Origin of the sequence: Celeribacter baekdonensis, assembly GCF_900102315.1 — a bacterium.
GTDB lineage: Bacteria > Pseudomonadota > Alphaproteobacteria > Rhodobacterales > Rhodobacteraceae > Celeribacter > Celeribacter baekdonensis.
This window is the reverse complement of sequence record NZ_FNBL01000005.1, coordinates 170443-227371: the sequence shown is the minus strand read 5'-3', so window position 1 is coordinate 227371 and position 56929 is coordinate 170443. Positions and strand designations below refer to the sequence as shown.

56 protein-coding genes (2 of these 56 running past the window's edge) are annotated in these 56929 nt (G+C 57.7%); 31 read left to right on the top strand and 25 right to left on the bottom strand.

Features of this window, described 5'->3' with window-relative positions:
* Together BLT54_RS11110 and BLT54_RS11105 are read right to left on the bottom strand one after the other, a co-directional pair.
* Window positions 1-119, bottom strand: partial view of an amino acid ABC transporter permease gene (locus BLT54_RS11110; protein ID WP_083351790.1) — the beginning only. 1081 nt of this gene lie to the left of the window's left edge; 119 of the gene's 1200 nt are visible here — the first part of the coding sequence; the start codon lies at window positions 117-119; its stop codon lies beyond the left edge, outside the window.
* Between the two features lie 93 nt (window positions 120-212).
* A complete protein-coding gene (locus tag BLT54_RS11105) occupies window positions 213-1247 on the bottom strand; it encodes an amino acid ABC transporter substrate-binding protein (protein ID WP_074644927.1) in 1035 nt (344 codons plus the stop codon).
* 177 nt (window positions 1248-1424) lie between these two features.
* On the opposite strand from BLT54_RS11105, the gene metC reads away from it, so the two are divergent.
* The 5 genes from metC (at window position 1425) to ggpS (ending at window position 7371) form a co-directional block, all read left to right on the top strand.
* Window positions 1425-2594 carry a cystathionine beta-lyase gene (gene metC / locus BLT54_RS11100; protein WP_074644924.1) on the top strand — a complete coding sequence of 390 codons (1170 nt, stop codon included), beginning with the start codon at window positions 1425-1427 and terminating at the stop codon, window positions 2592-2594.
* Window positions 2595-2758: 164 nt separating this feature from the next.
* Window positions 2759-3400 (top strand): GntR family transcriptional regulator, encoded by a 642-nt coding sequence (locus BLT54_RS11095; protein ID WP_245707994.1) that lies wholly within the window; start codon window positions 2759-2761, stop codon window positions 3398-3400.
* Between the two features lie 571 nt (window positions 3401-3971).
* Window positions 3972-5078, top strand: a complete 1107-nt coding sequence (locus BLT54_RS11090) for an NAD(P)H-dependent glycerol-3-phosphate dehydrogenase (protein ID WP_245707993.1) — start codon at window positions 3972-3974, stop codon at window positions 5076-5078.
* 3 nt (window positions 5079-5081) lie between these two features.
* Window positions 5082-5864, top strand: coding sequence for an HAD-IIB family hydrolase (locus BLT54_RS11085; protein ID WP_074644918.1), 783 nt, complete (start codon window positions 5082-5084; stop codon window positions 5862-5864).
* 1 nt (window position 5865) lies between these two features.
* Entirely contained in the window at window positions 5866-7371 is a 1506-nt protein-coding gene (gene ggpS, locus BLT54_RS11080; protein WP_074644915.1) for a glucosylglycerol-phosphate synthase, read from the top strand.
* 43 nt (window positions 7372-7414) lie between these two features.
* Here ggpS and BLT54_RS11075 read toward each other — a convergent pair whose 3' ends face one another.
* From BLT54_RS11075 to BLT54_RS11025, 11 genes are all read right to left on the bottom strand, one after another.
* Window positions 7415-10531 carry an efflux RND transporter permease subunit gene (locus tag BLT54_RS11075; protein WP_074644912.1) on the bottom strand — a complete coding sequence of 1039 codons (3117 nt, stop codon included), beginning with the start codon at window positions 10529-10531 and terminating at the stop codon, window positions 7415-7417.
* On the bottom strand, window positions 10528-11898 hold the full coding sequence (locus BLT54_RS11070) for an efflux RND transporter periplasmic adaptor subunit (RefSeq protein WP_074644910.1): 1371 nt from the start codon (window positions 11896-11898) through the stop codon (window positions 10528-10530). The genes BLT54_RS11075 and BLT54_RS11070 overlap by 4 nt, the downstream gene beginning before the upstream one ends.
* Before the next feature lie 68 nt (window positions 11899-11966).
* Window positions 11967-13142 (bottom strand): acetyl-CoA C-acyltransferase, encoded by a 1176-nt coding sequence (locus BLT54_RS11065; protein ID WP_074644907.1) that lies wholly within the window; start codon window positions 13140-13142, stop codon window positions 11967-11969.
* 11 nt (window positions 13143-13153) lie between these two features.
* Entirely contained in the window at window positions 13154-14446 is a 1293-nt protein-coding gene (locus tag BLT54_RS11060) for an ArgE/DapE family deacylase (protein WP_074644904.1), read from the bottom strand.
* An 8-nt stretch (window positions 14447-14454) separates the two neighbouring features.
* Window positions 14455-15123, bottom strand: a complete 669-nt coding sequence (locus BLT54_RS11055) for a 3-oxoacid CoA-transferase subunit B (protein WP_218129380.1) — start codon at window positions 15121-15123, stop codon at window positions 14455-14457.
* Entirely contained in the window at window positions 15110-15802 is a 693-nt protein-coding gene (locus BLT54_RS11050; protein ID WP_074644902.1) for a CoA transferase subunit A, read from the bottom strand. The genes BLT54_RS11055 and BLT54_RS11050 overlap by 14 nt, the downstream gene beginning before the upstream one ends.
* Window positions 15799-17148: an aminotransferase family protein gene (locus tag BLT54_RS11045; protein WP_074644899.1), complete on the bottom strand. Its 1350-nt coding sequence runs from the start codon at window positions 17146-17148 to the stop codon at window positions 15799-15801. Before BLT54_RS11045 ends, BLT54_RS11050 begins: the two co-directional genes overlap by 4 nt.
* A complete protein-coding gene (locus tag BLT54_RS11040) occupies window positions 17145-17975 on the bottom strand; it encodes an amino acid ABC transporter ATP-binding protein (protein ID WP_074644897.1) in 831 nt (276 codons plus the stop codon). Before BLT54_RS11040 ends, BLT54_RS11045 begins: the two co-directional genes overlap by 4 nt.
* 16 nt (window positions 17976-17991) lie before the next feature.
* On the bottom strand, window positions 17992-18648 hold the full coding sequence (locus BLT54_RS11035) for an amino acid ABC transporter permease (RefSeq protein WP_074644895.1): 657 nt from the start codon (window positions 18646-18648) through the stop codon (window positions 17992-17994).
* 42 nt (window positions 18649-18690) lie between these two features.
* Entirely contained in the window at window positions 18691-19338 is a 648-nt protein-coding gene (locus tag BLT54_RS11030; RefSeq protein WP_074644893.1) for an amino acid ABC transporter permease, read from the bottom strand.
* 99 nt (window positions 19339-19437) lie between these two features.
* The gene (locus tag BLT54_RS11025; RefSeq protein WP_074644891.1) at window positions 19438-20223 is read right to left on the bottom strand and encodes a transporter substrate-binding domain-containing protein; all 786 of its coding nucleotides are present in this window, start codon (window positions 20221-20223) and stop codon (window positions 19438-19440) included.
* Window positions 20224-20377: 154 nt separating this feature from the next.
* Here BLT54_RS11025 and BLT54_RS11020 point away from each other — a divergent pair, with 154 nt between their 5' ends.
* Window positions 20378-21334 (top strand): LysR family transcriptional regulator, encoded by a 957-nt coding sequence (locus BLT54_RS11020; protein WP_074644888.1) that lies wholly within the window; start codon window positions 20378-20380, stop codon window positions 21332-21334.
* Window positions 21335-21464: 130 nt separating this feature from the next.
* Here BLT54_RS11020 and hemP read toward each other — a convergent pair whose 3' ends face one another.
* Window positions 21465-21626: a hemin uptake protein HemP gene (gene hemP / locus BLT54_RS11015; RefSeq protein WP_074644885.1), complete on the bottom strand. Its 162-nt coding sequence runs from the start codon at window positions 21624-21626 to the stop codon at window positions 21465-21467.
* Window positions 21627-22024: 398 nt separating this feature from the next.
* On the opposite strand from hemP, the gene BLT54_RS11010 reads away from it, so the two are divergent.
* Genes BLT54_RS11010 through BLT54_RS10995 form a run of 4 tightly spaced genes read left to right on the top strand, consistent with a single transcriptional unit; the run spans window position 22025 to window position 27889 of the window.
* Entirely contained in the window at window positions 22025-23080 is a 1056-nt protein-coding gene (locus BLT54_RS11010; protein ID WP_074644882.1) for an efflux RND transporter periplasmic adaptor subunit, read from the top strand.
* On the top strand, window positions 23077-24150 hold the full coding sequence (locus BLT54_RS11005; protein WP_074644879.1) for an efflux RND transporter periplasmic adaptor subunit: 1074 nt from the start codon (window positions 23077-23079) through the stop codon (window positions 24148-24150). Before BLT54_RS11010 ends, BLT54_RS11005 begins: the two co-directional genes overlap by 4 nt.
* Window positions 24147-27194 carry an efflux RND transporter permease subunit gene (locus BLT54_RS11000; RefSeq protein ID WP_074644877.1) on the top strand — a complete coding sequence of 1016 codons (3048 nt, stop codon included), beginning with the start codon at window positions 24147-24149 and terminating at the stop codon, window positions 27192-27194. Before BLT54_RS11005 ends, BLT54_RS11000 begins: the two co-directional genes overlap by 4 nt.
* Entirely contained in the window at window positions 27191-27889 is a 699-nt protein-coding gene (locus BLT54_RS10995) for a TetR/AcrR family transcriptional regulator (RefSeq protein ID WP_074644874.1), read from the top strand. The genes BLT54_RS11000 and BLT54_RS10995 overlap by 4 nt, the downstream gene beginning before the upstream one ends.
* On the opposite strand, the gene BLT54_RS10990 is transcribed toward BLT54_RS10995, so the two are convergent.
* The 5 genes from BLT54_RS10990 to BLT54_RS10970 form a co-directional block, all read right to left on the bottom strand.
* Window positions 27881-28537, bottom strand: coding sequence for an aspartate/glutamate racemase family protein (locus BLT54_RS10990; RefSeq protein WP_074644872.1), 657 nt, complete (start codon window positions 28535-28537; stop codon window positions 27881-27883). The genes BLT54_RS10995 and BLT54_RS10990 overlap by 9 nt on opposite strands.
* 1 nt (window position 28538) lies before the next feature.
* Complete coding sequence (locus BLT54_RS10985) at window positions 28539-29375, bottom strand: ABC transporter permease (protein WP_074644869.1); 837 nt, start codon at window positions 29373-29375, stop codon at window positions 28539-28541.
* Window positions 29376-29377: 2 nt separating this feature from the next.
* Window positions 29378-30232 (bottom strand): ABC transporter permease, encoded by an 855-nt coding sequence (locus BLT54_RS10980; protein WP_074644867.1) that lies wholly within the window; start codon window positions 30230-30232, stop codon window positions 29378-29380.
* A 114-nt stretch (window positions 30233-30346) separates the two neighbouring features.
* A complete protein-coding gene (locus BLT54_RS10975; protein WP_074644865.1) occupies window positions 30347-31612 on the bottom strand; it encodes an ABC transporter substrate-binding protein in 1266 nt (421 codons plus the stop codon).
* Window positions 31613-31648: 36 nt separating this feature from the next.
* Entirely contained in the window at window positions 31649-32623 is a 975-nt protein-coding gene (locus tag BLT54_RS10970) for an ABC transporter ATP-binding protein (RefSeq protein WP_074644863.1), read from the bottom strand.
* A gap of 251 nt (window positions 32624-32874) precedes the next feature.
* Between BLT54_RS10970 and BLT54_RS10965 the strand changes: the two genes are divergently transcribed.
* From BLT54_RS10965 to BLT54_RS10920, 10 genes are all read left to right on the top strand, one after another.
* Window positions 32875-33573, top strand: coding sequence for a GntR family transcriptional regulator (locus BLT54_RS10965; RefSeq protein ID WP_074644861.1), 699 nt, complete (start codon window positions 32875-32877; stop codon window positions 33571-33573).
* Complete coding sequence (locus BLT54_RS10960; protein WP_074644858.1) at window positions 33570-34403, top strand: GNAT family N-acetyltransferase; 834 nt, start codon at window positions 33570-33572, stop codon at window positions 34401-34403. Before BLT54_RS10965 ends, BLT54_RS10960 begins: the two co-directional genes overlap by 4 nt.
* A gap of 77 nt (window positions 34404-34480) precedes the next feature.
* Window positions 34481-35167: an HAD family hydrolase gene (locus BLT54_RS10955; protein ID WP_074644856.1), complete on the top strand. Its 687-nt coding sequence runs from the start codon at window positions 34481-34483 to the stop codon at window positions 35165-35167.
* Complete coding sequence (locus BLT54_RS10950; RefSeq protein WP_074644854.1) at window positions 35154-36137, top strand: sugar-binding transcriptional regulator; 984 nt, start codon at window positions 35154-35156, stop codon at window positions 36135-36137. Before BLT54_RS10955 ends, BLT54_RS10950 begins: the two co-directional genes overlap by 14 nt.
* A gap of 109 nt (window positions 36138-36246) precedes the next feature.
* Entirely contained in the window at window positions 36247-37557 is a 1311-nt protein-coding gene (locus tag BLT54_RS10945; protein WP_074644852.1) for an ABC transporter substrate-binding protein, read from the top strand.
* A gap of 89 nt (window positions 37558-37646) precedes the next feature.
* Complete coding sequence (locus BLT54_RS10940; protein ID WP_009572316.1) at window positions 37647-38519, top strand: carbohydrate ABC transporter permease; 873 nt, start codon at window positions 37647-37649, stop codon at window positions 38517-38519.
* A gap of 10 nt (window positions 38520-38529) precedes the next feature.
* Window positions 38530-39360: a carbohydrate ABC transporter permease gene (locus tag BLT54_RS10935; protein ID WP_074644850.1), complete on the top strand. Its 831-nt coding sequence runs from the start codon at window positions 38530-38532 to the stop codon at window positions 39358-39360.
* Between the two features lie 22 nt (window positions 39361-39382).
* Window positions 39383-40387 (top strand): ABC transporter ATP-binding protein, encoded by a 1005-nt coding sequence (locus tag BLT54_RS10930; protein ID WP_074644848.1) that lies wholly within the window; start codon window positions 39383-39385, stop codon window positions 40385-40387.
* On the top strand, window positions 40384-41157 hold the full coding sequence (locus BLT54_RS10925) for an L-iditol 2-dehydrogenase (protein ID WP_074644846.1): 774 nt from the start codon (window positions 40384-40386) through the stop codon (window positions 41155-41157). Before BLT54_RS10930 ends, BLT54_RS10925 begins: the two co-directional genes overlap by 4 nt.
* 7 nt (window positions 41158-41164) lie before the next feature.
* Window positions 41165-42634 carry a mannitol dehydrogenase family protein gene (locus tag BLT54_RS10920; protein ID WP_074644844.1) on the top strand — a complete coding sequence of 490 codons (1470 nt, stop codon included), beginning with the start codon at window positions 41165-41167 and terminating at the stop codon, window positions 42632-42634.
* On the opposite strand, the gene BLT54_RS10915 is transcribed toward BLT54_RS10920, so the two are convergent.
* From BLT54_RS10915 to BLT54_RS10905, 3 genes are read right to left on the bottom strand one after another with little or no spacing between them, the layout of a single operon-like run.
* A complete protein-coding gene (locus BLT54_RS10915; protein WP_176832868.1) occupies window positions 42619-43425 on the bottom strand; it encodes a metal ABC transporter permease in 807 nt (268 codons plus the stop codon). The two genes, BLT54_RS10920 and BLT54_RS10915, sit on opposite strands and share 16 nt — an antisense overlap.
* Window positions 43422-44201, bottom strand: coding sequence for an ATP-binding cassette domain-containing protein (locus BLT54_RS10910; protein WP_074644842.1), 780 nt, complete (start codon window positions 44199-44201; stop codon window positions 43422-43424). Before BLT54_RS10910 ends, BLT54_RS10915 begins: the two co-directional genes overlap by 4 nt.
* Window positions 44198-44686, bottom strand: coding sequence for a Fur family transcriptional regulator (locus BLT54_RS10905; RefSeq protein ID WP_074644840.1), 489 nt, complete (start codon window positions 44684-44686; stop codon window positions 44198-44200). The genes BLT54_RS10910 and BLT54_RS10905 overlap by 4 nt, the downstream gene beginning before the upstream one ends.
* Before the next feature lie 100 nt (window positions 44687-44786).
* On the opposite strand from BLT54_RS10905, the gene BLT54_RS10900 reads away from it, so the two are divergent.
* From BLT54_RS10900 to BLT54_RS10865, 8 genes are all read left to right on the top strand, one after another.
* Complete coding sequence (locus BLT54_RS10900; protein WP_074644838.1) at window positions 44787-45818, top strand: zinc ABC transporter substrate-binding protein; 1032 nt, start codon at window positions 44787-44789, stop codon at window positions 45816-45818.
* Window positions 45819-45887: 69 nt separating this feature from the next.
* On the top strand, window positions 45888-46682 hold the full coding sequence (locus tag BLT54_RS10895) for a S49 family peptidase (RefSeq protein ID WP_074644836.1): 795 nt from the start codon (window positions 45888-45890) through the stop codon (window positions 46680-46682).
* A gap of 168 nt (window positions 46683-46850) precedes the next feature.
* The gene (locus tag BLT54_RS10890) at window positions 46851-47810 is read left to right on the top strand and encodes a calcium/sodium antiporter (RefSeq protein ID WP_074644834.1); all 960 of its coding nucleotides are present in this window, start codon (window positions 46851-46853) and stop codon (window positions 47808-47810) included.
* Window positions 47811-47862: 52 nt separating this feature from the next.
* The gene (locus tag BLT54_RS10885; protein ID WP_281241887.1) at window positions 47863-48651 is read left to right on the top strand and encodes an SDR family oxidoreductase; all 789 of its coding nucleotides are present in this window, start codon (window positions 47863-47865) and stop codon (window positions 48649-48651) included.
* 300 nt (window positions 48652-48951) lie between these two features.
* Window positions 48952-50841, top strand: a complete 1890-nt coding sequence (uvrC, locus tag BLT54_RS10880; RefSeq protein ID WP_074644831.1) for an excinuclease ABC subunit UvrC — start codon at window positions 48952-48954, stop codon at window positions 50839-50841.
* A gap of 18 nt (window positions 50842-50859) precedes the next feature.
* On the top strand, window positions 50860-51426 hold the full coding sequence (pgsA, locus tag BLT54_RS10875) for a CDP-diacylglycerol--glycerol-3-phosphate 3-phosphatidyltransferase (protein WP_074644829.1): 567 nt from the start codon (window positions 50860-50862) through the stop codon (window positions 51424-51426).
* Window positions 51416-51667, top strand: a complete 252-nt coding sequence (moaD, locus tag BLT54_RS10870; protein WP_074644826.1) for a molybdopterin converting factor subunit 1 — start codon at window positions 51416-51418, stop codon at window positions 51665-51667. Before pgsA ends, moaD begins: the two co-directional genes overlap by 11 nt.
* 2 nt (window positions 51668-51669) lie before the next feature.
* The gene (locus BLT54_RS10865) at window positions 51670-52119 is read left to right on the top strand and encodes a molybdenum cofactor biosynthesis protein MoaE (RefSeq protein WP_143026797.1); all 450 of its coding nucleotides are present in this window, start codon (window positions 51670-51672) and stop codon (window positions 52117-52119) included.
* A gap of 30 nt (window positions 52120-52149) precedes the next feature.
* Here BLT54_RS10865 and BLT54_RS10860 read toward each other — a convergent pair whose 3' ends face one another.
* The 3 genes from BLT54_RS10860 to ubiA all read right to left on the bottom strand — a co-directional run bounded on the left by BLT54_RS10860 (window position 52150) and on the right by ubiA (window position 55476).
* Window positions 52150-52476 (bottom strand): hypothetical protein, encoded by a 327-nt coding sequence (locus tag BLT54_RS10860; protein WP_074644823.1) that lies wholly within the window; start codon window positions 52474-52476, stop codon window positions 52150-52152.
* Window positions 52473-54446 (bottom strand): OmpA family protein, encoded by a 1974-nt coding sequence (locus BLT54_RS10855; protein ID WP_074644821.1) that lies wholly within the window; start codon window positions 54444-54446, stop codon window positions 52473-52475. Before BLT54_RS10855 ends, BLT54_RS10860 begins: the two co-directional genes overlap by 4 nt.
* Window positions 54447-54510: 64 nt before the next feature.
* Window positions 54511-55476 carry a 4-hydroxybenzoate octaprenyltransferase gene (gene ubiA / locus BLT54_RS10850; RefSeq protein WP_074644819.1) on the bottom strand — a complete coding sequence of 322 codons (966 nt, stop codon included), beginning with the start codon at window positions 55474-55476 and terminating at the stop codon, window positions 54511-54513.
* 11 nt (window positions 55477-55487) lie between these two features.
* Between ubiA and BLT54_RS10845 the strand changes: the two genes are divergently transcribed.
* The 3 genes from BLT54_RS10845 to BLT54_RS10835 all read left to right on the top strand — a co-directional run.
* A complete protein-coding gene (locus tag BLT54_RS10845; protein ID WP_074644817.1) occupies window positions 55488-56225 on the top strand; it encodes a 16S rRNA (uracil(1498)-N(3))-methyltransferase in 738 nt (245 codons plus the stop codon).
* Window positions 56225-56731 carry a hypothetical protein gene (locus BLT54_RS10840; RefSeq protein ID WP_074644815.1) on the top strand — a complete coding sequence of 169 codons (507 nt, stop codon included), beginning with the start codon at window positions 56225-56227 and terminating at the stop codon, window positions 56729-56731. Before BLT54_RS10845 ends, BLT54_RS10840 begins: the two co-directional genes overlap by 1 nt.
* Window positions 56732-56823: 92 nt before the next feature.
* Window positions 56824-56929 carry the 5' portion of a glutamate--cysteine ligase gene (locus BLT54_RS10835; RefSeq protein ID WP_074644812.1) on the top strand. Its footprint extends 1265 nt past the window's final position, so 106 of the gene's 1371 nt are visible here — the first part of the coding sequence; the start codon lies at window positions 56824-56826; its stop codon lies off the right edge, out of view.

The window sequence follows — 56929 nt, the reverse complement described above, 5'->3', positions numbered from 1 at the left end:
ACGACTGCCGCCATAACCACTTGGGTCACAGCCGTTCGAAAACTCTTACTATAGAGGAGAGTACTGAGCGTCTGGCGCGGTTTGGCCCCGCGCTGATCACTCCCATCAATATGTGTCACTGAGTGCTCCCGTGAGATTTAGGATATCATGCTTCATACGGCTGTCGCCGGACTTCAAAACGTCACAGCCGGGCGACAGCTCCCGCAAGCGGGTTACTTGATTGGGAAACCGTAAAGCAGACCCCCATCGACCCAAAGTGTGTTCAGGTCGCGATCCAATTCCACCGGGCTGCCCGGGCCAAAATGGCGCGCATAGATTTCTGCATAATTTCCGACTTGGGTGATGACGTTATAGGCCCAATCCTCGCTCACACCGAGCTTGGAGCCATAGTCGCCCGTGACCCCCAAAAGCGATTGAATATCCACGTTGTCCGAAGATTTCATGTCGTCAGCATTCTCAGAGGTGACGCCCAACTCTTCGGCGTTAAACGTGGCATAGGTCACCCATTTCACCAAATCGTACCACTGGTCGTCCCCTTGGCGCACAGCGGCGGCCAGCGGTTCTTTGGAAAAGATGCCGGGCAAAAGCACATGTTCAGCCGGGTTTTCGGTGTCGTAGGCCCGCACACCCGGAAGAGCGGCCTTGTCTTTGGTCAAGGCGTCACACCGCCCGGTGACATAGGCATCGACAAGTTGTTTGTTGTTTTCGATCACAACAGGTGTGTAGCCCATACCGCGGGTCGCAAAAATTTGCGCCACATTGCGCTCTGTGGTTGAGCCGGGGGCAACACAAATGGTGGCCCCATCCAGATCTTCGACCGTTTTCACGCCAGAGTCGGCATGCACAAGAAAGCCTGTACCAGTGTAGAAAATCGGTGGCGCGAAGTTCAGGCCAAGTGCCGTATCACGCCCCAGCGTTGCAGTCACATTGCGCACCAAAACATCGACCTCGCCAGACTGAATGGCAGGAAAACGTTGCTGCGATGACAGGGCGACAAACCGCACTTTGTCCGCATCGCCAAAAACCGCAGCGGCAATGGCGTGGCAGTAATCCACTTCAAAACCACCCCAATGCCCTTTGCTGTTTGGCGCAGCAAAGCCGTGACGTGCCGGATGCACGCCACACAGCAATTCACCACGCTCTTTGACGCTTGCAAGCGTATCGCCCGAATCAGCAAAACCAGCGCCCCCAAAAGTGGCAAGGCCGATGGCGCACAAAGCGGTTTTCAGTTTGAAATCTTTGTTCATTTTTAGTCCTCATCTGTTGGGTCTCTGGCGTTCTTGGGTTCGTTCAAGTGACGGATTTAGTCATGTCGTTGACGCCTTCTGATTCTATGTATACAAATGTTTTCAGTAGAGTGCAACAGCGAGCAAAAGCTTCGCAAAGACGCTGCGCATGCCGAAAATGACAAGGAACCCTCGTTTATGACCTCTGATGACATGGAATTTGACACCCAACTCACGCAGTGCGGGCGCAACCCAGATCAGCACTTTGGCGCCGTAAATACCCCGGTCTACCGTGCTTCAACGATCCTCTTTCCCACTCTCGCCGCACTGGATGCCAAAGAGGGCGCGCGCCTGCGGTATGGACGTCGTGGCACGCCCACTACCCATGCTCTCGAAGATGCCGTTTGCACATTGGAACAAAGCGAACGCGCTCTGGTGACTCCCTCTGGTGTCAGCGCCATTTCGAATATTCTGATGAGCTTTGCAGAACCCGGTGCCCATTTTTTGGTAAGTGACAGTTCCTATGGCCCAACCCGGAAATTTTGTGATTTCGTATTGCGGGGATTGGGTGTGGAAACCACCTATTACGACCCCACGCTTGGCGAGCGGATCAACGAATTGATCCGCCCTGAAACCAAACTCATATGGATGGAATCTCCCGGATCGCAGACCTTTGAGGTCCTGGATGTCGATGCTATCGTTGCTGTTGCACGCGCACATGGCGTTGTGACAGCAATCGACAACACATGGAGCGCTGGCTACTTTTTCCAGCCGATGACACGTGGTGTCGACATTTCCATGCAAGCTGGCACCAAATACATCTCCGGGCATTCCGACATCATGCTGGGCACCATCGCCTGCACAGAAGAGATTTATGACCGTTTGCGTGAAACCTATCTGCGGTTTGGATTTTGCGTCAGCCCAGATGACGCCTATCTCGCCTTGCGTGGATTGCGGACCCTGCCACTGCGGATGCGTCAGCACCACGCCAGTGGGTTGGCCATCGCAGATTGGCTCGCGCAACAAGATGAGGTGATCCGGGTGATGCATCCCGCGCGTCCACAAGACCCGCATCACGCGCTTTGGAAGAACCAGTTTTCTGGCGCGTCCGGTTTGTTTGGCTTTGTGATCAGTGAAACGGATCGCGGCCGTCTCGCCCGGCTGTTCGATGGCCTGCAATTCTTTGGTATGGGATCGAGCTGGGGCGGTTTCGAAAGCTTGCTTGTGCCCACAAACCCGACAGTTTATCGCACCGCCACCGATTGGACTCCAATGGGTCAAACCATACGCATTCATGTGGGGCTTGAGGATCCAAAAGACCTGATCCGTGACCTGCGGACGGGATTTGATCGTTTGCATGATGCGTAGACGCGCTTGTGGCGCATGTGATGCGCTGTGCGGCATGGTGTCCTTGAGGTCAAGCTTGGCTTTCATTGGGACCTTATGTATACAGACTTGGCGCGCGGCCCATTCCTTACCGGGCCGCGTTTAGGGTGCCTCAAAAGAAAGTTTCATCGGTCATGAAAGCCATAATGGAAAAAAACATACATCGCGGCACGCCTTTGGAACAACTCCTGGACGCCATCGAAGATGGAAAACTGACACCGGGCACTCGGCTGCGGGAAACCGAATTGGCCGAGCAACTTGGGATTTCACGCACTCCCGTACGCGAAGCCCTGCACCGGCTTCATGCGATGGGACTGGCCGAACATGGGCCACAGCGGGGGTTGATCGTCTCACATCTGGATTACGACCATTTGCGCCAACTTTTTGCTGTGCGTGAAGGCTTGGAAGGTATGGCCGCGCGGCTTGCTGCAGAATACGCCACCCCTGCCGAAATCAGCCTGTTGCGAGAACTTGTCAGCTTGGATGTCGGGGTGGACAATCCCGACACGCTCAAAACTCACAACAAACAGTTCCACCTGCAAATTGTGCGCGCCTCTCACAATGCTTATATGATTGATGCGCTCGAAAACCTGCGTATTCATCTTAGCTTGTTGCCCGGTTCAACCTACAGCATTGCGAAACGGCGCATCCAAGCACAGGATGAACATCAAGCGATCATTGACGCGGTTGCGGCGCATGACGGAGATGCCGCAGAACACGCTGCCCGTGTGCATATTAAATCTGGCTACCGCGCGCGTTTGGAGCTTTTGTCGTCTCAGCAAGGCTGACGGTCCAAATCCGCTCCAGTCTCTGGACCAAAGATTTCGGCCGAAATGGCAGCATGAGCCTGCTGTTTCCAAGCTTCACAAACTGAGGCCTTTGCCAGAGGTTTTGTCAGCATGGAGCGTGGACGCCAAGCCACGTTTTGTGGCAATGAACGCCGCGAAAAGCTGGATCGCTCCACCATCACCTCGAACGGCGAATGGTTCTGTGTGGATGGCTCCCGCTTTGCAAAAAAAACGACAGACCCTGTGCCCGTTTTAATCGATGATTGAAGGTGGCTTCTTTGCTGCGATTGATCCTGCGGATCTGGAAAGATTTTGTTGTGATATCAATGCTATTTTCTGCAATGCGGCGTGGTGGGTTGAAAAAACTCTCAAAAAAGACTATCTATGCAAAGTGGTCCACGCGGCGGACCCGTTCGGTCTCTCATAGATCGACCCGTAGAGCGCGACGCCTTTCTGGCTGGTCTTTGCTCCTTGCCGCGCTGCCTTGATGATGAGGCGGGTGGGGCGCGCAGAACCTGAAGAACAGAACCGACCTTAGAGCACCCAAAAGGAGCTCCCCATCAAGGATTCTATGTCCCATACCCCGTCGCTTCCCTATAACCGCATCGCTGTGCTTGGCGCAGGCAGTTGGGGGACAGCGCTCGCTACCGTTTTGGCCCGCAATGGACGTGAGGTGCGCCTTTGGGCGCGCCGTCCCGATCTGGCGGAACGGATCAATCTCACTCGTCAAAACTCTGACTACCTGCCCGAGGTCGACCTTCCAAACGGTCTGACCGCCACTGCCGATCTGGCTCATGCGCTTGCGGGTGCTGAGGCCGTTTTGATGGTTACGCCCTCGGCCACGTTGCGTCCGATGTGTCAGGCCATAGCAAGCCATCTGCCAGCGGGCATTCCGATCGCATTGGCCTGTAAAGGCGTTGAGCGTGGCAGTGGATACCTTTTGTCCGAAGTTGTGTCCGAGGAACTGCCCGGCCATCCGGTTGGTGCGGTTTCCGGGCCGACCTTTGCCCATGAAACCGCTTTGGATCATCCGACAGCGGCCACAGTGGCCTTCCCTTTCGCGTATCAGGATCGACTGACACCTGAAAGCAGCCCGGCTGTCCGCCTCTCAATGTCATTGTCTGGCGGTGGGTTTCGACCCTATGTTTCGGACGATCTTGTCGGGGTTGAAGTCGGTGGGGCGGTTAAAAACGTGATCGCCATTGCCTGTGGGATGATGTCGGGCGCGGGTTTTGCCGAGAACACCCGTGCGGCGTTTATCACCCGTGGCACCGATGAGATGAAGCTTTTGGCCCAGACGCTTGGCGGCAAACGCGAAACCGTCACCGGCCTGTCCGGGGCGGGTGATCTGACGCTGACCTGTTCTTCAACCACTTCGCGCAACATGTCCTTGGGCTATCAATTGGGTCAGGGCATTGCGCGCCCGTCCTGTTTTGAGGGGCGTCCGGTTGTGGTCGAAGGCGAGGTCAACGCCGCCTCAGTGACCGATCTTGCACGTCGTCTTGGGGTGTCCATGCCGATCTGTGAGACGGTGAATGCGGTGTTACACAAAGGGGCCGATTTGCGTGAGGCCTTCACCGCATTGTGGTCTCGCCCGATTGAGGCCGAACCCTATGCGCTTGATCTCTCAATAGATCATCCTTCCCCCGATCTTCCGCTACAATTCGGAGCCGTTTGAGTCATGAATGTACACACCACATCGCGCCCGGCCATCGCCGCGCGCCGCTTTACCCTTGCGACCGACCTTGATGGCACTTTCTTGGGCGGCACGCCTGAGGATCGTCACCGTCTTTACACTTGGATCGAACAAAACCGCGACAGCGTCGGCCTGATCTTTGTCACGGGCCGCGACCCGGAATTTATCATGGAGATGTGCCGGGAACAGGGCCTGCCTTGGCCGGAATTTGTTGTCGGCGATGTCGGCACCACGATTGCGGAGGTGCATGCCGACGGGTCCATCGCGCCGATTGCCGCGCTTGAAGAGGACATCGCCGCGCGTTGGAATGACCAAGGCCAAGCCGTGCGCGAGGCCTTTGCCGATCATCCGGGGCTCAAGCTTCAGCCCACCGAATTTCGCTATCGCGTCAGTTACGATCTGACACCGACCGGCTATGACGTGACGGCCGAAGCGAAGGTCGAAGCGATGGGGCTCGATTGGCTCATCTCCGACAATCGCTATTTCGATGTGCTGCCAAAGGGCGTGTCAAAAGGCCCGTCGATCAGACGCTTGATTGATCATCTTGGCATAGCTGAAGAGCGCGTTCTTTGCGCCGGGGACACCATGAACGATCTGTCGATGTTGATCTCTGGCCTTCCATCCGTGGCCGTCGGCAATTCGGAAACCGCGCTCATGCAGCGGCTTCATGACATAAATACCGTTTATCACGCCAAGGCCCATGGGGCCGCCGGTATTTTGGAAGCCATCGCCGCGTTCGAGCTTCACGATATCCCAAAAGGAGTCTGATATGTCGTCCAATCTTGTCATCGTTTACCACCGCCAACCTTATGAAGAGGTCGAGGTGGATGGAAAAATCGAATACCGCGAAAACAAAAGCCCCAATGGCATCGTCCCCACGCTCAAAAGCTTTTTCGGGCGTGTCGACAAAGGCGCGTGGATCGCGTGGAAACATGCGAAAGACCCCGCCAATCCCGAGTTTGAGCGGGTGATTGAAATCGACGATGCCTATGGCACCTATACCGTCTCGCGTCTGCCGTTGACGCCGGAACAGGTCAAAAGTTTCTATCACGTCTCCTCGAAAGAGGCGTTTTGGCCGATCCTGCACGGGTTCAAAGAGCGCTATAACTACGACCCCGTCGATTGGCCGACCTTTCGCGAGGTGAATTGGGCCTTTGCCGAAGCCGCCGCTGCCGAAGCCGCCGAAGGCGCGGTTGTGTGGGTCCATGATTACAACCTTTGGCTGGTGCCGGGCTATTTGCGCACACTGCGCCCGGATGTCAAAATCTCGTTTTTCCATCACACGCCCTTCCCGAACGCCGATATTTTCAATGTGCTGCCCTGGCGCAAAGAGATTTTGGAAAGCCTCTTGGCCTGTGATGTCATCGGCTTCCACATCCCGCGCTATGTGAACAATTTCGTGTCCTCCGCACGCTCTTTGCTTGAGGTTGACACGTTGAAACGGGAAAAGGTTCACCCGGATATGGTGCCGGAAACCTCGGCGCTCTCTGAGCAAAGCGTGGTCACCGAGATCGGCTTTGAGGGGCGCACCATTCGCCTTCAGGCCAGCCCCGTGGGTGTCGATGTGGATTATATCGAAGAGGTGGTGGCCAATGAGGCAACGGCCAAGCGCGTCAAAGAAATCAAAGAGGAAATCGGCGACGGACAGCTCATCCTTTCGGTCGGGCGCACCGATTACACCAAGGGTGGGATCGAACAGCTGCAAAGTTTTGAGCGGATTTTGGAAACCCGTCCTGACCTGCGCGGCAAGGTGCGTTTGATGCATGTCTCGGCGGCGGCCAATTCCGAAATGACCTCCTATGAGGAAATCCAGCGCGATCTTGAACATCAGGCGGGGATGATCAACGGCCGCTATGGCAGTTTCGATTGGCAACCCGTGGCGCTGATTTCCCGACCGGTGAAATTCACCGATCTCGTGGCCTATTACCGCGCGGCGGATGTGGCGTGGATCACGCCTTTGGCCGATGGGATGAACCTTGTGTGCAAGGAATATTGCGCGGCGCGCACCGATGGCGACGGGGTGCTGGTTCTGTCCGAATTTGCCGGGGCTGCGGTGGAATTGGCCTCAGCCGTGCCGACCAATCCGTTCTCGCATAAGTCGATGGATGGCGCGATCCAATTTGCCTTGGAGATGCCAGAAGAAGAACGCCGTGGTCGGATGACGAAAAACCGTGAGAAGGTGCGCACCCAGGACATTCGGTTCTGGGCCGAGGACCAAATGCGCGCCTTTGGCAAAGAGATTTTGCCCGCGCGTCATGCAGAGACCGCAGCGTAATCTTAAACCGCTCCCTTTGACCAAACTCAAAGAGGCCCCAATCTTACGCCTGATCCACGCTCTCATGCGGGATTGGGCGTTTTTGTCTAAACCGCAGATCATCCAAAACGGCCACCACGGCGGGCGTTACAAACAGCGACAACACCGTCGCTACCGTCAGGCCAAAGGCAAGGCTCGCAACAATCGGGCGCAGAAACTGCGCCTGTGTGCTTTGCTCAAAAAGCAAAGGCCCAAGCCCGACCACCGTCGTCAAAGACGTGAGGAAAATCGCGCGAAACCGGTCCCGTACCGCCTCGCGCCCGGCCTCGATGATCCCACTCCCTGCGTTACGTTTGTCTTGCATGAAGGCATCCAAAAGGATCGAGTCATTGACCACGATCCCGGCCAGTGTCGCCAGTCCCACAAGGCTCGGTAGCGACAGTTGCAATCCCAAGGCCATATGCCCCCAAACCACGCCGACCAGCCCAAGAGGGACGGCGGCGAGAATGGCGACGGGGCGCAGGAAGCTTTTGAGATGAAACGACAAAAGCAGGAAAACACCGATCAACCCGACGATCATATTGCGGCCCAGTGAAGCCCCGGTTGTGGCCGTATCTTCGGCCTCGCCCAGGATCGAAACAGAGACGCTGGGATGGCGTTCCGGCAGCTCCGGCAGGTAGTCCGATTTGAGCGCAACCATCAGTTCGCGCGCATTGGCGATGGCCGGATCAATCGAGCCCTGAACCCGCACCGTACGCGTGCCATTCACCCGCGTGATCGTGTCAAAGCCACGGGTCAGGCGCACATCGGCCACGGCGCTCAACGCCACCCGCGTGCCATTCGCGCCGGGGACGCGCAGGTCAAGAATATCGGACAGGCTGCGCCGATCGGTGGCGGCAAGGCGGGCGACCACATCGACCTGACCGAACCCATCGACAAAACTCACGGCACTGTCGCCCTTGAAGGCCGCGCGCAGTTCGTTCCCGATGACTTGAGGCGTGACGCCAAGGGCATTGGCGACCTCAGAGCGCAGGGTCACAACGATTTCGGGCTTGCCGGGTTGCAGATCAAAGGTCACATCGCGCACACCGTCAAAGTCCCGGAAAAACCGCCGAATTTCGCGCGCAGTGACGGAGAGCTCATCCAAATCATCGCCGGTCAAACGTAGATCAATCGGCTTGCCACCCGCGCCGCGTTCTTTGTCGGTAAAGCGCAACGCCGCCATGTCTGGCATCGGCCCGGTGAGTTTTTTCCATTGGCCGAGGATGTCACCGACCGCCGTTGTGCGCACACCTGCGGGCAAAAGCGCGGCGCTGACGGTGGCCATATGCGCGCCCGATCCCGCCGCATCCGTATTGACGCCATAGGTGATCGTATAGCTTTGGACCAAGGCCTGCCCATCCGGTTGATCCGGGGTCCAGTCCGCGTTCATCTGTTCAAGGGCTTTGACGACCTTGGCGACCCGTTGTTCGGTCCGCTCAAGCGGCGCGCCTTGCGAGAGCAAAAGCCGGGCTTCCACCGTGTCGCTCTCAAGCGTTGGGAAGCTTTGATATTTGATGAAACCGCCGGTATAGGGCGCGACGGAAAACAGGATGACAAACAGCGTCAGCCCCACCGTCAGGTAACGATAGCGCAGCGTCAGTTCGGCCAAAGGCACGATGGCGCGGTCTCTGAGGCGCTCAAATGCGAGGTTGATCCAGCGGCTGATCCGCCCCGGACGCATATCGCGATCCAGCGCATGACGCATATGCGCGGGCAGGATCAAAAACGCCTCAACCAAACTGACGGTCAGTGTGATCAGCAACACGATGGGAATGTATTTCAAGATCGCGCCAATGCTGCCCGCCATATAGGCCAGCGGTCCAACGATCATGGCCGTGGTCAAAAACGAGGCGATGACGCTGGGCAACACCTGACGTGTGCCATTGACGGCGGCATCGCGAGCGGTTTCTCCGGCTTGGCGACGTCGCACGATGTTCTCGGAAATCACAATCGCATCGTCCATCAAAAGCCCGACCGCGACCAACAGCGCCACCATGGTCATCATGTTGATGGTGTAGCCCAAAAGCTGCATCACAAAGATCGCGCCGAGGAAGGACACCGGAAGCCCCATGGCGACCCAAAACGACATGCGAAATCCGAAAAACAGCCACATGGTGAGAAACACCAGGATCAGGCCTTGAAGCCCGTTGACGCCGATGATCCGAAGCCGATCACGAATATTGCCTGTTGAGTCTTGTGAAATGGCGAGGGTGATGTTGCCGGGGGCGTCGCGTTGCGCCTCTGCAACTTGACGGTCGAGCGCGGCTTTGACCCTGAGTGCGTCTTGGCTCGCGGTCTTGCTCACGGCCACGATCGCGGCGCGGTTTTGGCCGAAATAGCTGGCCTGAGACGGATCATCAAAGCCCGCGCGCACAGTGGCCACATCACCGAGGCGCACATCTCCGCCGCCGGCGCTGCTGATCAATGGGATGGTTTCCAATTCGGCAGGTGTGCGCTTTTCGGCCAAAAAACGGATCGCGGCATCGCCAGAGCTGCTTTCGAGCGTGCCGGCGGGCATATCGAGGCTGTGTTTGGCCAAAAGGGTGGTGATTTCTGACATGTCGAGGCCGAAGCGTTCGAGCGCGGCGGCATCGAAATCTATGGCAATTTCGCGGTCCGAGAACCCGTTGACGGTGACCTGCGAAATCTCGGGATCGGCGCGCAGGCGATCCGCGAATGTTTGGGCATAGGCAAAGAGCACCGCCGGATCATCCGGCCCGGTGACCGCCACGGAGGCGACCGAGGCCACACGTTCGACCACGCGGGTGACCGGATCATTGGCCTTGTCGGGCAGGGTGGAAATGCCGTCCACCGCGTCTTTGATGTCATTGTGGAACCGCGTCATATCGGCCCCCTCAAGGATCACAGCGGTCAAGACGGCAGCGTTTTCTTGGGACAGGCAGGTCAGCTCATCCAGATTGTCGATTTGCAAAAGCGGCTCTTCGACCACGCTACAAATCCCGGTTTCGACCTCGGAAGGGGCGGCACCGGGATAGGGGATGCGAATTTCGACCTCCGTCGGTGCGACCAGAGGAAAGGTGTCGCGTTGCAACATCGGCAGCGCCAAAAGGCCCAGCCCCATGAGGATGATCATCAGGATATTGGCCGCCGTCGGGTGCGTGGCGAAAAGACGGATCATTCCTGCGGCTCCGGTTTTTTACCCGTGCCTGCTCCTTGGCCCGATCCTGTGCCTGACCCGCCACCCGAACCGGGAGCGCTCACAAGTTGCCCCAAAGCGGCGGCGGTGAGGCTGGCGATCAGCGCCGTGTCTTCGACGGGTTTGACCGCCATGCCGGGCACCGCAATGGTCGGATCGGTGACGACAAGCACGTCGCCCGCGCTCAAGCCTTGTGTGACCACCGCGATGTCATCCGAGGTGAAGCCAACCACAACTTTGCGGTTTTCAAGCGTGCCCTCGGCGGAGACCACCAAAGCCGTGCCATCACGCACCGCGTCACTTGGCACAACAATCTGCGCCGATCTGGGGGCGGACAGAACCACCTCCACAAACATATTGCGGCGCAAAGGTGGGCGTTCCCCGGCCACGCTTTGCCCCAGCGGATCAGTGACTCGCACAACGATGGCCGCACTTTGAGTTTGGGCATCAATCGCCTCGCCGACACGTTCGACCTTGGCAGGCCAGATCACGGTATGATCCGGCGCGGGGATGCGCACTTGTGCGCGCAGATCGAGCACGCTCGTGCCCTCTCCCGCCAGTCGCAACAGTGGGCCAATGCGGCCAATCGGAAACTGTGCCGCAATGTCCACGGCCTCGGTGCCCTCTGCGGACAAAAGCGTCTGCCCCGCTCCGACAAATTGACCCAGATCGGCGGTCACCTCCGTGAGGCGCAACTCATAAGGCGCGCGGATTTCGGTAAAGCCAAGGGCACGTTCGACAGAGGCGCGTTGGGTGGCAAGCACATCGCGATTGGCGACATTGAGCGCACGTTGATTTGTCAGTTCAAGATGTTTGGTACGCGCCGTCAATTCTTGGCGTCGGGTTGAGTCAAGCGTGGCTTGGGTGACCACGCCCTGCTCGGCCAGCGTTTGCTGTCGGGCCAATTCATTTTGCATCAGGCTCAGATCGGCCTGCGCCAATTCAAGACTGGCGCTGATTGTGTCATCTTGCAGCCGGGAGGAGGTCAGTTGCGCGTCGATTTGCGCCAGATCCAGACGCAGATCGCTGTCATCTATCCGAAACAACAGTGCGCCTTCGGGCATCACCGCGCCGGGGGCAAGCCCTTCCGCCGTCTCGATGATGTCCCCCGGAACCCGCGCCACGGCACGCCATTCCCGCACCGGGGCAACGGAGCCATAGCCGATCACATGCGGCACCATGTCGATCGGTTTCACTGTGATCACGCGCACGGCGGTGGGCGGGCGTTTGACCCCTGCGACGGCGGGGGCCTGTCGCAGGGTGTCCGAGTACAAAACACTGGTGATCCCAAGGGCCGTTGGCAGTGCAACGGCCAACGCCCGCAGAAGAAGTGTGGTTGATCGTGCCATGATGCCCCCGGTGTCCGAATCTGATATTCGTATAACTCTATACGAAAGATTGGGTGCCGGGATGTGAATTAAAAAATTTCAAACAATCCCGCCGCGCCCTGACCGCCGCCAATGCACATTGAGACCACGCCATACCGCGCGCCACGGCGTTTGCCCTCAAGCAAGATATGCCCGGCCATGCGCGCGCCCGACATGCCGTAAGGATGGCCGATGGAGATCGCACCGCCGTTGACGTTGAGTTTTTCATCGGGGATGCCAAGCGTGTCGCGGCAATAGAGCAACTGCGCGGCAAAGGCTTCGTTGATTTCCCAAAGATCAATATCGTCGATGGTCAGGCCTGCACGTTTTAAAAGTCGCGGAATGGCATGGACCGGACCGATGCCCATTTCTTCGGGGGCAACCCCCGCCACGGCAAAGCCCCGAAAGGCGCCAAGCGGCTCTAATCCACGCTTTTCGGCCTCTTTTGCCGACATGACGACACAGGCGGAGGCCCCATCCGAGAGTTGGCTGGCGTTGCCCGCCGTGACGGATTTGTCCGGGCCAAGAACCGCCTTGAGACTGCTCAACCCCTCAAGTGTCGTGCCGGGGCGATTGCATTCATCTGCCACAAGCCGCACGGCCTCCTCGTGGCTTTCACCCGTGGCTCTGTCGGTCACGGTTTTGACCGCCTCAACAGGGACGATTTCATCAGAAAACAGACCCAAATCCTGCGCCATTGCGGTTTTTTTCTGAGAATCCAAAGCATAGGCATCCTGCGCGGCGCGAGGGACGCCATAGCGTTCGGCCACCACTTCGGCGGTTTCGATCATCGACATGTAATAGGCATCCGGCACGCCCGGAGATGGGTAGCGGTAGCCGTTCCAGTGAGTGTTCTGAACCAGAGAAATAGAGTCTAATCCACCTGCAAGTGCCACATCGACGCCCTCGGCCATGACCATATGCGCGGCGGATGCGATGGCGTTGAGACCCGAGGCGCATTGCCGATCCAGAGTGACCCCCGCGACCGTATCGGGCAGCCCCGAGGCCAGCACGATATGGCGCGCGACATTGATGCCGGTGGAGCCCTGGGTCAGGGCAGAGCCGAAAATGGCCTCTTCAATCTCGCCCCCTTCAAGACCCGCGCGGGCGACGGCGGCACGCACCGCATGGGCGGCCATGGTCGGGCCTTCGAGATTGTTGAACGCGCCACGATAGGCTTTGCCAATCGGTGTGCGGGCGGTGGAAACGATAACGGCTTCGCGCATGAGTTTGGTCCTTAAATATTTTCGACGCCGCACCAGTCGGCGATGAACAGGGCGGTGGCCCCGGTGATGCGGCGGATGCTGTCCAATTCGACGCGTTCGTTGAATCCGTGGATGGCTTCGGCGCGTGGGCCATAGACCAGCGCGGGCGTGTCGGCGTAGAGGCCAAAGAACCGCGCATCGGTGGTGGCGGTGATCGCCGCAGGGTCCAAGGTCTTGCCTGTGGTGATCAAATGCGCGCTCTCTAATGCCCCAATCGCGGCCCGTGCCGTGGTGGATGTGTCTTCGGAGAGCGCATATCCTTCGGCCATAAAGCCGTGATATATCACCTCCGGCAGCGCATTCTTGAGAAAGGCGTTTTGCCGCGCGGCCTCATAGATGGTCTGTTCGATCTCGGCCTTTGCGGCCTCGATGTCTTGGCCGGGAAAGATCGCCATGCGCACGTCCATGACCGACCATGCGGGCACGGAACTGGTCCAATCGCCGCCTTGGATTTTGCCGATGTTGAGGTTCAGCGCGTGATTGTGATGCGCGAAATCCGCGTGACGGCAGTCTGGCGCGTTCCAGCGGGTTTCCATCTCATGCAGCGCATGGATCAAAGGGATCGCCGCCTCAATTGCATTTGCGCCACTGCCCGCATAGGCAACATGAGTCGGCAGGCCTTTAAGGTGGACCTGAAACCAAATCACGCCGATCTGTGCGGTGACGAGTTTTTCCTCAAACGGTTCGGGGATCAGTGCCGCATCGGCTGTGTAGCCTCGCGCCAAACAGGCCAGCGCACCGTTGCCGGTGCATTCCTCCTCGACGACGGATTGAAAAAACACATCGGCGGCGGGGGCGAGGTTGAGATGACGCAGGGCATCAAGCGCAAAAAGGTTTGAGGCCAGTCCCGCCTTCATATCGCCCCCACCGCGACCATAGAGCCAGCCGTCCGCCACATGCGGTTCAAACGGTGGTTTGTCCCACATGTCGAGCGGTCCGGCGGGCACCACGTCAATATGACCGTTGAGGATCAAAGAGCGGCCCTTTTGGGTTCGGCTTTTATGGGTGCCGACGACGTTTTGGGCATCCTCATACGGGCCAAGCACCGGGGAGAAACCGGGCAGGTGGCTGATCTCATCGACGTTGATCTGCCACTGATCGACCGCCATGCCACGTGTTTTTAAGGCGTCCGCCATAAAGGCCTGCGCAGTTTGCTCAAAACCGCGTGTCGAAGGGTGCGATGTCAGTTCCGTCAGAAACGCGATCTCCTGATCAAACAGGTCATCGACCGCTGACAAAATGCGGGTGGAAAGCTCTTGATCCATGAGATGCCTCAAAAGGTAGGAATGTCAGTGTCAGGTACGATCAATGGCGCGCCCGTGGCCTCGGTGACCTCTTGGACGGTGACGCCCGTCGCCAATTCGCAAAGCTCAAATCCATGTGCCGTTACGTCGATCACCGCCAGATCGGTGAAAATCCGTGCCACGCGGCGCTGGGCGGTCAGGGGCAACGTACACTGTTGCAACAGCTTGGGATTGCCATGCCGATCCGTGTGCGTGGTCATCACCACCACACGCCGCGCTTTTTGCGCCAATTCAATCGCACCGCCCGCACCGGGGGAGAATTTTCCGGGGATTTTCCAATTGGCCAGATCACCATTTTGCGCCACTTCAAATGCCCCCAACATGGTCAAATCCAACCGCCCAGAGCGCACCAACGCAAAGGACACGGCGCTGTCGAAATAGGCGGAGCCGGGGATAGGCGAGACATAGGCTCCGCCTGCGTCGATCAGGTTTCGGTCGGCGCGCTCATAGGGCAGGGTCGCACCAATTCCGGTCATGCCGTTTTCGGTATGAAGGCAGACGGGCAAATCGGCGGGCAGGTGATTGATCACTTTCGTTGGCAGGCCGATGCCAAGATTGACCACCATACCAGCGGTGAGTTCACGGGCGGCACGGGCGATCATGCGGGCGCGTGCGTCAAGGGGCTTAGCGTCTGACAATGCCGTAATCCTCAGAAATTTCAAAGAGTTCCGCGACGTGATCGACAAAGGCTCCGGGGGTTTCGACGGCTTCGGGTGAGAGGCTTCCCAAAGGCCCGAGGGTTTCGACCTCGGCAATCACCATCTTTGCGGCCATGGCCATCAGCGGATTGAAATTCCGTGCCGTGGCGGCATAGGTGAGATTGCCAAAGGGATCGGCGCGGTCGGCATGAATGAGGGCGACATCGGCACGCAGCGCGTTTTCGACCAAAAGGCGTTTGCCGTTCATCTCCACCACCTGCTTGCCCTCGGCCAATTCCGTGCCCAGACCAATGTCGGTGACAATCGCCGCAAGCCCCGCCCCCCCGGCGCGAATGCGTTCGGCCAAGATGCCTTGGGCGCAAAATTCGACCCTAATCCGGCCCGAATTGAGGGCCGAGATGGCATTGGCGTTGAGGCCGATATGGGTCGAGATCAGGGTTTTCACCTGCCCATTGGCGATCAAAAGGTCGATGCCCATCCCGGTTTCATTGGCGTCATTTTTGATCAGGGTGAGGTCTTTTTGACCTTGGCGCACCAGTTCACGGATCAGCGTAAAAGGTGTGCCGGGCACGCCAAAGCCACCGACCATGATCGTGGCCCCATCGGGGATGCGCGCCACGGCCGCCTCGATGGTGGTGGTTTTGTCCGGCAGGCTCATCGGCCCACCACCGGCAAGTCGTGGTTGGCGGCAAAGGCGTCCAAACTGTCGGTCAGGATCGTCATGATCTCGTCAATCTGCGTCTCAGTGATGATCAGCGGCGGGCAGACGAGGAAGTGGTCGCCCTCCGTGCCGCCACGGGTGCGGCGCGAATAAAGGATCAGACCGCGCTCATACGCCAGTTCGACCAGCTCGGAATGGGCGTTCATCTCTTTCGGTAGGGGATCTTTGGTGTCGCGATCCGACATGAGTTCAAAGGCCTGCAATAGACCCTTGCCGCGCACATCACCGATAAAGGGATAGCGGTCCATCAGGGTCTTGAGCCGGGCGTGCAAAATCTCACCCATCGCCGCGCAATTCTGAACGATGTTCTGCTCTTCCATCTCTTCCAAAACGGCAAGACCCGCAGAGCAGGCCAAGGGATTTCCGGCATAGGTGAACCCATGTAAAAATCCGCCGGCCCCCATCAAAGCATCGACCATTTCACGGCGCGCAGCGACCGCGCCCAAGGGCGCATAGCCCGCGCCCAAGCCTTTGGACATGGCGATGATGTCGGGGGTGACGCCCCAATGTTCACAGGCCAAAAACGTCCCCGTGCGACCCGCGCCAGTCATGACCTCATCAAAGATCAGGATCACGCCATATTCGTCGCAAATCTCGCGGATGCGTTTGTAATAGCTGTCAGGGGCGACCAAAGCGCCGGTTGATGCCCCGCCCACGGGTTCCATGATAAAGGCCAAAACCGTGTCCGCGCCCTCCGCCTCGATCCGCTCGCGCAGCATTTCGGCGTATTTGATCCCGCGCTCTTCGTCGGTCAGATTGTCACGATCCAAATAACAGGTCGGTGCTTTGACATGGGGCATGTCTTGGAACATCGGCGCAAAGGGGCCAGCGAAGAGTTTGCCACCGGTGAGCGCCAGCGCGCCCAAGGTGCCGCCGTGGTAGGCGGGGGTGCGGGCGATGACTTTCCAACGGCTGCTTTGGCCTTGGGTCACCGCATATTGGCGGGCGAGTTTTTCCGCGGTTTCCACCGCTTCCGAGCCGCCAGAGACAAAGAAAATCCGGTCCAACCCTTTGGGCATCAGGCCCGCGAGTTTGGTGGCCAGATCTTCGGACGGGTGGGTGCGAAAATGCAGGCGGTAGCCAAAGGTGGCCTTGTCCATCTGCGCTTTCATCTTGGCCAAAACGCGCGGATTTGAGTGGCCAATATTGGACACCATCGCGCCAGATGAGCCGTCGATGTAGCGCTTGCCGCTTTCGTCATAGAGGTAAATCCCCTCGCCATGCTCCAGAAACGGTCGGGGTTGGGTGGCGAGGTAGAACAGGTTGGACTGCTCGGCGGTCATTTTGCACCTTCGTTGGTTTGTGCGGCAGTGAGGGCCGCGGCTTCGGCGGCGTTTTGGGCGTGATGCTGGGCAAGATGTTTGCGCAGGAATTCTTTCGTCCGTTCTTCGGTCGGGTTTTGAAATACGACGCTGGGCGGGCCTTGTTCGACGACCACGCCCTTGTCCATAAAGATCACCCGGTCACAGACCGAGGCGGCGAAATCCATTTCGTGGGTGACGATGATCATCGTCATGTGCTCTTCGGCGAGACGTTTCATCACCAGGTTGACCTCTTCGACCAGTTCCGGGTCGAGCGCCGATGTGGCCTCATCAAACAGCATCAATTTCGGTTGCATTGCCAAGGCGCGGGCGATGGCGACGCGCTGTTTCTGACCTCCGGAAAGCTGCGACGGATAGTAGTCAATCCGCTCCAACATGCCGACGTGATTGAGCTGTTCTTCGGCCAGCTTGTCGGCCTCTTTGTCGGAGAGACCTTTGAGCAGTTTTGGCGCCATGGTGACGTTGTCGCGCACCGAGAGATGCGGGAACAGGTTGAAATGCTGGAACACCATCCCGACCTGTTGGCGCATGGCGTTGATATGTTTCTCATATTGGCGGTAGGGCAGGTTTTTGTTGATCTGCACGCCATCGAGCCAGACCTCGCCACCCGTGAGCGAATCCAGATCATTGATCGCCCGCAACAGCGTGGATTTGCCCGACCCGGACGGGCCGATGATGGCAACGATTTCGCCACGGTCCACGGTGAGAGAAATGTCTTTGAGCACCTCAAGATCGCCATAGGCTTTCTGGGCGTGACGGATGTCGACGAATTTATGAGCTTCGGTCATGTCAGGTCCTTAAGGCTTAGCGGGAGAGGGAGGTTTTACGTTCGATGCGGCGCATGACGGCCTCCATGCCGAGATTGACGATGTAGTAGAACACGGCGGCGACGGCGTAGAATTCAAACGGGCGATAGGTGCGACCGATGGCAAGTTGCGACGAGAGCGTCAGTTCCGACACGCCGATCACGGAGACCAGTGCAGAGTCTTTCAACAGCGCGATCATGTTGTTGCCAATCGGCGGGATCACATCGCGCACGGCCTGGGGGATCACCACCTTGCGCAACGCTTGCGAGCGTGAACAGCCAAGGGTGCGCGCCGCTTCCATCTGACCTTTATCCACGGCCAAGATCGCGGTTTGGATCAACTCCGAATTATAGACCGCAAAGTGCAGGCCGAGCCCGATCACGCCGGCGACAAAAGCGGGCAAATCAATGCCCAATTGCACAAGGCCGAAATAGATCAAAAACAACTGCAACAACAACGGTGTGCCCATAAAGAGCCATGCGAAAAACCGGACCGGAAGCCGCAGGAACCACGGCGCGTAAAGCGCGATCACGGCAAGTAGGATACCGCCGAAAAAGCTCAGGATCGCGGCGCAGACGGTGATGGCAATGGTCCACAACACACCGATCAAAATCGTGTCGAGATAGGCGGGGACAACGGTGAAATCAAGACCCATGACGCGCGCCTTTCATGCTGGATTTCAGGGCAGGGAACTGGCTCATGGCAGACGTGCCTTTCGGTCGAGGTAAGTGATGCCTTTGCCCGTCACGGTGATGATGATGATGTAAAGCACACCCGCCAAAAAGAACATTTCGAACGGCTTATAGGTTGAGCCGATATAGCGCTGGGCGGTGTAGGTCAGTTCGACCACAGAGATCGCGGCAACAAGTGCTGTGCCTTTGATCTGGGCGTTGATGTTGACCCCCAAGGGCCGGATCATCAGGCGCATGGCTTGCGGCAATGTCACTTTGCGAAACGCCTGAGCGCGCGACAGACCCAGCGTGCGCGCCGCCTCGGTTTGTCCCCCATCGACCGAGACAATCGCCCCGCGCATGGTTTCCGCCATATAGGCGCCGATGTTCAGGCCAAGCCCAATCACCCCGGCCTCGAACGCGTCGAGTTGGATGCCGATTTGCGGACCGCCAAAATACAACAGGAACAGTTGGATCAGCGCAGGCGTGCCGCGAAAGACGCTGACATAGACCGCGCCGATGATGCGCAACAGGCGAAAGCGCGACATCCGCGCCGCAGCCGCCAGCGCGCCACAGATCAGCCCAAGCAGAACCGTGAGCACGGACAGCTCAATGGTCACCACCGCAGCTTCGAGAAAATAGGGATAAACCTTGAGGATAAGCTCTATGTCCATAGCGACAGAGGTCTCTTTGGGTCAGGGAAAGAAGGGGCACAAACGAGAGGTCAAAGGGGACGCGCAGATCACGCGCCCCCTATCGAGACCCTGTGCGGCTTAGCGGATGTCTTCGCCGATCCACTCTTCGGCAATGGCAAGGTAGGTGCCATCGGCCATCATCTCATCAAGGGCGGCTTGCATTGCGGCCTTCAACTCGGGGTTGCCTTGGCGAATGGCGATCCCGGCACCAAAGGGTTCGGTGTCCGGGTCGTCAAAGCTCGTGTAGGCGTAGCCGTTTTCTTTGAGTGCCAAAATCGCGGCGATGGAGTCGTTGACGATCACATCAACGCGACCGTTTTCCAACTCCATGATCAGCTCCGGCAGGCCTTTGTAAGTGCGTACGGTGTAGCCTTTGTCCTTGGCCCATTCCTCGTGGGTTTCGCCCAAAGTCACGCCGACTTTTTTGCCGTCCAGATCGGCGAGGGTTTCGATGCCACTGCCGGGTTTGGAGAAAATAGCGCGGCCCGTAGTGTAATAGGGTCCAACAAAATCAACCACTTCGGCGCGCTCATCGGTGATGGTCATTGAGCCAACGATGGCGTCATATTTATTGGCCAAAAGCCCACCGATGATGCCGTCCCATGCCGTGGTGACGATTTCGGTCTCAAGGCCCATGCGTTTGGCGATCTCGGTCCCGATGGCCGGATCAAAGCCCACGACTTCGTTTTTGTCATTCACAAAGTTGAACGGAGGATAGGCGCCGGACATGGCGATCCGCATCACGCCTTTTTCTTTGAGGGTCTCAAGTTCTTCTGCGGCCACGGGGGCAGCAAGGGTCAGCCCGGTCAGTGCGAAGGCCGAAACAGCGACAGCGGTTTTCAGGAAGTTTCTACGTTTGGTCATCGTCTTCTCCAGTTGGATCCAAATCGCCTTTGAGGGTGAGCCTCTCGGCAGGGATGGTTTTGCATGGTGGTTCTGGCCACCTTGGTGAAAAGGCTTGCATGTGTGAATACATTGCGCAAATAAATAATAAGAATGTTCAACATAGATAATATTTATGGCTAAACCTTACGAACAACGCTTTCCCTGGCATCTCGACTGGAACCTGTTGCGCACTTTCATGGTGGTGGTTGAACAACGCGGCATTTCGCGCGCGGCTGATTTTTTGGGTCTGAAGCAACCGACAATCTCCTCCGCTCTCAAGCGTCTCGAAGACACGGCCGGACATCAGTTGATCGTTAGAAAATCGAATGAATTCAAAGTGACGCGGGCCGGGCAGTTGCTTTATGCCGAATGTTCGTCGATCTTTGGCGCGGTCTCGCAATTGCCGTCCTTGTTGGAAACGGGCACCGAAGACTTGCGTGGCCATATTTCCATTGTCACCACATCTCATGTGATTTCGGATCACTTTGATGAGGTGCTTCACCGCTTTGTCACGCGTCATCCAAAGGTCAGCTTTTCTTTCACAGTCGCGGAAAGCGACGAAATTGTCAGCCGTGTCAGTCAAAATCGCGCCAGCCTTGGGATTTGTTTGCTGCATAAAATTCCGGCAGGTTTGAACGCGGACGTGTTGTACCGTGAATATTTCGGCCTGTTTTGCGGGCCGAAACATCGGCTGTTTGGGCGTGGTATGATTCCCCTGTCCGAACTCGAAGGCGAGAGATCGGTGTCATTTCAAACGGAAACCGATGGCGGGCCTTTGGCGCCCGTGGCAAAGCTGCGCACACGCGCCAAAATCGCGACGGGGTGGAGCGGGGTGTCTTCGAACCTGCATGAACTCAGGCGCATGATCGTTGCCAATATCGGCATCGGCGCGCTGCCGCTACATGTGGCCAAGCGCGATGTCGATTTGGGGCGGCTGCGTCAATTGCCACCCTATGATGCCCTGCCTTTGGTGAGCATCTATCTTTTGACCAACCCGCGCCGCAAGCTGTCCGAAGCCGAGGCCGGGTTTTTGACCATGTGCGACGAGATGCTTTCATCCGTTGATTTAGAATTGCGCACCTATCGCTAAAGCGTTTCGCGATAATCGCACGTAATGCGTTTGTTTCGAAAACGCCCACTCCCTAAGTTAAGTTCCGCGTGTTTCGGATTTAAGTCGTGACTCAACTTGAATCCGAAACACTTTAAAGGCTGAACGGCCTTTATTTGGTCAGGATCAATTTTTGCGCGCGGGTGATCCGCAGGGTGTAGGTTTGGCCATCAAGGATGATCTGTCGGGTTGAGCCGTCTGAAATCAGACTGCGGGCATCAATCGGGGGAAGCGGCGTCTCGGCCGCTTCCATTTTCGTTACATGTAGGGTCATTGGCTTGCCTTTTGTCATGTCCGTATTCCAGGCCAAGGGCCTGTCGCCCCTCTGAGGGAGGCGGATGGTGTGTCAGTAATTGAAACACCAAGACTGGCTGGGCTTTGCGCCATGGCGTGCCATTGGATGTCGCGGTTCAAGGCGCCGGACGGCGCGATCTCTGGGAGGATAAATTAATCTTAGTCTTTTTGTCAACTTATGGATGCAAGTTATGGATGCAAAATTTTAGACTCCAAAATATGTGCAGAAAAAACACGCGACATATCTTCGGTCTTCAGGAAGACTACACCAATATGGCCGAAAATCAGGGAATCTGTACGAACCGTAAAGTTAGATTTGACAAAACTGTCAATTCGGCTAAGTGAGAGGCTTAGCTTTTCGATATGTCAGGGATATTCATGAAAGTTCCAACGCTCTTGGGTCTGATCTGGCTCATCCTAACCCCGATGCAAATTTTGGCCGAAGTGCCTTTGGCGGTCGAAATTATTTCCGCCAAAAGCGCAACAGTCGTCCATGAGATCAAGGTTGTTGGCGCTGTCGAGGCGAAAGACAGCTTTCCGGCCGCCTTTCGCAGAGGCGGTCAGATCGACTATCTGGATGCCGAGGTCGGGCGCCAATTGAGCGCCGGCGAGGTGATTGCACGCATTGATGCGACCAATATTTCCGCTGCACTTGATGCGGCCCGGGCCAATTTGAATGCTGCCGAAGCCGCATGGGTTCAGGCCGAACAAGCCCGCACCCGAATGGATACGCTTTTGGCGCGCGGCGTGGGCACGCAGGCGCAATATGATGAGGCGCAGCAGGCCTTTCTGGCGGCGCAGGCCAGTCGCGATCAGGCCCGTGCCATGTTGGAAACCGCCGAACAAGCGCTTGACGATACAGAGATTCGTGCCGAAGAGGACGTGACCGTGATCGAAAAATATGTCGATCTGGGCGAGATCGTTTCCGCCGGAGCTCCGGTTGCCACCCTCGCGTTGAAGGGCAAAAAGCAGGCGGTGTTTTTGGCCCCGGATGCGGCGGGACTGTCGAAAATTCTCAACCATGAGGTCGAGCTTGATCCCGGCGGCACAGAGGCACCATTTCCATCGACGATCACCGAAGTCTTGCCGGTTTTGACCTCCACCGGAACGGTTGAAATCCATGCGGACATTCCCGAAGAGATGTCGATGCACATCCCGATCGGCACGTCGATCTCAGGTCGCTCCACGATCGAAGTCGACCAACGCATTGTTTTGCCGTGGAGCGCGTTGACGGCGGATTCCAAAGGCCCCGCCGTTTGGGTGGTCGATCCTGCGACCTCCACCGTGTCACTCAAATCTGTGCGGGTGGGCTCTTATAACGATAAGACCGTTGAACTCACGGAGGGCCTTGTCGAGGGGGATCTCGTGGTCGGGGCCGGGTCGCAAATGTTGTTCGACGGCCGCCCGGTGGTCGCAGGGGAGACGATGCAATGATCAAACCGATGCGGCTCTTGGCTGTGATGCTTGTTTTTTCGGGTCTGGGACAAGTGGGGTTGGCTCAGTCCGATATGGGTGAAACTCCGGCGCTGCGCCCGGTGATTTCCGAATTTGTGTCAACCGATCCGGTGGTCAAACGTCAATACTCCGGGGTGATCCGCGGTCAGGATGTATCCGCTTTGGCGTTCCAAACCAGCGGCCGTTTGGCGACGCTCAATGTTGCCGCCGGGGATCGCGTGACCAAAGGGCAGGTGCTTGCAACCTTAGATCAAATCACATTGGCGCAAGATGTTGCCGTGGCCGAAGCCGCCGTGTCGGGCGTACAGGCGCAGGCCGAATTTGCGCAGACCCAATATGAACGTGTTTCGGCGCTTGTGGCGCGCAATGTGGCCACCACCGCCCAACTCGAAGCCGCGCGCGCCAATCGCGATGCCACGGCGGCCAAACTCGAAAGCGTGCGTGCCGATCTGGCCCAAACCACGGAGGCGGCCCGCTACGGTAGTCTTGTCGCGCCACGGGATGGGATTGTCCTGTCCACCTCAGTCGATCCCGGCACGCTTGTTAGCCCTGGCGTGAGTGTGATGGAGATTGCCGATCCTTTGGGACGCGAGGCGATCATTGATGTGCCCGCCTCTGTCGCCGCGATCATGCCGGAAGGTGCGGGATTCGTGGTGCGTCACCGCTCGGGGGGCGTTGCCCCGGTGATGGCACGGCTGAGCGTGATTGAACCCGTCGCCGATACCAGTCTTGAGACACGGAGATTGCAGCTTGTGTTGCTTGCTCCGCCCGAGGATTACCGTATCGGCACCTTGATTACGGCGGCCTATAATCGTGGTGCGGACCCTGCTATGACCCTGCCCATAAGCGCCATTGCGGGGACGCAAGACAGACCTGGCGTTTGGCGCGTCGCGCCAGATCGTGTGGCGAAATTTGTGCCTGTGACGCTGGGCGCCATTGTGGGCGACCGGGTGGTGATTTCCGCAGGGCTTTCTGAGAATGATGAAATCGTCGTGCGCGGTGTACATGCGTTTGAGGACGGACAAAAAGTTGGGGAGCGGCTCGAATGAAGGGGTTCAACCTGTCGGATTGGGCACTGGGGCACCGCTCCTTTATCTGGTTCATGATGATCATTGCTGTGGTCGCCGGATCGCTTAGCTACATGAGGCTTGGGCGCGAAGAGGACCCGTCTTTTACCATCCGCACCATGGTGGTGACCGCGAGTTTGCCGGGGGCCACCGCCGAGGAAACCGTGACGCAGGTGACTGATCGCATTGAACGCAAACTGCAAGAACTCGCGACCCTTGATGGCACACGCTCGGTGACCTATCCGGGGATCGCAATGGTCTATGTTGATCTGCGCGACAATGTTCCCGCCTCCGAAGTGCGTCCGTCCTGGACCCGCGTGCGGCAAATGATGTCGGATATCCGAAGCCAGTTCCCACAGGAATTTCAAGGCTTTGCCTACAATGATGACTTTGGGGATGTGTTTGGAACGGTCTATGCCTTTACCTCGGATGGCTATGCGCCCGAGGAGGTCAAAGAGTATGTCGAAGACGTCCGCGACGTGGTTCAAAGTCTTGATGATGCTGGTAAAGTCGAAGTGTTTGGCACCCGCGATCAGGTCATCCATATCGAATTTTCCGCCCGTCGTTTGGCCGCTTTCGGTCTGGATGGACAAACCGTTTTGGGCTCTCTTGCGGCGCAAAACCAGATCGTCCCATCGGGGATGATCAGCACCGACGATGAAAACATCTTGCTGCGGGTCACCGGGCAATTTGACAGTGTAGACGCCCTCGCCAATGCGCCGCTGCGGTCTGGCGACATCTTTTTCACGCTGGCCGATGTGGCCAATGTGACCTCGGGCTACGATGATCCGCCGTCCGAATTGTTTCGTTACAATGGCGCGCCCGCAATCGGTCTGAAAATCGGGATGCGCGATGGCGGCAATGTGCTCGATTTTGGTGCGGCTTTGGATGAGACCATGGCTGAACTCACAACGACATTGCCCGTGGGTATCAATGTCCACCATGTCGCCGACCAGCCGAAAGTGGTTGAGGAGTCGGTGGGGCATTTCGTGAAAGCGCTGATCGAGGCGGTGGTGATCGTGCTTGCCGTCAGCTTCGTGTCTCTCGGTGTGCGCGCGGGGTTTGTCGTCAGCCTGACGATCCCCTTGGTTTTGGCCCTGACCTTTGTGTTCATGGAGGTTTTGGGTATCACGCTTCAGCGGATTTCACTGGGCGCTTTGATCATCGCGCTGGGTCTTTTGGTGGATGACGCCATGATCGCGATTGAAACGATGATCTCGCGCCTCGAACTGGGCGAAAGCCGCCGCAAGGCTGCCGCCTATGCCTGGACTTCCATCGCGTGGCCGATGTTGACGGGGACGTTGATCACCACCGCTGGCTTTATCCCCATCGGTCTCAACAGCAGTAACGCCGGTGAATACACCATCACCTTGTTCTATGTGATTGCCATTTCGTTGGTCCTGAGCTGGATTGTCGCCGTGTTGTTTGCGCCGGTGTTGGGGGCGACTTTTTTGCCGAAACAGTGGAAACATGTGCATGGCGAACCGGGATGGTTGCGTCGTCGGTTCCATCATCTGTTGCGGCTTGCGATGCGGTTCCGCCTTTTGACGGTGGTCATCACATTTGCGGCTTTCGCACTGGCTGTGGTCGGCATGAGCAAGGTCGAACAACAGTTTTTCCCAAGCTCGGATCGCCCAGAGGTTTTGGTCGATGTGACTCTGCGCCAAAACGCCAGTATTTATGCAACCGATACCGAGATTGCGCAGTTTGAAACATGGCTGAGCGCTCAGGAGGAGGTCGAGTTTTGGACGACCTATATTGGCAATGGTGCGCCACGGGTTGTGTTGACCTTGGAGGCGTTGACGCCTGGGCCAAACATTGGTCAGCTCTTGATCCTGACGACCGACCTTGACGCGCGTGATCGCCTTTTGACCAAAGTACGGACCTATTCCGAGGCCCGGCTTGGCGTCGAATTCTATCCCAAAACCTTTGAGCTTGGGCCGCCGGTTGGCAAGCCCGTGCAATACCGGATTTCCGGTCCTGATTACGCTGAATTGCGTGACCACGCACGTGAACTTGCCGCTGTCCTGTCGAAAGAGGAGCGGTTGAGCGCGATTTCGCTTGATTGGAATGAGCCAAGCCGTGTGGTGCGCGTCGATCTGGATCAGGCGCGGTTGCGTCAGCTTGGGTTGACCCAATCGGATGTGGCGGGGGTGATGTCGAGCCTGTTTGAGGGCTCCACAGTGACCCAAATCCGCGATGCGCGCACATTGATTGATGTTGAAATTCGCGGCGCCGAGGAAGATCGCAAAACCTTGACTGCTCTGGAAAATCTGCAATTTGCCAATGCGCAAGGCGTGTCCATTCCACTGTCCTCGATTGCGACATTGGATTGGGTGACCGAACAGCCGCTGATCCGACAAGAGGACCGCGCGCCCGTGATCACCGTGAAGGCGGCGATTGCCTCTGATGATTTGCCCGCAACCTTGGTCAATGCGCTCAAACCGGCGATTGCCAGCTTTGAACAAACCCTGCCACGCGGCTATACGGTCGAGGTTGGCGGTACGGTTGAAAGCAGCGCCGAAAGTCAGGGTCCAATTGCCGCCGTCATGCCGATTATGGTGTTGATCATGCTGACGCTGACGATGATTCAGGTCCAAAGTTTCCGACTGATGTTCGTCGTTATCGCGGTCGCGCCATTGGGGCTGATCGGTGTTGTTGCGGCACTTTTGAGCGCCAGTGCGCCAATGGGATTTGTCGCCCTGCTCGGGGTGCTCGCCCTTGTCGGCATTTTGATCCGAAATTCGATCATCCTCATTCAAGCCATCGAAGATCTGCGCCGCGAAGGCAAGTCGCGTTGGCACGCCGTGTTTGAGGCCTCTGACAGCCGGGCGCGTCCGATCCTGTTGACCGCAGCGGCGGCCTCTTTGGCCTTGATCCCGATTTCGCGTCAGGTGTTTTGGGGCCCGATGGCCTTTGCGATGATGGGCGGAATTATCGCCGGGACATTGATCACATTGCTCTTCGCGCCGGCGCTCTATTGTCTTGTGTTCCGGGTCAAACCGGAGGCGAAGGAGGCGACGTGACCGAAGAGATCCGTCAAACAGAACCCGTCGATTACCGCACCCGGATCGGACAGGAGCGCCGTCAGCGCACCTATGATCGTCTGGTCGAAGCGGGCACCATGGTCTTTGCCGACCGTGGGGTGAATGGCACGGTGATTGATCATGTCGTGCGCCGCGCGGGCGTATCGCGCGGCACGTTTTACAACTATTTCGACACGATTGATGATGTCTTGGTTGCGGCCAAACGGGCCCTCGCGCGCGAAATTGTCTCGCTGATTTTTGATGCGATTGATGAGGATTTGCCCCCGGCGGAACGGTTGGCCTATGGCGTCAAAGCCTTTGTCGAACTGGCCCGCGCGCATCCGCTTTTCCTCGAATTCACGGCGCGGATCGGCCGACATGCCTATGGGTTTGGTCAGGTCTTGGATGAGGTCGCGCCCTGTTTCGTGCGCGACTCAATCATGGCGGGTGACTTTTGCCCGATGCCCGAGGCAATGGTGACGGACCTCTTGGAGGTCGGAACGCTCGCGCTTATGCGCCGGATCGTGGCGGGTGAAGAGGTCGATGTTCCGGCCTTTGTCGCGGCGATTTTGCGCATGTTGGGGGTCGTGCCAGACGAGGCCACGCGCATTGCGGCGCGTCCGGTGGTTTGCCCTGTGGTGCCGGGTGAGGCGCTTTTGACGCAAAGCAACGCCGCGTGGATCAAATCACACTGAGTGCTGGTCCACCACCAACACCTGCGCCAAAAGCGTTGCCGCCCGGACCCCGTCGATCAGAACCACGCCTGAGCGTTTCGTCAATGTGCCGTGATGCGTGGACATGCCCGCGCATCCTAAAATCACCGTCTGTGCCCCGCGCGCGCGCATGGCTTTGATCTCGTTTGTGAGGTGATCCAAGACCTCGGGGCGGCCCTCTTCGACCTCCAAAACCGCAATGCCACTGGCCGAAACCGCGAGGCAGGCGGCCTCAAACCCGTGACGGCGGATATTGCCCTCAATCACCGGGACAGAGACGCCAAGGGTCGTCACCACGCCGTAAGTTTGGCCTTTGAGCAGGGCAAAATGATAGGCCGCTTCGCCGATCCCGATCACCGGACAATGCGCCGCCGCACGCAGGGCCTCCAATCCCGTGTCATCGAAACAGGCGATGACGATGGCTTCAACGCCCTCTTCGCGCGCTTTCGGTAACAATGCCATCAGGCCAGGGATCGCCGCCGCACCATCTTCAGGACCTTGAATGGCGGCGGGGCCGTCCGCGTTGGTCCAGCCTAAAATCTCCGCCTCAGGCAAAAGCGCGCGCGCGGTCGCCACAACACTCTGCGTCATATGGGCGGAGGAATTCGGATTGAGAAAAAGGATCTTCACTTTAGACCCCTTTGCCCGCATCGGACCCAAGCCGCGCGCGGCGTTTGCCCAAAATCCACACGGTCAAAAGAAACGCGCCGATGATCAAAAGCGAAAACAGCGTGGTCATGGTGCCAAGCGCGTAGATCACCGGCGTGGTCACATTGGTGGTCATGCCAAAGATTTCCAGTGGCAGCGTGTTGTACGACCCCGCCGTCAACAAAGTGCGGGCGAATTCGTCATAGGACAGGGTAAACCCAAACAGACCCACGCCAATGAGAGAGGGCGCGATGATCGGCAAAACGACGTAGCGCACCGTTTGCCATGGCGAGGCGCCTTGATCGCGCGCGGCCTCTTCAAAGGATTTGTCAAAGCGGTTGAACACGGCAAACATGATCAGCAACCCAAAGGGCAGCGTCCATGTCAGTTGCGAACCGAAACCCGAGGTGGCCCAATGGATTTTAAACCCAAGTTGGCTAAAGATCAGACCGACGCCAAGCGAGATCAGGATCGAGGGGATCACCAGCGAAGCGATGATCAGGTAAAACAAAATGCCGGAGCCATAGAACCGTTTGCGAAAGGCAAAACCGCCCATGACGGAGACGACGACAGTCGTCACCATGACCATCAACCCCAGCGCGAGAGAGCGTCGGAAAGCGCCCCAAATATCGCCCACCGCCTGTTGTTCAAACAGATCGCGGAACCAATGCAGCGACAGGCCGCGCATCGGAAAGGTCAACCCCCCGGTCGGTCCCTGAAACGACAGGATGCCAATGGTCAGGGTTGGGCCATAGAGGAACAGGATGAACAGGGCGAAGACCGCGCTGAGGACATAAAAGGAACCGGGCCGTTTTCCCATGATCAAAGCTCCTTCCGAATATCGACAAAGCGCAACAGGATGCCGATCACGATCAGCACTGTGATCAACAGGATGACGGCGGTGGCGGCGGCAGAGGGGTATTGCAACAGCGCGATGTCATTGGAAATCAACCGGCCGACATTGGCTTTTTGCGACCCCGACATGAAGCGCACGGTGATGAAATCGCCCATGACAAGCGTCAGCACAAAGATGGTGCCAATCATGATTCCCGGCTTGGTCAGCGGCACAATCACATGCCGAAGCGTCTGAAATCCGCTTGCGCCATTGTCGCGCGCCGCCTCGATCAAGCTGTGATCAATCCGCGTCATCGTGTTGAAAATCGGCACCACCATGAACAGGGTGTAGAGATGGACAAAGGCCAGGATCACCGAGAAATCCGAATATAAAAGCCACTCAAGCGGCTGATCAATCACGCCCCAGGATTGCAGCGCTGAATTGGCGATGCCATTGCGGCCAAGGAAGGGAATCCATGAAATCATGCGGATGATATTCGAGGTCCAAAACGGGATCGTGCACAGCAAAAACAGCGCGATCTGCATGGTCTGGCTGCGGATGTGAAAGGCCAGATAATAGGCGACTGTAAAGCCGATCAAAAGTGTGAGCGCCCATGTGATCGCCGCATATTTCAACGTGGCATAAAACACTTTGTAGGTCACATGAGAGCCAAACAGAAATTCGTAATTCTCTAATGAAAATGCCGGGATAATTGAAAATTCCGTGGCTTGCCAAAAGCTCACCACAACGATGGTGATGATCGGCAAGATCAAAAATCCAATAAGGACAAGCGTCAGGGGAGAGGCCTGTAGCCAACCTTGGATGTGACGGTTTTTCAACATCTGTCCTCGCTCAACACCGGGCCCGGCCCACGCGTTTCTTTTGTCTGAAAATATCCCGGGGGAGGAAGGTGCGGCCCCGTGGGGCAGCACCGGAGGGGGCAGCGCCCCCTCATATTAGGAGGCGATGAATTCGTTCCATTTGCGGACCATGTACTGGTTCTCATCCATGACCGCGTTCCAACAGGCGACGGACCCCATCCGGTCGTAGAAGGACCCACCATCGCGGGTCTCGCCCGCTTTGGCCAACACGTCGCCAAACGGCGAGGTGATGTCGCCTGTGGCCGGTTTGCCTTCAAACCAATAGCCCCATTCATTTTCGGACATATAGTCTTTCGAGGTCTCAGGCACGGCGGAGTAATAGCCTTGACGCATCAGGAACCCGCCGACCCAGCCATCGAGATACCAGTTGATGTAGTCATAAGCCGCATCCAGGGCCATGCCCGTGAGCGATTTCGAAAGCCCAATACCGCCACCCCAAGAGCGATAGCCCTCTTTGAGCGGTTGATACACACAGTCGATGCCGCGCGATTTCACGGCTGTGATCGCAGGCGACCACATGGATTGAATCACAACCTCGCCAGAGGCCATCAGGTTCACCGACTCGTCAAAGGTCTTCCAAAATGCGCGGAACTGGCCGGCTTTCTTGGCTTCGGTGAAGATCGCAAATGTCTTGTCGATCTCGTCTTTGGTCATGTTGCCTTTGTCGGCATATTGGATTTCACCCATCGCTTCACAGACCATCGCCATGTCCATGATCCCGATCGAGGAGATGTCGAGGATCGAGGCTTTGCCTTTGAATTCCGGGTTCAAAAGCTCGGCCCATGTGTCGATCGGACGACCGATCAGATCGGGGCGAATGCCCAGCGTGTCGGCATTATAGATCGTCGGAATGAGGGTCATCCAACCCGTTTCTTCGGTGGCAAAAGCGGTTGCGCCCGGACCTTCGACAAAGCCCACGGTGGAGGGCGCGGTGCCTTGGGCGATCACGCTTTCGGGAGTCAGTTTGCCGGATTTGAAAATGCCGACGATCTTGTCGTAATTCTTGATTTTGGACGTGTCCATGGCTTGAAGATTGCCCGTCGGCCAGACCTTTTTACAAATCCAATATTCGATATCGGCAATGTCAAAGCTGTCCGGTTGGGTCGCGGCGCGTTGGGTTACGGAATCGGAATCAAGCGCGGTCATCTCAAGCGTGAAGCCCAAGTCTTCTTTCACTTTTTGCCCAACTTCATTGAGGTTGGACACGCCGGTGCCGAATTGGCGCAGGGTGATATCCTTGATTTCCTGTGCCCAGACCATGGGCGCGGGGAGTGCAGAGGCGGCGGCCACTGCTGCTCCGCCCTTAAGCACCGCGCGGCGCGAATAACGCATTTTAGACATGACAATCTTCCCTTGTTGGAGAGGTTTTGATGGGGTTTAGGTTTGGAGGCGGTGAACCCGCCCCTCGTCCCAGGCAAGCCGCACGGCATCGCCCGGATTTTTCGGGGTTTGAAAAAATTGCTCTTCGGGCACGAGGGCCAAGACCTCTTCGCCCGCGTCGGTCATCGAGGTCATCGCCACATGTGCGCCCTGATATTCAACCGAGATCACCGTGGCGGCCAGTCCGGCTTCGCCCAATGTCACCTCATCGGCGCGTAGGGCCACCTTGGCGCCATCGAGCGAAATCACATTATGCCCGCCCATGAATCGGGCGACAAATTCGGTGCGCGGGCCGTTCCACACGCTGCGCGCAGGCCCCGCCTGTTCGATCACCGCATTGTTCATCACCACGATCTCATCGGCCAGCGCCAGCGCTTCGTCCTGACCATGGGTGACGTGTAAAAAGGTGATGCCCAGCTCGCGCTGAATGCGTTTCAATTCGGCCCGCACTTTGATGCGCAAAAACGGATCAAGGGCGGAGAGCGGTTCGTCGAGCAACAACACCCGCGGCTTGGTCACCAAAGCCCGCGCCAAAGCGACACGTTGCTGTTGGCCGCCCGAAAGCTGCGCCGGGAGGCGGTCGGCAAAGGCGGTCATGTGCACCAGGTCCAACATCTCATTGGCGGCCTTGTGGCGCTCGGGCTTATCAATACCTTTCATCCGCAGCGAGAAGGCCACGTTGTCACGGACGTTCAAATGCGGGAACAGCGCGTAGTTTTGAAACATCATCGCGGTGCCGCGTTTGGCCGGGGGGAGATGAGAAATATCGAACCCGTCCAACAGGATAGACCCGTCAGAGACGCTTTCATGCCCCGCGATCATTCGCAGCGTCGTGGATTTACCGCACCCTGATGGTCCGAGAAGGCAGACATAGCTGCCATTCTCAAAGACATAATTGATGCGATCAACGGCGACAGTGGTGCCATAGCGCTTTGTCAGAGTGACGAGTTCAAGATCTTTGCCAGAGCGCATGAGCTATCCATCCTTTGAGGGTCGATGATCTTCACGCTTGTCCAGTTTTGTGCAGGGCAGAAGATTTTTTCGCAGTTGCAGCGGGTGCGCACATCAAATGCCCATGGATTGGGCGCTCTGTACATAAAGGTGCATTAATTATGCGCCAAATTCGTATACAATCTTGTGGACGATATAATTCAATCAACGGGCTTGAGAATCAGGTCGCACGGCGAAAAGCTCCAAACACAAAGACACGAAGGATATTGGTGATGCAGGTTATGGTGGAGCACAGCGGCGGTGGCAGCGGCAGCGGCAGCGGTAAAGTTGCAGACAGTCTGGCGACAGCCATTCACGAACACCGCCTTTCGCCGGGTATGAAGCTGAACGAAGATGAGGTGGGCGAGATTTACGGCGTCAGTCGCACGGTTGTGCGTGCCGCGTTGCAACAGCTTGCCCATGAACGCCTTGTGGAACTCAAACGCAATCGCGGTGCCTTTGTCGCGCAGCCTTCCGTGCGCGAGGCGCGCGAGGTGTTTGAAGCCCGCGCACTTTTGGAACCGCGTACCGCACGTTCCGCCGCAGAACGGGCCAAAGCGACCGATGTAAAGGTCTTGCAAAAGCATATAGATGCCGAACACGCGGCGCTGCGTGCGGGTGATACGGGGCGCGCGCTGCATCTGTCGGGGATGTTTCACATTGAAATCGCCCGGATCGCCGATCAGACGACCATCGCTGATTTCATCGCCCAATTGGTGGCGCGCTCCTCGCTGATCATCGCGCTTTATTGGCAACGCCGCACGGCACTTTGCGAAAGCCACGCCCATGATGCGCTGATCAAGGCGTTTGGGCGCAATGATCCTGACGCGGCAGAGGAATTGATGAAACACCATCTGGTCGATCTTTTGACCTCACTCGATTTGCGCGATCAACCCTCCGTCGCGAAATCCCTCAAAGACGCGTTGAAATGAAGCTGCGCTTAGCGCTACCGCGGGATTTGGTGCGCGTCCTGGACTGGGCGTGTGCTGAGGGGTGGAACCCCGGCCTTGATGATGCATCGGCGTTTTGGGCTGCGGATCAGGACGGTTTTTTTGTGGCAGAGGTCAACGATCAAATCGTCGCGGCGATTTCTGTGGTCAATCACGATGCGGATTTTGCCTTTCTGGGCCTCTATCTGTGCCAACCTGCATTCAGGGGGCGCGGGATTGGCTATGCACTTTGGACAGAGGCGTTGAAACACGCGGGATCACGCACCGTCGGTCTTGATGGGGTGGCCACGCAAGAAGCCAATTATGCCAAATCCGGCTTTGTCAAAACCGGCGCAACGGCACGGTTTGAGGGTGGAGTGCCTGATCTGATCAAACCCGGCTTGCGTCCCACGGCGCAGGATGATCTTGCCGCGATTGCCACTCTGGATCGGCTGGCCAATGGCTATATGCGCCCGCGTTTCCTGTCTGGATGGCTTCTGGGAACCGAGACACGGCAGAGCTTTGTTTGCGAGACCGACGGTCAGATCACCGGCTTTGCCACGGCGCGTTTGTGTCACCACGGCTGCAAGATCGGGCCGGTGATTGCCCCGGATCAAGAGGCAGCTTTGGCATTGATGAGCGGTACGTCACAGGCCTTGGGGGCCTCACATGTCATCGTCGATGTCCCTGATCTGCAACAGGATTTTCGACAGGCACTCATCGCCCAAGGCTTTGAGGCGACGTTTGAGACCGCGCGCATGTATCGCGGCACGCCACCCAATCCCCCCGCGGCGCAGACGCTGTATGGTATCGCGACGATGGAACTGGGTTGAAAGTCGGTTTGCAATTGTCTCCCCGCACCCGCCTCGCTACCCTGTGTTGGGCTGAGAGGCTGGAAGAAGGGGGCAACATGTTTGATTTGGTGATCTTTGATTGCGACGGCGTGTTGATTGACAGCGAAGTCATTTCCGCGCGGATGTTGATCTCAGAACTCAAGGGCTATGGCGTAAGCATCGACACCGCCTATGTTGCCCAGCATTTCCTTGGTCGCAGCTATCCCGTGGTTCTGGATCAAATCCAAAAGGAATTTGGTATTGTCTTGCCCGATGGGTTTGAGGCCGAGTATCGTGCCCGCTTAATGGCGGCGTTTGAGGCGGATTTGAAAATCATGCCGGGGGTGCGTGAGGTGATCGAACGGCTGCGCGTGCCTTATGCATTGGCGACCAGTTCAAGCCCGCCGCGGCTGGCACAGTCGCTGTCGATGGTGGGGTTGACCGATCTGTTTGAGGGCCGTACCACGACCTCCAAAGAAGTGTCGCGCGGAAAACCCGCCCCGGATATGTTCCTTTTGGCGGCTCAGAAAAACGGGGTCGCACCCGAGCGCTGTTTGGTGATCGAGGATTCCTTGGCGGGGGTTCAGGCCGGGCTTTCGGCGGGGATGACCGTGTGGCGGTTTGTTGGCGGAAGTCACCTGATGGGACTGGATCTTGAGGCGTCCGCACCTTCGCTGGCCCATCGTATATTTGTATCCTATGGCGACTTTTTTCATTCTGCCGAAGATCTTATGAAGGACATGTCCGACCATGACGCAGGCTAAACCGCAGGCTAAACCTAAGGGCAATGTCGACGATACAGACATCTCGCCGCGCGATTTGGCAGCGCGCGCGGCATGGTTGTCCTTTGTCGGTGGGCTGACCCAAGATCAGATCGCGCAGGAGCTTGGCATTTCGCGGCAAAGGGCGCAGCGGCTTGTGGCGCGGGCCTCTTCTGAGGGGTTGATCCGGGTACGCATCGAACACCCAATTGCCGAATGTCTCGAATTGGAACGGGCCTTGAAGGCGCGGTTTGGCCTGACTGCGGCCTGGGTGTCGCCGGGGCTTGGTGCCGGGGTCGACCCGCTTCAGGGCCTCGCGCCTTTCGTCGCTCCGGTGTTGGAGCGGCTGTTTTCCTCTGAGGAGCCGAAAGTCTTTGCCTTGGGCACCGGGCGGACGCTTAAAACTGTGGTTGATCAATTGCGCGCGGTCGATGGCTCGCGCCACAAACTTGTGTCTCTGATTGGCAATGTTGCGCCCGACAGTTCGGCCTCGTTTTACGAGGTGATCATGCGGTTTGCCGAAAAGATTCAGGCCCGCCATTACCCGATGTCGGTGCCCGTTGCGGCGCGCGATGATGTTGAACTGAACCTGTATCGTTCTTTGCCACATGTCGCGGCCTCGCGCGAATTGGCGAAATCTGCCGATCTTGCGATTGTCGGGATTGGTCAAATGGGGGATGACGCGCCGCTTTATGTGGACGGGTTTCTGACCGCCGATGAACTGACCGCTTTGCGCGCGTCTGGAGGCGTTGGCGAGATCTGCGGTCACATTTTTGACGTCGAGGGCCGATACCTTGATCACCCCGTCAATGACCGGATGGTGGGGGTGCGTGTGCCCGAAGGAGACATGCCAGTTTATTGCATTGGCGCAGGCGCGAGTAAGCTTGCGGCGCTGAATGCTGCACTGCGAGGTGGATTGATCGACGGATTGTTCACCGATGAGTGGACAGCTAAGGCTCTCATATCTCAATAAGAAATACCTTCCAAAGGGCTTTTGTTAAACGCTCTTGACAGAATCCATGTTTATGAGTGAGCATTGGTCCATGAAATGAGCAAATGCTCAGATCGTAAGGGAGGATACCATGAATACCACATTCCGCACCCTCATGGGGGCGTGTGCTCTTGCTGCGTTGGCAGCGGGCGCTTCTGCCGAGACCATCACCGTCGCCACCGTGAACAACGGCGACATGATCCGAATGCAGGGTCTGATGGATGATTTTTACGCCAAACATCCGGATATTGAGGTTGAATGGGTGACCCTTGAGGAAAACGTGCTGCGTCAGCGCGTGACCCAAGATGTTGCCACCAAAGGCGGCCAATTCGACGTGATGACCATCGGCACCTATGAGGTTCCGATCTGGGGCGAACGTGGCTGGCTCGTGTCGCTCAATGATCTGCCGGACAGCTACGACATTGACGACATTTTGCCTGCGATCCGCGATGGTCTGACTGTGGACGACGAACTTTATGCCGCACCGTTCTACGGCGAAAGCTCGATGGTGATGTATCGTACCGACCTGATGGAAAAAGCCGGTCTGACCATGCCCGAAGCCCCGACTTGGGATTTCATCAAAGAGGCTGCGGCCGCGATGACTGACAAAGAGGGCGAAGTTTACGGTATCTGTCTGCGTGGCAAGGCGGGCTGGGGCGAAAACATGGCCTTCCTGACCGCCATGTCCAACTCGTTTGGCGCCAAGTGGTTTGACATGGATTGGAAACCGCAATTCGACTCGGAAGAGTGGAAAGCCACGCTCGACTTCTACCTTGACCTGATGAACAACTACGGTCCTCCGGGCGCATCCGGCAATGGGTTTAACGAGAACCTCTCGTTGTTCCAAACCGGCAAATGCGGCATGTGGATTGATGCCACGGTTGCGGCCTCTTTCGTGACCAACCCGAACGACTCCTCGGTTGCGGACAGCGTTGGTTTCGCACTTGCCCCCGACAATGGGCTTGGCAAACGCGGCAACTGGCTCTGGGCGTGGAACCTCGGTATCCCGGCCGGCACCCAAAAAATCGATGCGGCGAAAGCCTTTGTCGAATGGGCCACCTCGAAAGAGTACACCGCTTTGGTTGCGTCTAAAGAAGGCTGGGCCAACGTTCCTCCGGGCACGCGTCAGTCGCTTTACATGAACGAAGAGTACCAAAAAGTGCCTTTCGCGAAAATGACGCTGGAAAGCATCCTCTCCGCCGATCCGCAACATCCGACCGTGGATGAGGTGCCTTATGTGGGTGTGCAATTCGTCGCCATCCCCGAATTCCAGGGCCTCGGCACCGCCGTGGGGCAACAGTTCTCCGCCGCATTGGCTGGGCAAATGTCAGCAGAACAAGCGCTTGATAATGCTCAAAAACTCACAGAACGCGAAATGATGAAAGCCGGTTACATCAAGTAACCGCGCCCGCTTGACGCTTCTCCCAGTGACGGGCCGGTTCCTCAAATCCCGGCCCGTCCATTTCCCTCACGCAGACACCGAGGCACCCCATGGCCACGAAACATTCTCGCGCCAGCGCCCGGATTATGATCTCCCCCGCAGTGATCTTGCTGCTCGGGTGGATGCTGATCCCGCTCTCCATGACGCTCTATTTCTCCTTCTTGCGCTACAACCTGTTGATGCCGGGCATGGAGGAGTTCACCGGGCTGACCAATTACAAATACTTCCTCACTGACCCCGCGTTTTTTGCAGCGCTCACCAATACGATCCTTTTGGTGTGTGGCGTGCTTTTGGTCACGGTGATTGGTGGTGTGTTTTTGGCGCTGTTGCTCGATCAGCCGTTTTTCGGTCAGGGCATTGTCCGCATTCTGGTCATCGCGCCGTTTTTCGTGATGCCGACCGTCTCCGCCCTGGTGTGGAAAAACATGTTCATGAACCCGGTGAATGGGCTGTTCGCGCATCTGTTCAAATTCTTCGGGCTTGAGCCGTTTGATTTCCTCGCACAAGCCCCCTTGGCCTCAATCATCGGCATCGTGTCTTGGCAATGGTTGCCCTTCGCCACGCTGATCCTTTTGACTGCGTTTCAGTCGCTCGACCAAGAGCAATTGGAAGCCTCAGAAATGGACGGCGCGCCGTGGATCAAACGGTTTTGGTTCATCATGCTGCCGCATCTGTCGCGCGCAATCACCGTGGTGATCCTGATCCAAACCATCTTTTTGCTTTCGGTTTTCGCCGAAATCCTTGTGACCACCAACGGCGGTCCGGGCACAGCGTCGACCAACCTCACCTACCTCATCTACATGCAATCTTTGTTGCAATTCGATGTGGGCGGAGGCTCCGCCGGTGGCGTCGTTGCCATCATTCTCGCCAATATTGTTGCGATCTTCCTGATGCGGATGATCGGCAAAAACCTCGACGCGTAAGGAGGCGATCATGGCACGTTCTGTTTCGACCAACCGCAAACTCGTCACCACATTTTTCGCCTGGGCTGTCGGTCTCGCGATCTTCTTTCCGATCCTTTGGACCATCCTGACCTCGTTCAAAACCGAGGCACAGGCCATCGCAGACCCGCCGATTTTCTTCAATTTCCACTGGACCTTGGAGAATTACGTCACGGTGCAAGAGCGCTCAAACTACTTCCGCCATTTCTGGAATTCGGTGGTCTTGTCCGGTGGCTCAACACTTTTGGGGCTGATCATCGCCATCCCGGCTGCATGGTCCATGGCCTTTGTGCCGTCGCGCCGGACCAAAGACATTTTGATGTGGATGCTCTCTACCAAAATGTTGCCGCCAGTGGGGGTTTTGGTGCCGATGTATCTGATCTTCCGCAACCTCGGCCTGTTGGACACGCAGATTGGTTTGGTCATTGTTCTGACCCTGATCAACCTGCCGATCATCGTCTGGATGCTCTACACATACTTCAAAGAAATCCCCGGTGAAATCTTGGAAGCCGCACGGATGGACGGCGCGACTTTGCGCTCGGAAATCCTCTATGTGCTCACGCCCATGGCGATTCCGGGCATCGCCTCGACGGTGCTTTTGAACATCATCCTGGCGTGGAATGAGGCGTTTTGGACGCTCAATCTCACGGCTGCCAAAGCCGCGCCCCTGACCGCGTTCATCGCCAGCTATTCAAGCCCAGAAGGCCTGTTTTACGCCAAACTTTCGGCGGCCTCGACCATGGCAATCGCGCCGATCCTGATCATGGGCTGGTTCAGCCAAAAACAACTTGTCCGCGGCCTCACCTTTGGTGCCGTGAAGTAAAATCGACAGAAGGAGCGGACATATGGGACGCATTACACTTGATAAAGTCAGCAAGGCCTTTGGCGATGTCGAAGTCATTCCGCCACTGGATCTGACGATTGAAGACGGCGAATTTGTGGTCTTTGTCGGACCCTCCGGCTGTGGCAAATCCACCCTTTTGCGCCTGATCGCAGGGCTTGAAGATGTCTCTGGCGGCGAGATCCGCATCAACGGTCAGGACGCCACGCAAACGCCTCCGGCCAAACGCGGTCTGGCGATGGTGTTTCAAAGCTATGCGCTTTACCCGCATATGTCGGTGCGCAAAAACATCGCCTTTCCGATGCGCATGGCCAGCATGCCAAAGGACGAACAGGACCGCCGGATCGAAGCGGCGGCCAAGGCGCTCAACCTCACCGATTATCTCGACCGTCGGCCGGGGCAATTGTCCGGTGGTCAACGCCAACGTGTTGCCATTGGCCGCGCCATCGTGCGCGAACCGGATGCGTTTTTGTTTGATGAGCCGCTGTCCAACTTGGACGCAGCCCTTCGGGTCGGGATGCGGCTGGAAATCTCTGAGTTGCACAAACGTCTGACCACAACCATGGTTTACGTCACTCATGACCAAGTCGAAGCCATGACCATGGCCGATAAAATCGTCGTGCTGCAAGCGGGGCGGATCGAACAGGTCGGTTCGCCGATGGAGCTGTACCGCACCCCGCGCAACGTCTTTGTGGCGGGCTTTATCGGCTCGCCCAAGATGAACCTTTTGACCGGGCTTGAGGCAGAGAAACACAGCGCAACCACCATCGGCATCCGCCCGGAACATATCGCGATTTCATCGGACTCTGGCACATGGAAAGGCACCGTCGGCGTGTCGGAACATTTGGGGTCGGATACGTTTTTCCACGTCACGGTTGAGGGGTTCCATGATCCGTTGACCGTGCGGGCGTCGGGCGAAGTGGCGCTTTATTATGGCGATACGATTTATCTGACGCCGGATCTGACCCATCTGCATCGGTTTGACGCACAGGGGCTTCGCATCGCATGAACAGGCTCTCTGGAAAAACCGCGCTGATCACCGGGGCGGCGCGCGGCATCGGTTATGAATTCGCCAAGGCCTATCTGGCGGAGGGCGCGCGCGTTGCCATTGCGGACATCAACATCGCCCGCGCGCGTGAGGCCGCCACAGAGTTAGGGCAGGGGGCCGTGGCGGTTGAAATGGACGTGGCTTCGCAAGGCAGCATTGACACGGCGGTCGCACAGGCAGCTGAGGCGCTGGGCGGGATCGACATCCTGATCAACAATGCTGCGTTGTTTTCTGCCGCGCCCTTGGTCGAGATCACCCGCGACGATTTTCACCGCCTGTTTGACATCAATGTTGGCGGTACGTTGTTCACCATGCAGGCGGTCGCCAAACATATGATCGCGCGCGGTAAAGGCGGCAAGATCATCAATATGGCGTCGCAAGCTGGTCGGCGCGGTGAGGCGCTTGTCGCCACCTATTGCGCCACCAAAGCGGCGGTGATTTCGCTGACCCAATCGGCGGGGCTGAATCTGATTTCCCATGGCATCAACGTCAACGCCATCGCCCCCGGCGTGGTTGACGGCGAGCATTGGGACGGGGTTGATGCATTCTTTGCCAAATATGAGGGCAAGCCTTTGGGTCAAAAGAAAAAAGAGGTCGGCGATGCGGTGCCTTATGGACGTATGGGCCGGGCCTCTGATTTGACCGGAATGGCGATTTTCCTCGCCTCGAAAGAGGCCGATTACATTGTCGCCCAGACGTATAACGTCGATGGCGGCCAATGGATGAGTTGAGGTCCAGATGAAGAAACTTTCAAACGCAACGCTTGCCACTTTGCCAGATGCGATCACGGTCCCGACCTATGATCGCGCGCGCCTGTCGGCCGGGATCGTTCACATTGGTCTGGGTAATTTTCACCGCGCACATCAGTCGTGGTATCTGCATCGTTTGATGCAACAGGGCTTGGCGCATTCTTGGGCCATCGTCGGCGCGGGCGTGCGGCCCTATGACGAAGACATGCGGCGTAAATTGGCGGCGCAGGATTACCTGACCACGCTGATCGAACTGGACCCGAACGGGTCGTCGGCAGAGGTGGTTGGCGCGATGATCGACTATGTGCCAATTGAAGAGGGCAATGGCGCCTTGATCGAACGCATGGCGCAGTCAGACATTCGCATCGTGGCGCTGACAGTCACAGAGGGCGGCTATTTCATCGACCCGGCAACCAAGGGCTTTGACGCCAGCCATCCCGACATCGTCCATGACGCCGCCAACCCGCGGCATCCGCGCACGGCCTTTGGGGCGATGGTCGCCGCTTTGAAACTGCGCCGGGATCGTGGGATTGGCCCTTTCACCGGGCAATCTTGTGACAACCTGCAAGGCAATGGTCATGTGCTGCGGCAAACGGTGGTCTCATTGGCGCGCCTGTCTGACCCGGCGCTGGCGGATTGGATCAACACCCACTGCACCTTTCCGAATGCCATGGTCGATTGCATCGTGCCCGCGACCGGACCAAAGGAGATCGCACTGGCGCAGGGGTTTGGCGTCGATGATGCCGTGCCGGTCAGCCACGAAAATTTCCGCCAATGGGTGATCGAAGATGCGTTTTGCGCCGGACGCCCGGATTGGGACCGTGCGGGGGCGACGTTTTCCGAGGATGTTCATGCCTATGAGACGATGAAAATCCGCATTCTCAATGGCGGTCATCAGGTGATTTCAGACCCCGGAGACTTGCTTTCGGTTGAGACGATTTCCGGCTGTATGGCCCATCCGCTGATCTCGGCGCTGTTTGAAAAAGTCGAGCGCGAGGAGATCATGCCGCATGTCCATGCGGTGCCGGAATTCACGCCTGAAGCCTATGTCGATCTGATCAAAGCGCGGTTTTCCAACCCGAAAATCATCGACACCACCCGGCGCGTGGCCTTTGACGGCTCCTCAAGGCATCCGGGCTTTATCGTGCCCTCGATCCGCGATGGTTTGGCCAAGGGCACCCCGGTCAATGGCCTTGCCCTCGTCAGCGCTCTCTGGGCGCGCTATTGCCTTGGCACCCGCGAAGACGGGTCGGAGATCGCCGCGAATGATCCGTTCTGGGCCGATCTCACCGCCATGGCGGCCAAGGCGAAATCTGACCCGGCGGTCTGGCTGTCGATGCGCCATATTTATGGCGTTCTGGGCGGGGCCCCCCGGTTTGCTGAGGCCTTCACCCGTTGGCTGACGCTGATTTATAACGCAGGAACAGAGGCGGCCTTGGCCACCTATCTCGCGGAGTAAGTGCGCAAGACACGCACCAGATTTGCCAAGACAAACAACAGGGCCGCCACGCAAACGATGGTTGGCCCTGTTGGTGTATCAAAGGCAAAGGCCCCTTCGATCCCGCCAAAAATCGCGATGCCGCCGATCACCATGGCGATCACCGCCATGCGTTCGGGCGTGCGCGCGAAAGGGCGGGCGGCGGCGGCCGGGATCAACAACATGGCCGCAATCAACAGAGTGCCGACCACTTTGATTGCCACCGCCACGACAAGGGCAAGCGCCAGAGACAGGATCAATTGTTCGCGTTTGGGCGAGACGCCGGAGGCCATCGCCAGATCGGGGTTCAGCGTTGCGGTCAAAAGCGCCGACCAACGCCAATACAAAAGCCCGCTGACCAAAGCGGCCCCGACCCAGATCACCGCCAAATCGCTCCGCCCCACGGCCAAAATATCGCCAAACAGATAGGCCATCAAATCGACCCGCACGCCATGGACAAAGGACACGGCGACAAGGCCAAAGGCCAAGGAACTATGCGCCATCACGCCCAGGAGTGTGTCCATGGCAAAGCCGCGGCCATTCAGGCTCGAGACCGCCAGGGCCATGATCAGGGCCACCACCAAAACACCGGCGAAAATCGACACGTTGAATGCCAGTGCCAAGGCGACGCCCAGAATGGCGGCGTGGGCTGTGGCGTCGCCAAAATAGGCCATCCGCCGCCAGACCACGAAACAGCCCAAAGGCGCGGCTGCGATCACAAGGCCGAGACCCGCAAGGATGGCGCGGACCATAAAATCATCAAGCAGGCTCATGCGCTTTGGTCCTCATGTGCGTGTTCGCCGATCTGGTGGGCGCCGATCTGATGGGCGTGGTCGTGATCGCAATGATCATGGCTGTGCTCATGGCGATAAAGGGCCAGCGCGCCATGGGTTCCGTTGCCAAAGAGTGCGCGGTATTCCGGGGCAGAGGCCACATGTTCGGGGGTGCCGTGGCAACAGACATGGCCATTGAGGCAAATCACCCGGTCCGAGGCCGCCATGACGACATGCAATTCGTGGCTGACCATCAAAACGGCACAGCCTTTGTCACGGCGCACAGATTCGATCTGGGTGTAAAAATCCGCCGATCCCGGTTGATCAAGCCCCTGCGTGGCCTCGTCCAAGATCAACAAATCGGGTTTTGAGAGGAGCGCGCGGGCCAGCAAGACACGTTGAAATTGCCCGCCGGAGAGATCGGTCATTTGGTGGTGACACAGATGCCCGGCGCCCGCGTCGTGAAGTGCTGCGTGAGCCGCATCATTGCTGACACGTTTGGGCAGCGACAAAAACCGCCGCACGGTGAGGGGCAAGGTGGGATCAATATGCAGCTTTTGCGGCACATAACCGATTTTCAGCCCTTTTTTGCGCAAAACCGTGCCGCCAGAGGGCTTTATCGCGCCAATGATGGTCCGCAAGAGCGTCGACTTGCCCGACCCATTCGGCCCAACGATGGTGACAATCTCGCCGGGTTCCAGCGCCAGAGACACGTCTTCCAACACCGTCCGCCCGCCAAGGCGCACATTGACGTTCACAAGGGTGATCAGGCTCATGCGGCGGACTTTTCACGGCAGTTTGGACAGGTGCCCTCGGCCTCCAAAACGGCGCGCGCAATCGTGAACCCGGTGGTTTCGGCGATCTGGCTGAGCAGGCTGTGAGACGGGTCGGTTTCCGCCTCCGCCACGGCGTGACAGGTCGTGCAGATCAAAAAGGCAGGCGTGTGCAATTCGTTGGGATGGGCGCAGGCGATAAAGGCATTCAGGCGCTCGATTTTATGCGCCAAGCCATGTTTGGTCAAAAAATCCAACGCTCTGTAGGCCACCGGAGGCTGCGCGCCAAATCCCTCTTCGGAGAGGCGCGCCAACACATCATAGGCCCCAAGCGCACGATGCTCTTCCAACAAGATGGAAAGTGCACGTTTGCGCACAGGCGTCAGTTGCAATCCGGCGTCGCGGCACATCCGGTCGGCGGCGGTGATCGCATCACTGATACAATGGCTGTGATCGTGTTTGGTAAATCCAACGGTGTTCGGGTCCATGGCGCGGTCTTTTCTAAGAATCTGGCTGTGAGGGCTTGATATGTTATAGCATGGCCTTTATCAAGGCGAAGAATGTAATAACATAACGTTTGAGGCTATTATGACCCTTCGCCCCTCCCTTTTTGCTTTGGCGCTTTGCTCCACCGCCGCCGTGACCACCACGGCCGCGCAGGCCGAGGTTCCCAATGTTGTCACTGACATCGCCCCGATCCAGTCGCTTGCAGCGCTGGTCATGGGCGATCTTGGTGCGCCCGTCGCGTTGATGCGCCAAGGGGCCTCGCCGCATGATTACGCCCTGCGTCCCTCTGATGCAGAGGCGTTGCAATCCGCCGATCTGGTGCTTTGGACCGGGCCGGAGCTTGCGCCCTGGCTGGCAGAAATGGTCGGAAAGGTCGCGCCGGAAGCCGTGTCTGTGCCTTTGGCGGAACTTGACGGGGCTGTTGAGTTGCCGTTCCGCGAGGGGGCGACGTTTGAAAAGCATGTGCATGGGGAAGAGGGGCATGATGATCATGCGGATCACGACGACCACGATGCACATGATGACCACGCAGACGATGACCATGCAGACGATGACCACGCGGATCATGACCATGCAGACGATGACCACGCGGGCGAAAGCCATGATCCACACAGCTGGTTGGACCCGATGAATGGCCGCATTTGGTTGGGCGAAATTGCCACGCAACTGGCGGCCCTCGACCCGGACAATGCCGAGACCTATCGCGCCAATGCCACCGCAGCGCAAGCGCAGTTGGATGAGATGATCCAAACCATTTCTACCGAGATGATGCCTTTGCAGGACATGAACTTTATCGTGTTCCACGATGCCTACCAGTATTTCGAAAACCGGTTTGGCCTCTCTGCCGCCGGGGCGATTTCACTGGGCGATGCCACGGCGCCAAGCCCCGCGCGCATCCGCGAGATTCAGGACGAGATCAAAGCGCAAAACGTCACCTGCGTGTTTTCTGAGCCGCAATTTAGCGCCGCTTTGGTCGAAACCGTGTTGGACGGTACGTCGGCCAAATCCGCCGTGATCGACCCGCTTGGCGTTGAAATCACCCCCGGTGCGGGGTTTTACGGCGATTTGATCAAAGAGGTTGCGGCGGCTTTTGCCAGCTGCGCCGCAGAATAGTAAAAAAAGGGCGCGGCGCATGGGGCCGCGCCCTTGTTTGACTGGCCTCGGGGATTTACATCCCAAGGCATGAAAACACGCATCCCCTTTCTCAACACCCCTCCGCGGGTCAATGTTCTGCGCCTCAATGGCGCAATCATGACCCGTCAGGGCGGATTGAATGACCAAAGCCTCGCCTCCTCCATTGAGCGCGCCTTTCGCAAAGGCAAACCTGTGGCCGTGGCGCTGTCGATCAACTCGCCCGGTGGCTCGCCGGTGCAATCCTCGCTGATTGCCGCGCGGATCACGCGGTTGGCAAAGGAAAAGGAGTTGCCCGTTTATGCCTTTGTCGAAGATGTGGCGGCTTCGGGTGGCTATTGGCTGGCCTGTGCGGCCGATAAGATTTTCGTTGATCCAAGTTCGATTGTCGGTTCCATCGGGGTGATTTCTGCGGGGTTTGGCTTTGATCAATTCATCGCCAAACATGGGGTCGAGCGGCGGGTTCATACCTCTGGGCGTTCGAAATCCATGCTGGACCCGTTTCGCCCGGAAAACCCCGAAGATGTGGTGCGGATCAAAGCCTTGCAAGAAGAGATTCACCACGCCTTTATCGCCCATGTCAGCGCCGCGCGCTCTGAGCGGCTGAGCAAAGAGGTCGACCTGTTTGATGGCTCCTTCTGGACCGGCAAAACAGGCGTGGATTTGGGGCTGGCCGATGGGATCGGTCATTTGGTCCCGACGCTCAAAGACATCTATGGCGATAAACTGCGCCTGTCAGTTTTTGGCCCAAAACGTCCGCTGTTGCGCCGGTTTGGGGCCGAATTGTCGGCGGGGCTTGTCGCTTCGGTCGAAGAACAGGCGCTTTGGTCACGGTTCGGGCTCTGACATGGTGTTTAAAATCATCACGGTCTTTTTGATCTTCATGATGGTTCTGGCCATTTTCGGGCGCTTGCGTTTCCCCGGACAAGACAAACTCAAAAATATGAAATGTCCACGGTGCGGGCGTTATAAAATTGGCAAAGGCGCGTGCGCCTGTGGAAAAGGTAGACGCTGATGGATTTTTTGATGGCCGTAGTCGGGCTGGTTCTGTTGTTGGTGGCGGGCGACCTTTTGGTGCGCGGAGCAGTCAACCTGTCCTTGCGCCTCGGTGTTCCGGCGCTGATCGTGTCTCTGACTGTTGTGGCCTTTGGCACCTCCGCGCCTGAGTTGCTGGTTTCCGTGTCCGCCATTCTAGATGGCGCACCCGGACTTGCGCTTGGCAACGTGATCGGGTCGAACACGGCCAATATTCTGTTGGTTTTGGGCATTCCGGCGATGATCACAACGCTGCATGTGATCGACAATTCCACTCGTGCGTCATACCTTCAAATGCTTGCTGCGACGGTGTTGTTCATCCTGCTCGCGCTGCGCGGCGAGTTTGATTGGATCGCCGGTGTGATCCTGTTGACGGCACTGGCCGCCATGCTTGGCCATGCGGTCTATGAAGCGCGCTGTCACCGGGTTGCGGTCAAAGAGGCGGCGTCTGTTGCCTGTGAACCCTCAGAGGTCGAAGGCGCCGACCCCGACATGCCATGGTGGAAAGTCATCACTTTTCTTATTGTTGGCTTGATCGGTCTGCCTATTGGCGCGCAGCTTCTGGTGGACGCCTCCACCAATATCGCCCGCGCCTATGGCGTGTCTGAGACGGTGATCGGGCTGACCTTGGTGGCGCTGGGGACCTCTTTGCCGGAGCTTGCGACCACTGTGATGGCGGCGCTGCGCAAACAGGCGGATGTGGCTTTTGGCAACGTCATTGGGTCTAACATGTTCAACTTGCTGGGCATTATCGGCATATCAAGCCTTATTGGCAAAATCCCCGTCGATGTCGAAATCATGAAGTTTGACATTTGGGTGATGTTGTCCGTGTCGGTCCTGCTTGGGATTTTCGTGCTGCGCCGGATCAATATCACGCGGCTCTGGGGCATTGTCCTTTCCGCCCTATATGTCCTCTACATATTGGCTGTGCTGAACTAACGCGGCTCAGGAAAGGCCTGATACGAGAGGGCCGCAGGCGACAGAGGAGAGGATCATGGCTTTGAAAAAAGCGCTTGTGACGGGTGCGGCTCGACGGCTTGGTCGGGCGATTGCGCTGTCGCTGGGGCAGGCGGGCTATGACGTTGCCGTGCATTACCATCGCTCAAAAGAGGAGGCCGACGCGGTTGTTGCCGAATTGCGCGCGATGGATGTGCGGGCCGAGGCGGTTCAGGCCGATCTTTTGTTGGAGGCCGAGGTGGAGGGCCTCATGGCGCGGGCGCGCGAAGTCCTGGGCGGGCCGGTGACGCTTTTGGTCAACAACGCCTCTGTGTTTGAACCCGATGAGATTGACACCGCCACGCGCGACAGTTGGGATCGGCATTTCGAAAGCAATCTGCGCGCGCCGTTTGTGTTGATCCAAGACTTGGCGGCACAGGCACCTGATCCGGTCATGGACGACGCAGGCCATCCCATTGCACAGGCGCTTGTGGTCAATATGATCGACCAGCGCGTGCGCAAACTCACGCCGCAGTTCATGTCCTATACGCTGGCCAAATCCGCGCTTTGGACCCTGACCCAAACGGCGGCGCAGGGGCTTGCTCCGCGTGTTCGGGTCAATGCCATCGGTCCGGGGCCGACCCTCAAAGGCGCGCGCCAGTCGCCCGAAGGCTTTGCCGCCCAACAGGATGCCACAGTTTTGCGCCGGGGATCTGCGCCCGCCGACGTAACCGCAGCGCTCGCGTATTTCATCGCCGCCGAGGCGGTGACGGGACAGTTGATCTGCGTTGACGGCGGACAACATTTGGCTTGGGAAACGCCAGATGTTATGGGGCCTGAGTGATCCAAATCAAACGGGTGCGACAAAAGTTTTGCACGGGGCGCTGATTTGTTTCAGCTTTGTTACCAAAATGTAAATAAATTCAATGATTTGCACGGTGTTTGAAAAAAAATACAACAAAAACAGCGCCTTGATAAATTGACTATTTTTTATGCATTTGGGCGAAGCAGCCCGTTTTCAAAGGAAAACTCCTGTTCACGAAAAGTTATAAGCACAGTTATCCACAGAAATGGTGGATGAGTTTCCTCTTGCCCTTAAAGCGATAAGATTGCAGCCAGAGGTAGGAATCAGACAAAGAGTCACATGAGCGAAAAAGACGACATAACCGCCCTGAGCGACCCCCACAAAGACGTCCCGCGCGGTCATGCCGTGATCGAGGGCTATCTACGGATGTTGGATGGGTCCCCCGGTGTGTACCGGATGCTCGATCCCGATCATCGGGTGCTGTATGTTGGCAAGGCCAAGCACCTGAAAAACCGGGTGTCGAACTATGCGCGGCCAAGTGGCCATTCCGCGCGCATTGCCAAAATGATCTCGGAAACATCGCAAATGATGTTTCTCACCACGCGCACGGAAACCGAAGCGCTGCTGCTTGAGCAAAACCTGATCAAGCAACTCAAACCGCATTACAACGTGCTGTTACGCGACGACAAATCTTTCCCAAATATTCTCGTGACCAAGAATCACGACTTTCCTCAGATCACCAAACATCGCGGTGCCAAGTCCAGCAAAGGTGCCTATTACGGCCCCTTTGCCAATGCGACAGCGGTCAATCGCACGCTCAATCAATTGCAAAAGGCGTTTTTGCTGCGCACCTGTGCCGACAGTGATTTTGCCAATCGCACCCGGCCGTGCCTGCAATATCAAATCAAACGCTGCACCGCGCCTTGCGTTGGCAAAATCTCGAAAGAGGATTACGCCACCCTGGTGAATGACGCCGAGCGGTTTTTGCAGGGCAAGGATTCGGGGATGCAAAAGCGCCTCGCGGAAGAGATGCAAGTGGCGTCTGATGCGATGGAATTTGAAGTCGCGGCCGGTCTGCGTGATCGCATCCGCGCCATGACCCAAGTCCAGACCGCGCAGGGCATCAACCCACGCACCATCAGCGAGGCGGATGTGATCGGCTTGCATATGGAAAGCGGGCAGGCCTGTGTTCAGGTGTTCTTTATTCGCGCGCATCAAAACTGGGGCAACCGCGATTTTTACCCGAGAACCAATGGGGCAGAGGCCGAAGAGGTGCTCAGCGCCTTCATCGGTCAGTTTTACGATCAAAAGGAACCGCCGCGCCAAATCATCCTGTCGCATGATCTCGAAGAGCGGGAACTGATCCAGGAGGCGCTGTCGGAAAAGGCCGGGAAAAAGGTCGAAATCCTTGTGCCGCAACGGGGCGAAAAGGCCGAGATTGTCGCGGGGGCCGTGCGCAATGCGCGCGAAAGTCTGGGCCGCAAAATGTCGGAAACGGCGGCGCAGGCCAAACTTTTGGCCGGGGTGCAGGCGGCGTTTGATCTCCCGAACCTACCCGCCCGCATTGAGGTCTACGACAACTCCCACATTCAAGGCGCCCATGCGGTGGGCGCGATGATCGTGGCAGGTCCCGAAGGATTCATGAAAAATCAGTACCGCAAATTCGACATCAAGGGTGATGAGATCACGCCGGGCGACGATTTTGGCATGATGAAAGAGATGCTGACGCGGCGCTTCAAACGGCTGCGTAAAGACGACCCGGATCGCAGCAAAGGCCTTTGGCCCGATCTGTTGTTGATCGACGGTGGCGCGGGGCAGGTGTCTGCGGTGCGCGAAATCATGGTGGAGCAGGGCGTGACCGACATCCCGATGGTCGGTGTGGCCAAGGGTATTGATCGTGACCAAGGCAAAGAGGAATTCTACCGCACGGGCAAACGCCCCTTTGCGCTGCAACGCAATGACCCGGTGCTGTATTTCATCCAACGTCTGCGCGATGAGGCGCACCGTTTTGCCATCGGCACCCACCGCGCCAAACGGTCGAAAGCCATCTCTGCCACGCCACTTGACGATGTCCCCGGCGTCGGTGCCACGCGCAAACGCGCGCTTTTGGCGCATTTCGGCTCGGCCAAGGCGGTGTCACTGGCCAATCTGGCAGATCTCAAAGCCGTCACTGGCATTTCCGAGACCATCGCCCAAACCATCTATGACTTCTTCCATGAACAGCGCTAAGCGGATAAAGAGACATCTATGACCTGGAACATTCCCAATATTCTCACTGTGTTTCGCCTGCTCTGCGCCCCCGGCGTGGCTTTGGTGTTTTTGATCCTGCCGCGCCCGCTGGCCGATTGGGCGGCGCTGATCCTGTTTGTCTCGGCCTCTACCACCGATTTCCTGGACGGCTATTTGGCGCGCAAATGGGACCAGATGTCGAAGTTCGGTACGATGTTGGACCCGATTGCCGATAAGGCCATGGTGGTCACCGCCCTTGCGGTCTTGACCATGTTGCATGGCATCAACGCGTTGGTTGTCATCCCGGCGGCCTTTATCCTGTTGCGCGAAACCTTTGTCTCCGGGCTGCGCGAATTTTTAGGCGATACGGCGGGCACATTGAAAGTCACCAAACTGGCCAAATGGAAAACCACGGCACAGATGGTGGCGATTGCGGCGCTGTTTGGCTATGGTGCTTTGGATGTCCCGCCGCTGTTCACCTTAGGGATTTTGATTCTGTGGGTTGCGGCTGTTTTGACCCTGTTGACGGGATGGGATTACCTAAGCAAAGCTCTGCCCTATTTGCGAGATGACCATGACGCTTAATCTGCTCTATTTCGCATGGGTGCGCGAACGCATCGGTTTGCCACGCGAGACCATCGAGACCTCAGCCGCGACGGTGATGGACCTTGTGACCGAGTTGAAAGCCCGTGAGCCGCGCTATGATTTGGCCTTCTCCGATCTGGCCTCCCTTAGGGTGGCGTTGGATCAGGAATTGGCGGAGTTTGATGCGCCGCTTGAAGGCGTGCGCGAAGTGGCGTTTTTCCCGCCAATGACGGGTGGCTGAGCATGGCAGTTCCGGTGCGCATTTCGGTTCAGACGCAGGATTTCGACCTTGCCGCAGAACTCAGTGGCTTTGGTCGAACGCCCAACACCGGCGCAACGGTGAGTTTCACCGGGCTGGTGCGCGATGACACGGGCGCGTTGCAGCACATGGAAATTGAACATTACCCCGGCATGTGCGAGGACGCGATCCGCAAGATCGCCGACGAGGCTGCAAACCGCTGGGCGCTCACCGATTGTCTGGTGATCCACCGCTACGGCCGCCTTGTTCCAGGTGAGCAGATCATGATGGTCGCCACTGCCGCACGACATAGATCAGAGGCCTTTGCCGCCGCTGAATTTTTGATGGATTATCTCAAATCCCGCGCGCCATTTTGGAAAAAAGAAGTCACCCGCGAAGGGGCCGAATGGGTCGCCGCCAAAGACAGTGACGAGAACGCGCTGACCCGTTGGTAGAAGACGGCGCATAGGCTTTTCTGTGAAAGATCAACCTGCGCTGTGTTTTTCGATATAGGCGCGCAGTTCTTCGGCCTCTTGCCGTGCCTCGCGCAGCCCGTCCATCGCCGCACGCAGCTCCGCTTCGGTCTGGTTTTGTTGATTGATCAGCTCGGATTCACGTTGCTGGTAATAGGTGATCGCTTGGTCGCGGACCTCTTCGGCTTCGTGAAGTTGCTGCGCCATTGTGTCGAGATCGCTCATTTCGCCTTGGCCAACGCGCACAAAACGGTGGATCAGCCAATGCGCAAACCATCCCATCAAAAAGGCGATAAAAAGCACAATCGCCGTGGCGATGATCAATTCAATTCTGTTCATTCGGTTGTTCCGTCCGCTGTGTCGTCCGCTGTGTCGTCCGTTGTCTCGTCCGTTGTATCGGCCTGGGCCTCACCCGCAGTCTCGTCTGTGGGGGCGTCGTCAGGGGCCGCCTCGGGGGTCTCATCTGTCGCATCCGCGCCCACTGTCGGTGCTTCTGCGGCCTCATCGCCGATGAGTTTGAACTCAATGCGCCGGTTTGCCTCACGGCCCTCTTCGGTCTCATTGTCGCCAATCGGATTGGCCTCACCATAGCCTTTGGCGGTAAAGCTCACCCCGGCCACGCGCCGCATCAATAGCCCGTCCAAAACGGCGTTTGCGCGCTGTGCTGACAGGTTGAGGTTCATTTCCTCACCGCCCTGACTGTCACTATAGGCGCCGATTTCCATGTCGACGTTTTCGCAATCTTTCAGCGTCTCGGCGATGCGATCCACCGTCTCATTGGCGGCGGCGTTCAATTCAGTGGAGCCTGGATCAAACACGATCTTTGAGGCCGCCAAAATTTGGTTCGCGTTTGCGACGCAGTCCGCAGGTGTCGGCAGGTTCAGGACCGGATCGAGTTTGCGGATATAGTCGACAGAGATGTTGAAATTCTGCCCCTCGCCCAGCTTCTCCGACAACAGCCCGGCGATGGCGGCTTTGGCATTGGGGTCGCCGGTTTGACCACGCACATCAACGGTATTGGCGGTCATGGTCACGGCACCTTGGCTGAGTTGCGAGAGCGCTTCGATGGCGGCCATCGCGCGCACGGACCAGCCCTCTGGCAGGCTGTCATCCACGCGCATCGCCGAATAGACGGACTGTGCCCCAAAGGCCGCACGGGCCAAGGCTTCGGTGGCCAATTTGCTGCGTTCATCGGCGATCCGCCCACGCAATTGGGTTTGCCCTTCGGGCGAACGGGTCACGGTGAATTCGGGGCGGGCGTTTTCTGCCTCGGCTACTTCCGGTTCTGGCAAAATGCTGTGCAAGGTGAAGGTCGGCGGCAGGTCCGCTTCCAATTCGCCAACCACTTTGTCAAACAGTGCTTCTGAGGTGCCTTGACTCGCGATCAGGCTGACATCGCCGTCCGAGAAGGTCACCGATCCGCTGCCCAATTCTTGTAGCGCGCGCATCCCGGTTTCGACCGCCTGCGCCCATTGCGCCGAAGGGGCACCAAGCCCGATGGTGCAATTAGGATCGGCAATGCCTGCGGCGCGCGCGGCGGCGATGATCCGGGCGTGACCTTGCGGGGTTTCAGCAGCACAGGCGTCAAAACGCGGACCAGTCTCATCCATCAAAAACCGCACTGTGAACGGCGTGATCACCGGGCGCGGGGCCGAAATTTCAATCGTCACGGGGATGGTTTTTGGGCGTTCCTCTTTGAGGGTTTTTTCAAACGACGCCTTTTGCGTCTTGCTGTCGGCAAGGGCCGTGACGGTGATTTTGTCTGCGGCCAAGGAAATTTTGGACCGTGGCAAAAGGCCGATGGCCTCCAGTCCAAATTCCATCGCTACGTCCCAATGTTCGGGGCTTGGATAATCTGCCTTTTCGAGGAAATCAGCGATCGACCCCGTGCCGCCGGCCTTTTTCAACTGTTCGATGAAGTCGGGATGATCCCAGGACGACGGCACCAGCCCGATCAGAGAAATCCCATCGTCATTGCGCAGGATTTCAATGGAAAATCGCGGGGCTGGGATGGTTTCTTTTTGAACCACGCTCATCACATTCATCACCCGCGCCGGATCGACCACATGGCCTGCGGCCCTCTGTGCGGCCAATTGGGTTTGCTCGTCGGGGGCGGTGCCTGTCAGGACGATTTGCAACCCATCGCCTTGCACATCCACCCATTCATAGCCACGCAGGTTCATTTGATTTTCAACCGCATGGGCCGACATCGTTTCAATCGTACGGGCCCCAACGGCAGCGGCCGCCAGACTTAGGACGGCTCCGGTGAGAATGGCGGCGAGGATGGGTAAAAACTGTGTAATCCGCATGGGCTGCGCTGGCCTATTTTTTCAATTCGGCCTTTGTCTTAGGGGCATATGGCCTTTGCTGCAATCAAAGGAACACAGATACGGCAAGAAACAGCGCAGCCAGAAGCCCTGTATCGCGGTTTGCGCGGAACAGTTTGAGGCACATGTCCGGATTCGCGGTGTCAAGTTTGGTCATTTGCCACGTCATATGAAGCCCCATCGCCCAAGGCGCACCCAAGGCGACGACAAGCGCCAAAATTGAACGGTCCACAAGCGCCTCAACCACGCCCGCGCCCATCAACACAACGGTGATGACCAAAAACCGTCTGAGCCAAAGGGCGGTGTTGTCGCCAAACAGGAGTGCGGTGGATTTGATGCCGATCATCGCGTCGTCCTCTTTGTCTTGGTGAGCGTAGATCGTATCGTAGAAAATCGTCCACGCGATCCCGGCAAAATAGAAAAAGAACGGTGCGGGGGTCAGGCGGCCGGATACGGCGGCATAGGCCAAAATCGCGCCCCAGTTGAAGGCGAGGCCCAAAAACACCTGTGGCCACCATGTGAATCGCTTGGCGAAGGGGTAAATCATCACCGGGATAAGCGAGAGTATTCCCAGAAGGATCGCCAACTCACCAAAGCTCAACAGAATCACAAGGGCGATCAGAGCCTGAAGGACCATCCAGATCGCCGCCTGTTTGACGGTGACTTGACCCGAGGGGATCGGGCGGCTTTTGGTGCGTTCGACTTTGCCGTCAAAATTGCGGTCTGAGATGTCGTTCCAGGTGCACCCCGCGCCACGCATCAACCACGCGCCCAAAGCGCAGCCGATCATGATCCACAACGTGCGCAGCCCAAACGTTCCGGTTTGCGCCGCCGCCAACAACGCGCCCCACCAACAGGGGAGCAGGAGCAACCATGTGCCAACAGGCCGATCCGCCCTTGAGAGGCGCAAATAGGGCCGGGTCCAGGCGGGCGCACGGGTATCGACCCAATTGCCTTTGACAGCGTCAAAAACCTGTCCACTCGTCTCTGGTGCTTTCGGTGTGTCGATCATATGTTTGCTCCATGAGCCAAGAACAGTTTCAGGCGAAGATCCGCCTCTATGTAGATCACCCTCTGGCCGAGGGGCAATCCATTCCTCTTGAGAGGGATCAGGCGCATTACCTTTTTGGGGTGATGCGCTTAGCCGAGGGGGCGTATGTCGCGTTGTTCAATTCGCGCGATGGCGAATATGTGGCCGAGATCACGCAGGCGGGCAAACGCGGCGGGGAACTGACCTGTCGGGTTCAGAGCAAACCTTTGCGCCTGCCGCCCGATCTTTGGTTGTTGTTCGCGCCGATCAAAAAGGCGCGGACCGATTTTATCGTCGAAAAAGCCGCCGAGATGGGCACGCAGAGGATTGTACCGGTACAGACCGAATTCACCAATTCGGAGCGCATCCGTCAGGATCGTCTGCAAGCCCATGCCATTGAGGCCGCCGAACAATGCGGTGGGACCTATGTGCCCGAAGTGGCGGGGCTTCATCGTCTGGACCGAATTTTGGCCGATTGGGACCCGGAGCGCCAGATCATGTTTTGTGACGAAACCCTCGTGGGGGCGGCGCAGACTTTGCAAGCGGTGGAAAGCGGCAAATGGGCAATTTTGATTGGGCCTGAGGGCGGATTTTCCGAGGCCGAGCGCAAACGCCTTCATGCGCTGCCCTTCAGCCATGCCGTCTCGCTTGGTCCGCGCATCTTGCGCGCAGATACCGCCGCCGTCGCCGCCTTGACGATCTGGCAAACCCATCTTGGGGATTGGTCCTGATGCGACCCGAGGTCAAAGCGATGTTGTGGCGCTGGCGCGAGGTCGCCGTGGCGCTCGCCGTTGTGGCGCTTTTGGGCTGGTGGTCGGTGGCGTCCTTTGGTGTGATGCGGTGGATCGCCTTGGGATTTACCGGGCTTGCCGGGATTTTCGCCGTCGCCGCCGTGCAGCGCGCGCGATTTGCCCATAAGGGCGATGGCTATGGCTCGGTCGAGGTGGACGAGGGCGTGGTGAGCTATTTCACCCCCTACACCGGCGGTCAGGTCGAGATTGATGCGATGACCAGCGTGACCTTGATTCCCGCCGTCAAAGGCCCGGCCCATTGGCAATTTGACGCACCCGGGCAGCCGCCGCTTTTGATCCCTCTGGATGCGTTCGGCGCGGACAGGTTGTTTGACGTATTCGTCACGCTCGATGGGATTGAGACCGAAAAAATGCTGCGACAAATCAAACAGACGCCCGATCATCCAGTTGTGATCTGGCGGAAACGCACAGCGCTTCTGCGCTGAGATGCGAACCGAATGATGGCCTTCGCATTGACTTCATGATCCTCTTGACCCAAGTCTACCGCACTGAATTCAACGCTCCGGAGTAGCCCCATATGTCCATTCCCCAATCCGGCGGAGGTTTGATCGAAAGCCATGACGATCTGGTCAACTTTTTCGCAGAGGGCTGTAAACCCCGTGAAAATTGGAAAATCGGCACCG

Bases quoted from the DNA above. Each gene is read 5' to 3' on its own strand.
- BLT54_RS11035 (WP_074644895.1), bottom strand. From the start codon at position 18,648: ATGGGTCTTGATTTCACCGTTGTCCCCGCCTATCTCGACACGATTTTG.
- BLT54_RS10895 (WP_074644836.1), top strand. From the start codon at position 45,888: ATGAAAACACGCATCCCCTTTCTCAACACCCCTCCGCGGGTCAATGTT.
- pgsA (WP_074644829.1), top strand. From the start codon at position 50,860: ATGACCTGGAACATTCCCAATATTCTCACTGTGTTTCGCCTGCTCTGC.
- BLT54_RS10840 (WP_074644815.1), top strand. From the start codon at position 56,225: ATGCGACCCGAGGTCAAAGCGATGTTGTGGCGCTGGCGCGAGGTCGCC.
- BLT54_RS11085 (WP_074644918.1), top strand. From the start codon at position 5,082: ATGAATGTACACACCACATCGCGCCCGGCCATCGCCGCGCGCCGCTTT.
- BLT54_RS10960 (WP_074644858.1), top strand. From the start codon at position 33,570: ATGAAGCTGCGCTTAGCGCTACCGCGGGATTTGGTGCGCGTCCTGGAC.
- BLT54_RS10970 (WP_074644863.1), bottom strand. From the start codon at position 32,623: ATGCGCTCTGGCAAAGATCTTGAACTCGTCACTCTGACAAAGCGCTAT.
- BLT54_RS10915 (WP_176832868.1), bottom strand. From the start codon at position 43,425: ATGAGCCTGCTTGATGATTTTATGGTCCGCGCCATCCTTGCGGGTCTC.
- BLT54_RS11060 (WP_074644904.1), bottom strand. From the start codon at position 14,446: ATGGATCAAGAGCTTTCCACCCGCATTTTGTCAGCGGTCGATGACCTG.
- BLT54_RS11030 (WP_074644893.1), bottom strand. From the start codon at position 19,338: ATGGACATAGAGCTTATCCTCAAGGTTTATCCCTATTTTCTCGAAGCT.
- BLT54_RS10890 (WP_074644834.1), top strand. From the start codon at position 46,851: ATGGATTTTTTGATGGCCGTAGTCGGGCTGGTTCTGTTGTTGGTGGCG.
- BLT54_RS10900 (WP_074644838.1), top strand. From the start codon at position 44,787: ATGACCCTTCGCCCCTCCCTTTTTGCTTTGGCGCTTTGCTCCACCGCC.
- hemP (WP_074644885.1), bottom strand. From the start codon at position 21,626: ATGACCCTACATGTAACGAAAATGGAAGCGGCCGAGACGCCGCTTCCC.
- BLT54_RS10865 (WP_143026797.1), top strand. From the start codon at position 51,670: ATGGCAGTTCCGGTGCGCATTTCGGTTCAGACGCAGGATTTCGACCTT.
- BLT54_RS10955 (WP_074644856.1), top strand. From the start codon at position 34,481: ATGTTTGATTTGGTGATCTTTGATTGCGACGGCGTGTTGATTGACAGC.
- uvrC (WP_074644831.1), top strand. From the start codon at position 48,952: ATGAGCGAAAAAGACGACATAACCGCCCTGAGCGACCCCCACAAAGAC.
- BLT54_RS11065 (WP_074644907.1), bottom strand. From the start codon at position 13,142: ATGCGCGAAGCCGTTATCGTTTCCACCGCCCGCACACCGATTGGCAAA.
- metC (WP_074644924.1), top strand. From the start codon at position 1,425: ATGACCTCTGATGACATGGAATTTGACACCCAACTCACGCAGTGCGGG.
- BLT54_RS10910 (WP_074644842.1), bottom strand. From the start codon at position 44,201: ATGAGCCTGATCACCCTTGTGAACGTCAATGTGCGCCTTGGCGGGCGG.
- BLT54_RS10860 (WP_074644823.1), bottom strand. From the start codon at position 52,476: ATGAACAGAATTGAATTGATCATCGCCACGGCGATTGTGCTTTTTATC.
- BLT54_RS11075 (WP_074644912.1), bottom strand. From the start codon at position 10,531: ATGATCCGTCTTTTCGCCACGCACCCGACGGCGGCCAATATCCTGATG.
- BLT54_RS11045 (WP_074644899.1), bottom strand. From the start codon at position 17,148: ATGACCGCCGAGCAGTCCAACCTGTTCTACCTCGCCACCCAACCCCGA.
- moaD (WP_074644826.1), top strand. From the start codon at position 51,416: ATGACGCTTAATCTGCTCTATTTCGCATGGGTGCGCGAACGCATCGGT.
- BLT54_RS10945 (WP_074644852.1), top strand. From the start codon at position 36,247: ATGAATACCACATTCCGCACCCTCATGGGGGCGTGTGCTCTTGCTGCG.
- BLT54_RS10855 (WP_074644821.1), bottom strand. From the start codon at position 54,446: ATGCGGATTACACAGTTTTTACCCATCCTCGCCGCCATTCTCACCGGA.
- BLT54_RS10930 (WP_074644848.1), top strand. From the start codon at position 39,383: ATGGGACGCATTACACTTGATAAAGTCAGCAAGGCCTTTGGCGATGTC.
- BLT54_RS10905 (WP_074644840.1), bottom strand. From the start codon at position 44,686: ATGGACCCGAACACCGTTGGATTTACCAAACACGATCACAGCCATTGT.
- BLT54_RS10845 (WP_074644817.1), top strand. From the start codon at position 55,488: ATGAGCCAAGAACAGTTTCAGGCGAAGATCCGCCTCTATGTAGATCAC.
- BLT54_RS10920 (WP_074644844.1), top strand. From the start codon at position 41,165: ATGAAGAAACTTTCAAACGCAACGCTTGCCACTTTGCCAGATGCGATC.
- BLT54_RS11000 (WP_074644877.1), top strand. From the start codon at position 24,147: ATGAAGGGGTTCAACCTGTCGGATTGGGCACTGGGGCACCGCTCCTTT.
- BLT54_RS11010 (WP_074644882.1), top strand. From the start codon at position 22,025: ATGAAAGTTCCAACGCTCTTGGGTCTGATCTGGCTCATCCTAACCCCG.
- BLT54_RS11025 (WP_074644891.1), bottom strand. From the start codon at position 20,223: ATGACCAAACGTAGAAACTTCCTGAAAACCGCTGTCGCTGTTTCGGCC.
- BLT54_RS11020 (WP_074644888.1), top strand. From the start codon at position 20,378: ATGGCTAAACCTTACGAACAACGCTTTCCCTGGCATCTCGACTGGAAC.
- BLT54_RS10975 (WP_074644865.1), bottom strand. From the start codon at position 31,612: ATGTCTAAAATGCGTTATTCGCGCCGCGCGGTGCTTAAGGGCGGAGCA.
- BLT54_RS11050 (WP_074644902.1), bottom strand. From the start codon at position 15,802: ATGAGCCTGCCGGACAAAACCACCACCATCGAGGCGGCCGTGGCGCGC.
- BLT54_RS11070 (WP_074644910.1), bottom strand. From the start codon at position 11,898: ATGGCACGATCAACCACACTTCTTCTGCGGGCGTTGGCCGTTGCACTG.
- ggpS (WP_074644915.1), top strand. From the start codon at position 5,866: ATGTCGTCCAATCTTGTCATCGTTTACCACCGCCAACCTTATGAAGAG.
- BLT54_RS10965 (WP_074644861.1), top strand. From the start codon at position 32,875: ATGCAGGTTATGGTGGAGCACAGCGGCGGTGGCAGCGGCAGCGGCAGC.
- BLT54_RS11095 (WP_245707994.1), top strand. From the start codon at position 2,759: ATGGAAAAAAACATACATCGCGGCACGCCTTTGGAACAACTCCTGGAC.
- BLT54_RS10935 (WP_074644850.1), top strand. From the start codon at position 38,530: ATGGCACGTTCTGTTTCGACCAACCGCAAACTCGTCACCACATTTTTC.
- BLT54_RS11040 (WP_074644897.1), bottom strand. From the start codon at position 17,975: ATGACCGAAGCTCATAAATTCGTCGACATCCGTCACGCCCAGAAAGCC.
- BLT54_RS10985 (WP_074644869.1), bottom strand. From the start codon at position 29,375: ATGGGAAAACGGCCCGGTTCCTTTTATGTCCTCAGCGCGGTCTTCGCC.
- BLT54_RS11105 (WP_074644927.1), bottom strand. From the start codon at position 1,247: ATGAACAAAGATTTCAAACTGAAAACCGCTTTGTGCGCCATCGGCCTT.
- BLT54_RS10950 (WP_074644854.1), top strand. From the start codon at position 35,154: ATGACGCAGGCTAAACCGCAGGCTAAACCTAAGGGCAATGTCGACGAT.
- BLT54_RS11090 (WP_245707993.1), top strand. From the start codon at position 3,972: ATGTCCCATACCCCGTCGCTTCCCTATAACCGCATCGCTGTGCTTGGC.
- ubiA (WP_074644819.1), bottom strand. From the start codon at position 55,476: ATGATCGACACACCGAAAGCACCAGAGACGAGTGGACAGGTTTTTGAC.
- BLT54_RS10940 (WP_009572316.1), top strand. From the start codon at position 37,647: ATGGCCACGAAACATTCTCGCGCCAGCGCCCGGATTATGATCTCCCCC.
- BLT54_RS11005 (WP_074644879.1), top strand. From the start codon at position 23,077: ATGATCAAACCGATGCGGCTCTTGGCTGTGATGCTTGTTTTTTCGGGT.
- BLT54_RS10925 (WP_074644846.1), top strand. From the start codon at position 40,384: ATGAACAGGCTCTCTGGAAAAACCGCGCTGATCACCGGGGCGGCGCGC.
- BLT54_RS10980 (WP_074644867.1), bottom strand. From the start codon at position 30,232: ATGTTGAAAAACCGTCACATCCAAGGTTGGCTACAGGCCTCTCCCCTG.